The organism is Halomonas sp. DP5N14-9 (assembly GCF_019802175.1).
GTDB lineage: Bacteria > Pseudomonadota > Gammaproteobacteria > Pseudomonadales > Halomonadaceae > Halomonas > Halomonas litopenaei.
In genome coordinates this window covers 230687-287390 of the sequence record NZ_JAHVHR010000009.1, presented here as the reverse complement: position 1 = coordinate 287390, position 56704 = coordinate 230687, and the positions used below count along the sequence as shown (strand labels likewise).

General features: G+C 65.4%; 54 protein-coding genes (1 of these 54 only partly in view). 31 read left to right on the top strand and 23 right to left on the bottom strand.

Features of this window, described 5'->3' with window-relative positions:
• The 4 genes from ntrC to glnA all read right to left on the bottom strand — a co-directional run.
• Positions 1 to 940, bottom strand: the 5' portion of a protein-coding gene (gene ntrC, locus KUW00_RS07985; protein ID WP_045992383.1) for a nitrogen regulation protein NR(I). The gene continues 476 nt to the left of window position 1, outside the view; 940 of the gene's 1416 nt are visible here — the first part of the coding sequence; it begins with the start codon at positions 938 to 940; its stop codon lies off the left edge, out of view.
• Complete coding sequence (gene glnL, locus KUW00_RS07980; protein WP_045992384.1) at positions 933 to 1982, bottom strand: nitrogen regulation protein NR(II); 1050 nt, start codon at positions 1980 to 1982, stop codon at positions 933 to 935. The genes ntrC and glnL overlap by 8 nt, the downstream gene beginning before the upstream one ends.
• Before the next feature lie 299 nt (positions 1983 to 2281).
• Positions 2282 to 2857 (bottom strand): DUF4124 domain-containing protein, encoded by a 576-nt coding sequence (locus KUW00_RS07975; RefSeq protein ID WP_162816427.1) that lies wholly within the window; start codon positions 2855 to 2857, stop codon positions 2282 to 2284.
• Positions 2858 to 3086: 229 nt separating this feature from the next.
• Positions 3087 to 4493, bottom strand: coding sequence for a glutamate--ammonia ligase (gene glnA / locus KUW00_RS07970; protein ID WP_108448684.1), 1407 nt, complete (start codon positions 4491 to 4493; stop codon positions 3087 to 3089).
• A gap of 514 nt (positions 4494 to 5007) precedes the next feature.
• Between glnA and KUW00_RS07965 the strand changes: the two genes are divergently transcribed.
• The 8 genes from KUW00_RS07965 to KUW00_RS07930 all read left to right on the top strand — a co-directional run bounded on the left by KUW00_RS07965 (position 5008) and on the right by KUW00_RS07930 (position 13859).
• The gene (locus KUW00_RS07965; RefSeq protein WP_108448683.1) at positions 5008 to 5538 is read left to right on the top strand and encodes a glycosyltransferase family 2 protein; all 531 of its coding nucleotides are present in this window, start codon (positions 5008 to 5010) and stop codon (positions 5536 to 5538) included.
• A gap of 166 nt (positions 5539 to 5704) precedes the next feature.
• Positions 5705 to 7531, top strand: coding sequence for a translational GTPase TypA (gene typA, locus KUW00_RS07960; RefSeq protein ID WP_197037093.1), 1827 nt, complete (start codon positions 5705 to 5707; stop codon positions 7529 to 7531).
• Positions 7532 to 7892: 361 nt separating this feature from the next.
• Positions 7893 to 8198 (top strand): hypothetical protein, encoded by a 306-nt coding sequence (locus tag KUW00_RS07955; protein WP_222568744.1) that lies wholly within the window; start codon positions 7893 to 7895, stop codon positions 8196 to 8198.
• A 170-nt stretch (positions 8199 to 8368) separates the two neighbouring features.
• A complete protein-coding gene (locus KUW00_RS07950) occupies positions 8369 to 9814 on the top strand; it encodes a sodium-dependent transporter (RefSeq protein ID WP_222568743.1) in 1446 nt (481 codons plus the stop codon).
• A gap of 112 nt (positions 9815 to 9926) precedes the next feature.
• On the top strand, positions 9927 to 10697 hold the full coding sequence (locus KUW00_RS07945) for an ABC transporter ATP-binding protein (protein ID WP_045992391.1): 771 nt from the start codon (positions 9927 to 9929) through the stop codon (positions 10695 to 10697).
• A 108-nt stretch (positions 10698 to 10805) separates the two neighbouring features.
• Positions 10806 to 11510, top strand: a complete 705-nt coding sequence (locus KUW00_RS07940) for an ABC transporter ATP-binding protein (RefSeq protein ID WP_045992392.1) — start codon at positions 10806 to 10808, stop codon at positions 11508 to 11510.
• A gap of 28 nt (positions 11511 to 11538) precedes the next feature.
• Positions 11539 to 12543, top strand: a complete 1005-nt coding sequence (locus KUW00_RS07935) for a branched-chain amino acid ABC transporter permease (protein ID WP_045992393.1) — start codon at positions 11539 to 11541, stop codon at positions 12541 to 12543.
• Entirely contained in the window at positions 12543 to 13859 is a 1317-nt protein-coding gene (locus KUW00_RS07930) for a branched-chain amino acid ABC transporter permease (protein ID WP_045992394.1), read from the top strand. The genes KUW00_RS07935 and KUW00_RS07930 overlap by 1 nt, the downstream gene beginning before the upstream one ends.
• Before the next feature lie 312 nt (positions 13860 to 14171).
• Here the strand turns inward: KUW00_RS07930 and KUW00_RS07925 are convergent, their stop codons facing one another.
• A complete protein-coding gene (locus tag KUW00_RS07925; RefSeq protein WP_045992395.1) occupies positions 14172 to 15377 on the bottom strand; it encodes an ABC transporter substrate-binding protein in 1206 nt (401 codons plus the stop codon).
• A gap of 251 nt (positions 15378 to 15628) precedes the next feature.
• Here KUW00_RS07925 and KUW00_RS07920 point away from each other — a divergent pair, with 251 nt between their 5' ends.
• Positions 15629 to 16402, top strand: coding sequence for a dienelactone hydrolase family protein (locus tag KUW00_RS07920; RefSeq protein WP_222568742.1), 774 nt, complete (start codon positions 15629 to 15631; stop codon positions 16400 to 16402).
• A gap of 238 nt (positions 16403 to 16640) precedes the next feature.
• Positions 16641 to 17894 (top strand): dicarboxylate/amino acid:cation symporter, encoded by a 1254-nt coding sequence (locus KUW00_RS07915; protein WP_045992397.1) that lies wholly within the window; start codon positions 16641 to 16643, stop codon positions 17892 to 17894.
• 87 nt (positions 17895 to 17981) lie between these two features.
• On the opposite strand, the gene KUW00_RS07910 is transcribed toward KUW00_RS07915, so the two are convergent.
• Positions 17982 to 18215 (bottom strand): hypothetical protein, encoded by a 234-nt coding sequence (locus tag KUW00_RS07910; protein ID WP_045992398.1) that lies wholly within the window; start codon positions 18213 to 18215, stop codon positions 17982 to 17984.
• 274 nt (positions 18216 to 18489) lie between these two features.
• Here KUW00_RS07910 and KUW00_RS07905 point away from each other — a divergent pair, with 274 nt between their 5' ends.
• Positions 18490 to 19659 carry a C45 family autoproteolytic acyltransferase/hydolase gene (locus KUW00_RS07905; RefSeq protein WP_222568741.1) on the top strand — a complete coding sequence of 390 codons (1170 nt, stop codon included), beginning with the start codon at positions 18490 to 18492 and terminating at the stop codon, positions 19657 to 19659.
• Here the strand turns inward: KUW00_RS07905 and KUW00_RS07900 are convergent.
• The 7 genes from KUW00_RS07900 to KUW00_RS07870 all read right to left on the bottom strand — a co-directional run bounded on the left by KUW00_RS07900 (position 19630) and on the right by KUW00_RS07870 (position 25758).
• Positions 19630 to 19908, bottom strand: a complete 279-nt coding sequence (locus tag KUW00_RS07900) for a hypothetical protein (RefSeq protein ID WP_045992400.1) — start codon at positions 19906 to 19908, stop codon at positions 19630 to 19632. The two genes, KUW00_RS07905 and KUW00_RS07900, sit on opposite strands and share 30 nt — an antisense overlap.
• A 154-nt stretch (positions 19909 to 20062) precedes the next feature.
• Positions 20063 to 20785, bottom strand: a complete 723-nt coding sequence (locus tag KUW00_RS07895; RefSeq protein ID WP_108132156.1) for a GntR family transcriptional regulator — start codon at positions 20783 to 20785, stop codon at positions 20063 to 20065.
• 88 nt (positions 20786 to 20873) lie between these two features.
• Positions 20874 to 21617: an aspartate/glutamate racemase family protein gene (locus tag KUW00_RS07890; RefSeq protein ID WP_108448677.1), complete on the bottom strand. Its 744-nt coding sequence runs from the start codon at positions 21615 to 21617 to the stop codon at positions 20874 to 20876.
• A 110-nt stretch (positions 21618 to 21727) separates the two neighbouring features.
• Complete coding sequence (locus KUW00_RS07885) at positions 21728 to 23008, bottom strand: TRAP transporter large permease (RefSeq protein ID WP_108132155.1); 1281 nt, start codon at positions 23006 to 23008, stop codon at positions 21728 to 21730.
• Positions 23005 to 23580, bottom strand: a complete 576-nt coding sequence (locus KUW00_RS07880) for a TRAP transporter small permease (RefSeq protein WP_052704322.1) — start codon at positions 23578 to 23580, stop codon at positions 23005 to 23007. Before KUW00_RS07880 ends, KUW00_RS07885 begins: the two co-directional genes overlap by 4 nt.
• Positions 23577 to 24572: a TRAP transporter substrate-binding protein gene (locus KUW00_RS07875; RefSeq protein ID WP_222568740.1), complete on the bottom strand. Its 996-nt coding sequence runs from the start codon at positions 24570 to 24572 to the stop codon at positions 23577 to 23579. Before KUW00_RS07875 ends, KUW00_RS07880 begins: the two co-directional genes overlap by 4 nt.
• Positions 24573 to 25050: 478 nt before the next feature.
• A complete protein-coding gene (locus KUW00_RS07870; protein ID WP_162816426.1) occupies positions 25051 to 25758 on the bottom strand; it encodes a GntR family transcriptional regulator in 708 nt (235 codons plus the stop codon).
• A gap of 436 nt (positions 25759 to 26194) precedes the next feature.
• Here KUW00_RS07870 and KUW00_RS07865 point away from each other — a divergent pair, with 436 nt between their 5' ends.
• The 6 genes from KUW00_RS07865 to KUW00_RS07840 all read left to right on the top strand — a co-directional run bounded on the left by KUW00_RS07865 (position 26195) and on the right by KUW00_RS07840 (position 32229).
• Positions 26195 to 26929, top strand: a complete 735-nt coding sequence (locus tag KUW00_RS07865) for an aspartate/glutamate racemase family protein (protein WP_222568739.1) — start codon at positions 26195 to 26197, stop codon at positions 26927 to 26929.
• A gap of 83 nt (positions 26930 to 27012) precedes the next feature.
• Positions 27013 to 28086 (top strand): TRAP transporter substrate-binding protein, encoded by a 1074-nt coding sequence (locus tag KUW00_RS07860; protein WP_222516385.1) that lies wholly within the window; start codon positions 27013 to 27015, stop codon positions 28084 to 28086.
• Positions 28087 to 28160: 74 nt separating this feature from the next.
• The gene (locus tag KUW00_RS07855; RefSeq protein ID WP_222516384.1) at positions 28161 to 28889 is read left to right on the top strand and encodes a TRAP transporter small permease subunit; all 729 of its coding nucleotides are present in this window, start codon (positions 28161 to 28163) and stop codon (positions 28887 to 28889) included.
• Entirely contained in the window at positions 28886 to 30187 is a 1302-nt protein-coding gene (locus KUW00_RS07850; RefSeq protein WP_108132151.1) for a TRAP transporter large permease, read from the top strand. The genes KUW00_RS07855 and KUW00_RS07850 overlap by 4 nt, the downstream gene beginning before the upstream one ends.
• A gap of 44 nt (positions 30188 to 30231) precedes the next feature.
• Entirely contained in the window at positions 30232 to 31713 is a 1482-nt protein-coding gene (gene hydA / locus KUW00_RS07845; RefSeq protein WP_222568738.1) for a dihydropyrimidinase, read from the top strand.
• Positions 31714 to 32046: 333 nt separating this feature from the next.
• Positions 32047 to 32229 carry a hypothetical protein gene (locus KUW00_RS07840; RefSeq protein ID WP_222568737.1) on the top strand — a complete coding sequence of 61 codons (183 nt, stop codon included), beginning with the start codon at positions 32047 to 32049 and terminating at the stop codon, positions 32227 to 32229.
• A 438-nt stretch (positions 32230 to 32667) separates the two neighbouring features.
• On the opposite strand, the gene KUW00_RS07835 is transcribed toward KUW00_RS07840, so the two are convergent.
• The 3 genes from KUW00_RS07835 to KUW00_RS07825 all read right to left on the bottom strand — a co-directional run bounded on the left by KUW00_RS07835 (position 32668) and on the right by KUW00_RS07825 (position 34504).
• The gene (locus KUW00_RS07835) at positions 32668 to 33252 is read right to left on the bottom strand and encodes a DUF4202 domain-containing protein (protein WP_222568736.1); all 585 of its coding nucleotides are present in this window, start codon (positions 33250 to 33252) and stop codon (positions 32668 to 32670) included.
• 56 nt (positions 33253 to 33308) lie between these two features.
• Positions 33309 to 33596, bottom strand: coding sequence for a hypothetical protein (locus KUW00_RS07830; protein ID WP_222568735.1), 288 nt, complete (start codon positions 33594 to 33596; stop codon positions 33309 to 33311).
• A gap of 359 nt (positions 33597 to 33955) precedes the next feature.
• Positions 33956 to 34504, bottom strand: a complete 549-nt coding sequence (locus tag KUW00_RS07825; protein ID WP_052704403.1) for an outer membrane beta-barrel protein — start codon at positions 34502 to 34504, stop codon at positions 33956 to 33958.
• A 247-nt stretch (positions 34505 to 34751) separates the two neighbouring features.
• Between KUW00_RS07825 and KUW00_RS07820 the strand changes: the two genes are divergently transcribed.
• From KUW00_RS07820 to KUW00_RS07805, 4 genes are read left to right on the top strand one after another with little or no spacing between them, the layout of a single operon-like run.
• Positions 34752 to 34892 carry a hypothetical protein gene (locus KUW00_RS07820; protein ID WP_181248609.1) on the top strand — a complete coding sequence of 47 codons (141 nt, stop codon included), beginning with the start codon at positions 34752 to 34754 and terminating at the stop codon, positions 34890 to 34892.
• Positions 34892 to 35611: a metal ABC transporter ATP-binding protein gene (locus KUW00_RS07815; RefSeq protein ID WP_213229372.1), complete on the top strand. Its 720-nt coding sequence runs from the start codon at positions 34892 to 34894 to the stop codon at positions 35609 to 35611. Before KUW00_RS07820 ends, KUW00_RS07815 begins: the two co-directional genes overlap by 1 nt.
• Positions 35612 to 36514, top strand: a complete 903-nt coding sequence (locus KUW00_RS07810) for a metal ABC transporter permease (RefSeq protein ID WP_108132148.1) — start codon at positions 35612 to 35614, stop codon at positions 36512 to 36514.
• A gap of 40 nt (positions 36515 to 36554) precedes the next feature.
• Complete coding sequence (locus KUW00_RS07805) at positions 36555 to 37691, top strand: metal ABC transporter solute-binding protein, Zn/Mn family (protein WP_222568734.1); 1137 nt, start codon at positions 36555 to 36557, stop codon at positions 37689 to 37691.
• 138 nt (positions 37692 to 37829) lie between these two features.
• Here the strand turns inward: KUW00_RS07805 and KUW00_RS07800 are convergent, their stop codons facing one another.
• A complete protein-coding gene (locus KUW00_RS07800; protein WP_108132146.1) occupies positions 37830 to 38795 on the bottom strand; it encodes an ABC transporter substrate-binding protein in 966 nt (321 codons plus the stop codon).
• Between the two features lie 166 nt (positions 38796 to 38961).
• Here KUW00_RS07800 and KUW00_RS07795 point away from each other — a divergent pair, with 166 nt between their 5' ends.
• The 10 genes from KUW00_RS07795 (at position 38962) to thiE (ending at position 46148) form a co-directional block, all read left to right on the top strand.
• Positions 38962 to 39306, top strand: coding sequence for a hypothetical protein (locus KUW00_RS07795; protein ID WP_045993496.1), 345 nt, complete (start codon positions 38962 to 38964; stop codon positions 39304 to 39306).
• Positions 39307 to 39513: 207 nt separating this feature from the next.
• Complete coding sequence (locus KUW00_RS07790; protein WP_240184218.1) at positions 39514 to 39960, top strand: C40 family peptidase; 447 nt, start codon at positions 39514 to 39516, stop codon at positions 39958 to 39960.
• A gap of 91 nt (positions 39961 to 40051) precedes the next feature.
• A complete protein-coding gene (locus KUW00_RS07785; protein WP_108132145.1) occupies positions 40052 to 40690 on the top strand; it encodes a peroxiredoxin in 639 nt (212 codons plus the stop codon).
• Between the two features lie 226 nt (positions 40691 to 40916).
• Complete coding sequence (locus KUW00_RS07780; RefSeq protein ID WP_045993498.1) at positions 40917 to 41963, top strand: ABC transporter substrate-binding protein; 1047 nt, start codon at positions 40917 to 40919, stop codon at positions 41961 to 41963.
• Entirely contained in the window at positions 41960 to 42721 is a 762-nt protein-coding gene (locus KUW00_RS07775) for an ABC transporter permease (RefSeq protein ID WP_108132144.1), read from the top strand. The genes KUW00_RS07780 and KUW00_RS07775 overlap by 4 nt, the downstream gene beginning before the upstream one ends.
• A complete protein-coding gene (locus tag KUW00_RS07770) occupies positions 42709 to 43497 on the top strand; it encodes an ABC transporter ATP-binding protein (protein WP_083970481.1) in 789 nt (262 codons plus the stop codon). The genes KUW00_RS07775 and KUW00_RS07770 overlap by 13 nt, the downstream gene beginning before the upstream one ends.
• Positions 43494 to 43829 carry a hypothetical protein gene (locus KUW00_RS07765; RefSeq protein ID WP_045993500.1) on the top strand — a complete coding sequence of 112 codons (336 nt, stop codon included), beginning with the start codon at positions 43494 to 43496 and terminating at the stop codon, positions 43827 to 43829. The genes KUW00_RS07770 and KUW00_RS07765 overlap by 4 nt, the downstream gene beginning before the upstream one ends.
• Before the next feature lie 362 nt (positions 43830 to 44191).
• Positions 44192 to 44479, top strand: a complete 288-nt coding sequence (locus KUW00_RS07760; RefSeq protein ID WP_045993501.1) for a hypothetical protein — start codon at positions 44192 to 44194, stop codon at positions 44477 to 44479.
• Positions 44480 to 44627: 148 nt separating this feature from the next.
• Positions 44628 to 45446: a hydroxyethylthiazole kinase gene (gene thiM / locus KUW00_RS07755; protein ID WP_222568733.1), complete on the top strand. Its 819-nt coding sequence runs from the start codon at positions 44628 to 44630 to the stop codon at positions 45444 to 45446.
• Between the two features lie 39 nt (positions 45447 to 45485).
• On the top strand, positions 45486 to 46148 hold the full coding sequence (gene thiE, locus KUW00_RS07750) for a thiamine phosphate synthase (protein WP_275886754.1): 663 nt from the start codon (positions 45486 to 45488) through the stop codon (positions 46146 to 46148).
• Positions 46149 to 46194: 46 nt separating this feature from the next.
• On the opposite strand, the gene KUW00_RS07745 is transcribed toward thiE, so the two are convergent.
• The 6 genes from KUW00_RS07745 to KUW00_RS07720 form a co-directional block, all read right to left on the bottom strand.
• Entirely contained in the window at positions 46195 to 46749 is a 555-nt protein-coding gene (locus tag KUW00_RS07745; RefSeq protein ID WP_222568732.1) for a cytochrome b/b6 domain-containing protein, read from the bottom strand.
• Between the two features lie 310 nt (positions 46750 to 47059).
• Complete coding sequence (locus KUW00_RS07740) at positions 47060 to 47935, bottom strand: DMT family transporter (protein WP_045993504.1); 876 nt, start codon at positions 47933 to 47935, stop codon at positions 47060 to 47062.
• Between the two features lie 240 nt (positions 47936 to 48175).
• Complete coding sequence (locus tag KUW00_RS07735) at positions 48176 to 49708, bottom strand: D-alanyl-D-alanine carboxypeptidase (protein ID WP_108448661.1); 1533 nt, start codon at positions 49706 to 49708, stop codon at positions 48176 to 48178.
• Between the two features lie 208 nt (positions 49709 to 49916).
• The gene (locus tag KUW00_RS22365; RefSeq protein ID WP_261392035.1) at positions 49917 to 52787 is read right to left on the bottom strand and encodes an HD domain-containing phosphohydrolase; all 2871 of its coding nucleotides are present in this window, start codon (positions 52785 to 52787) and stop codon (positions 49917 to 49919) included.
• Positions 52788 to 52927: 140 nt separating this feature from the next.
• Positions 52928 to 55777 (bottom strand): HD domain-containing phosphohydrolase, encoded by a 2850-nt coding sequence (locus tag KUW00_RS07725; protein ID WP_222568731.1) that lies wholly within the window; start codon positions 55775 to 55777, stop codon positions 52928 to 52930.
• Positions 55778 to 55937: 160 nt separating this feature from the next.
• Complete coding sequence (locus KUW00_RS07720; RefSeq protein ID WP_222568730.1) at positions 55938 to 56699, bottom strand: sulfite exporter TauE/SafE family protein; 762 nt, start codon at positions 56697 to 56699, stop codon at positions 55938 to 55940.
• Positions 56700 to 56704 lie beyond the last annotated feature (5 nt).

Genomic DNA, 56704 nt, shown 5'->3' with positions numbered 1-56704 from the left:
GCTGGGACAGCCGCGGCAGGTGCACGCGGATGACGTTGAGGCGGTGAAACAGGTCCTCACGAAAGCGGCCATCGGCGACCAGCGTCTCGAGGTCCTGGTGGGTCGCGGCGATGATGCGCACGTCCACCTTGACCGGCGTATGACCACCGACCCGATAGAACTCGCCGTCGGCCAGCACCCGCAACAGCCGGGTCTGGGTCTCCGAGGGCATGTCACCGATCTCGTCGAGGAACAGGGTGCCGCCGTTGGCCTGCTCGAAGCGCCCCTGGCGACTGGCGCTGGCGCCGGTGAAGGCGCCCTTCTCGTGGCCAAACAGCTCCGACTCGATCAGATCCCGGGGGATCGCCGCCATGTTGAGGGCAATAAAGGGATTGGCGGCGCGGGGACTGTGCTGATGAAGCGCACGCGCCACGCGCTCCTTGCCGGTCCCGGACTCGCCGTTGATCAACACCGTGATATGCGAGTGCGCCAGGCGCCCGATGGCCCGGAATACCTCCTGCATCGCCGGCGCCTCACCGATGATCTCGGCGTCGAGTCCTTCGGGCACGCTGACCGGCCGCTGGCGCTCGCGCACGTGGGCCACCGCGCGTCGCACCAAGGCCAGCGCCTCGTCCACGTCGAACGGCTTGGGCAGGTACTCGAAGGCCCCGCCCTGATAGGAAGCCACCGCACTGTCCAGGTCGGAATGGGCGGTCATCACGATGACCGGCAGGTCCGGGTGCACCTGGCGCACCTTGGCCATCAGATCGAGTCCGTCGATACCTGGCATGCGGATATCGGTGACCAGCACGTCGGGCGGCTCGGCCAGCAGTCGATCGAGGATACCGTCGGCCCGCTCGACCGCCTCGACCTCAAGGTCCGGCTGCGCCAGGGCGCGCTCAAGCACCCAGCGTATGGCCCGGTCGTCGTCGACGATCATTACACGAGCGGTATCAGTCATGACTCATCTCCAGGGGAATCAACAGACGGAATTCGGTGCGTCCGGGCTCGGACTCGCACTCGATCAGCCCTTCGTGCTGGTGCAGCACCGACTGGGCGATCGACAGCCCCAGGCCGCTGCCCTCGGCACGACCGGACACCATCGGATAGAACAGGGTCTCGCGCAGCGTCTCGGGGACGCCCGGGCCGTTGTCGATCACGCTGACGTCGCAGACCAGACGATGGCGCTGGGCGCCCAGGGTGAACTGGCGGCGCGCGCGGGTCCTCAGGGTCATCACCGGGTTCGGTGTCTCGGACTCGACCAGCGCCTGGACGGCGTTGCGGGCCACATTGAGCACCGCCTGGATCAACTGGGCTTCATCGCCGGTCAACTCCGGCAGGCTGGGATCATAGTCGCGCTCGATACTCACCCGCGGCTGTTCGACCAGCAGCAGCGCGCGTACCCGCTCCAGCACCCGGTGGATGTTCAGCGGCTCTCGCCGACTCACCCGGTTGGGCCCGAGCATGGAATCGACCAGATCCCGGAGCCGATCCACCTCTTCGATGATGATCCGGGTGTACTCCTTGAGCGCCGGCGTCTGCTCCAGGTCACGCTCGAGCAATTGCGCCGCGCCACGAATCCCCCCCAGGGGGTTCTTGACCTCGTGGGCCAGCCCCCGTGCCAGCACCTTCATGGTTTCCTGGCGCGACTGCAGCGCTTCCTCGCGGGAAATTCGCAACAGCCGATCCCGTGGCTCCATTTCCAGCAGCAGCTCGTCAGGCGACAGCGGCGTCACGGTGTAGTCCACCGTCAGGGGGTCTCCACCGGCGAGGACCAGCCGCGCCTCCCGTTGGGTATAGGGATGCTGTCCATCCCGGGCCCGTATCAGCACCTCGGCGATATCATCCTCGCCGCTGAGCCAGTCGGTCAGCGCCACGCCGGCAACCCGACTGGCGCTGACCGCCAGCAGGGTCTCGGCCGCCGGGTTCATCCAGGTCGGTCGCAGCTCGCCGTCGAGCAGCATGACCGCAGTTGTGAGGTGTTCGATGATGCCAGGCGTCATGGGTCCATCCTGATGGGGCAAAGCGCCCGCTCGATAGAGGCCGCCACGGCGCCAAGCCGGCATGCCATGGTGGCGGTCCAGGTCTCGGCCTCGAGCAGGCGTCAGACAACAACATTCAAAGCAAGAAGCGGGCCAGCCTTGGTACCAGTAGCGCACTCCCGCCGCGCAGGCGCCAGGACGGTGCTTTTGTCGAGGAGGCGGGTCACCGTCGGCGCACCTACGCACCATTTTAGTGCACCAACCTGGTGCAGGGGAGTCTCGCCTGGATCACTGTCCGCACAAGGCCCGCAGATCGCGGGTCAAGGCGGCGCAGGACGAATGGGGTTGGCGGGAAGCAGGCGGCTGGCGCGCTGTACGTGGATGACGATATCGGCACTGCGTTGACGCACCTCTCCCGACGGGGCCAGCACCACCAGGCCCAGGCGATGCTCGCCACGCTCCAGATTGGTGAGCCACAGTGGGCCGATGCCGGTGACGCTGGTGGCGAGCACACCGTCGACCTCCAGGCCGAGGCGATCCCCCGTCGCCGTAGGCGGGCTGATCGCGGCCAGCACCTTCAATCTTCCCCCGGACCCCGTTGGCAACACGCTGCCATCCGCCGGGGAGGCGATGGCCAGGACATCGTGGGGCTGGAAGATATCGGCGTCGCTATCCGGGCCTGGTACTGAAGGCGCCGTCGGCCTGGAGGGCGCCGCCACATCCAGCGCAGGGGCGCTGGACAACGGCGGCGGTGCCAGCGCGCGGGCGCCGGCCGAGGGGGTATCGCTGTAGCGCACGACGCCGTCGGCACCGATACTGCGATAGATGGTGCTCGCCGGCACGGTTTCTGCCACCGGCAACGCCAGCCCGGACGCTGCCAGCAAGGCAATGGCCATCAGTGACGGTCGACTCGGCGACGAGGGAGCGCTCTCGCCCCTCTCCCGGCCTGCCCTGCGCGTCCACCGCTGCATCATCGTGATTGCCCTCGCCGACCTTCCCCTGACGAGGATGACGGCAGCCACGACCCGCGCCAAGGGGATCCCTTGCCCAGGCGCAAGGCCCGCGCAAAAAAATCGGCCCCGCGATCATCGCGGGGCCGACGGAACGCACGAGGCGCTATGCCGATCAGCAGCTGTAGTACATGTCGAACTCGATCGGGTGGGTCGCCATGCGCAGACGCTCGACGTCCTCGTTCTTGAGCTCGATGTAAGCGTCGATCATGTCGTCGGTGAAGACGCCACCTTCGGTCAGGAAGCTGCGGTCCTCGTCGAGGGCTGCCAGCGCCTGGTCGAGGCTCTCGGCCACGGTCGGGATGGCCTTGCCTTCTTCCGGCGGCAGGTCATAGAGGTTCTTGTCCATGGCGTCGCCGGGGTGGATCTTGTTCTTGATGCCGTCGATACCGGCCATCAGCATCGCCGCGAAGCACAGGTAGGGGTTGGCGGTCGGGTCGGGGAAACGCGCCTCGACACGCTTGCCCTTCGGGCTTGCGGTGTACGGGATACGGATGGAAGCAGAACGGTTACGGGCGCTGTAGGCCAGCATGACCGGCGCTTCGAAGCCCGGCACCAGACGCTTGTAGGAGTTGGTAGAAGCGTTGGTGAAGGCGTTCAGGGCGCGGGCGTGCTTGATGATACCGCCGATGTAGTAAAGCGCCATTTCAGACAGACCGGCGTACTCGTCACCGGCAAACTGGTTCTGGCCGTCCTTCCAGAAAGACTGGTGGACGTGCATGCCGCTGCCGTTGTCGCCGACCAGCGGCTTGGGCATGAAGGTGGCGGTCTTGCCGTAGGCGTGAGCCACATTGTGGATCACGTACTTCATTTCCTGAACTTCGTCGGCCTTCTTGACCAGGGTGTTGAAGGCAACACCGATCTCGTTCTGGCCGGCGTTGGACACCTCGTGGTGGTGCACCTCGACCTTCTGGCCGATGGCCTCGAGGGTGTTGCACATGGCACCGCGCATGTCATGGAAGCTGTCCACCGGCGGAACCGGGAAGTAGCCGCCCTTGACCCGCGGACGGTGACCGAGGTTGCCACCTTCGACGGCGCGGTCGGTGGACCAGGCACCCTCTTCGGAGCTGATCTTGTACATGGCGCCTTCGATATCGGCCTTCCAGTGCACCTCGTCGAAGATGAAGAACTCGGGCTCGGGGCCGAAGAAGGCGGTGTCGCCCAGGCCAGAGGACTGCAGGTAGGCCTCGGCGCGCTTGGCGATGGAGCGCGGATCACGCTCGTAGCCCTGCATGGTGGCCGGCTCGATGATGTCGCAACGCAGGATCAGGGTCGCGTCTTCAGTGAAGGGGTCGAGGAAGCCGGTGCCGTCCTCCGGACGCAGGATCATGTCGGACTCGTTGATGCCCTTCCAGCCGTTGATGGAGGAACCATCGAACATCTGGCCATTCTCGAAGAACTCTTCGTCGACCTCGGCGGCCGGAATGGTGACGTGCTGCTCTTTACCGCGGGTATCGGTGAAGCGCAGGTCAACCCACTTCACATCATGTTCGTTGATCAGGGCGAGGGTCTTGTCTGACATGTGGTCCTCCAGAGTGGAACTTGTCTCGTGACTCGAGCGTTGCGCAACGGCGCCAATCCCATGTCACCGGTTTGAAACGGGGGATGATCCAGGGAACAAAAGGGGTACCGGGATCCTTTGTAGCACGCTCCCGGGACACTGCCCATGGCAACGTGCGCGACACGATGACACTGCCAACCACAATGCAGATTGCGTGCCAGCATTGCACCAGCATCGACCAGAAAAATCCCAACCCATTGTTTCAAATCTTTTTTATCCAAACAGGCCCTTTGCGCCAGCTTAGGGCACAAAGGCCCACCACCTTCAGGACCTGCCGACCAATGCACCACAAAAGTGCAATAAAGACTGCGACGCACCACTTTGGACCTTTGTGACAGGATCTATAAACTCTGCCGGGCCGATCGCGAGGTGTCAGTGGGCGCTGGAACCTTTCGCAACGCAAAGATACACTTTATTACGTTCGACTCCGACCGCCTCCCCTGCCGGCCGGCGTCACCCTCCTCGGAGTGTCGTCGTGAAAATCAGCTTGATCATTGATGCCCGACTTACCGGCAAGGAACTGCCTCGCCGGCTCGCGGAAGCACGCCAGCAGGTCGCCCTCTTCCAGGGAAGAGGCGAGATCCTCGTCATCGACGATGGCGATATGGCGCCACCACTACTGGGCGAACCGGGCGAACACGCCGTCGTCGGCTATCGCCAGGTGCGCAGCCGGCCCGCGCCCATGGGGCGGCGCCTCAACCTGGCCGCCTCCCACAGCAATGGACGCATGCTCGGCTTCTGCCTCGGCCCTCTGGACACCCACTGGGTCGAGCGAATGATGGCAGCCGCCTGCGATGATTCGCGCCCGGTGGTGCGTCCTGCTCGCCCCTGTCCGCTATCGCTGCTCAGCCTGCTGCGACGTACTCCGACCCGGGCCCTGGGCGTCGAACGTACCTGGTTCGATCGGCTGGGAGGCTTCGACCCGTCGCTGGACTTGAGCGCGGTAGAGGACCTCGCCACTCGCCTCAAGGCCTGTCGCGCCAAGATGGTCGTGCAGCGCGCCTGAGCGTCAGATCGTCCTTTCTGTCGATTTCGCCTACTTTTTTCGCCTCGCAGGTGCTTGATAGTTCAGCATCTTGAGGATCGATGCCGAGATTGGCGCCAACAAGGCTGGTCGTTGTCATCGCCCAGGCCCTATAATGCTGCCCCACTTTTTCCAGCAGGATCCCGTCGTGATCGAGAATCTTCGCAACATCGCCATCATCGCTCACGTCGACCACGGCAAAACCACCCTGGTCGACAAGCTGTTGAGTCAGTCTGGCACTCTGGACCGCAAGGCCGAGGGTCAGGAGCGCATCATGGACTCCAATGACCAGGAGAAGGAACGCGGTATCACCATCCTGGCGAAGAACACGGCGATCCGCTGGAATTCCCCCGAGGGACAGGACTACCACATCAACATCGTCGACACCCCTGGACACGCCGACTTCGGCGGCGAGGTCGAGCGCGTGATGTCGATGGTGGACTCGGTACTGCTGCTGGTCGACGCCGTCGACGGCCCCATGCCGCAGACCCGCTTCGTCACCCAGAAGGCCTTCGATCAGGGCCTCAAGCCGATCGTGGTGGTCAACAAGATCGATCGCCCCGGCGCACGCCCGGACTGGGTCATCGACCAGATCTTCGATCTGTTCGACAACCTCGGCGCCAGCGACGAGCAGCTCGACTTTCCGATCATCTACTGCTCCGCCCTCAACGGCATCGCCGGTCCCGAGCCTGACCAACTGTCCGACGACATGACGCCGATGTTCCAGTCCATCGTCGACATCGTCGAGCCGCCCAAGGTGGAACTCGACGGACCGCTGCAGATGCAGATCTCGGCACTCGACTACTCCAGCTACGTCGGTGTCATTGGCCTAGGCCGCATCACCCGCGGCGCCATCTCGCCCAACCAGCAGGTGGTGGTCATCAACAAGGAAGGCCAGACCCGCAAGGGCAAGGTCGGCCAGGTCATGACCCACCTGGGTCTCGAGCGGGTACAGACCGAGCAGGCCACCGCCGGGGACATCGTCTGCATCACCGGCATCGACGACCTGGCGATCTCCGACACCATCTGTGATCCGGCCGCCGTCGAGGCGCTGCCGGCACTGACCGTCGACGAGCCCACCGTGTCCATGACCTTCCAGGTCAACGACTCACCGTTTGCCGGCAAGGACGGCAAGTTCGTCACCAGCCGCAACATTCGCGATCGTCTCGACCAGGAGCTGATCCACAACGTGGCGCTGCGTGTCGAGCAGGGCGAGTCCCCGGAGAAGTTCATCGTCTCCGGCCGCGGCGAGCTGCACCTGTCGGTGCTGATCGAGAGCATGCGTCGTGAAGGCTTCGAGCTGGCCGTGGGTCGTCCCGAGGTCATCATCCGTGAGATCGACGGCGAGAAGCAGGAGCCCTACGAAGAAGTCATCATCGACTGCGAAGAGCAGCACCAGGGCGCCATCATGGAAGAGCTCGGCTACCGCAAGGGCGAGCTCAAGAACATGAACCCGGACGGCAAGGGCCGGGTCCGCCTGGACTTCATCATCCCGGCGCGCGGCCTGATCGGCTTCCGTGGTCAGTTCCTGACCCTGACCTCTGGTACCGGCATCCTGACCAGCCGCTTCGACCACTACGGCCCGCTCAAGCCCGACGCCTCCATCGAGCGTCGCAACGGCGTGCTGGTGTCGATGGTTCCGGGCAAGGCCCTGGCCTACGCCCTGTACGCCCTGCAGGAGCGCGGCAAGCTGATCATCGACCACGGCACCGAGGTCTACGAAGGCATGCTGGTCGGCATCAACAACCGCGCCAACGACATGGTGGTCAACCCCACCAAGGGCAAGAAGCTCGACAACATGCGCGCCTCCGGCAACGACGAGAACATCGTGCTGACCCCGCCGGTACGCTTCACCCTGGAACAGGCCATCGAGTTCCTCGATGACGACGAGCTGGTCGAGATCACCCCGAACCATATCCGTCTGCGCAAGAAGTTCCTGACCGAGAACGAGCGCAAGCGCGCCACCAAGAAGTAAGCGCTGCGTTTTCTCGCTTCATCGATGCCCGCCTTCCGGCGGGCATCGTTGTTTGCGGCAATGCTCATATAGACAATATCGATGCCCGACTCTCAATGGCGGGCGTCGTCGTTTTGCGGTATCGACAATATCGATGCCCGGCTCTTCATGGCGGGCATCGCCGTTTGTGGCCGTCGGGCATCGTCGTCTGCTTTGCGAGGCCCGGTCGCGGCCATAGCGCGACTTCAGTGGAACTTTCCGGGCCGAGCGCTGCCACAATTGATGCAGACTGATAACCGTTAGGGGTGAAGACGGCGACCGCCCTAGTTGCGGTCTATGCTAATGGGGCACCGTCATCCTTCGCGAACAAGGAGATACGCGAATGCACAAGCACGTCGAATGGGATGATCCCAGCGCTGACAGCGTTCAGCGCTACTTCGCCGACAAGCCCGACGAATACCCCACCGCCCACGTCGGCAGTATCATCGCCGGCCGCTACCATGGCTATTCGGTCAGGGTCAGGGTGGAAGCCAGGGTCGACGACGACACCGCCAGCATCGGCGACGTGGTCGCCCTGATCTCCGTGCGCACAGGCGAGCGCACCAAGAATATCGGCGACCTGTCGATCGGCGATACCGTGCGTCTTGGCGACGATCACCGCGCCCTGGCTCCCCATACCAGCAGCTGACGACGAGTTCCAGAACCCGCCAGTGACGGAAACCCGTCCCGCCAACGCCTGCTAAACGCATCGCCCCTAGTCAGGCGCCATGGTTGTATCGCAAAGTTGACATGTCAGACCGGGCCTCGGCCCGGTCAGCCATTACCGCGTCGCGACGCCGACATGTCGACGGAAGCCCCATGAGCAGCGATAACATCTGGACCCACAAAGGCACCTTCCTGCTGGCCGCCGTCGGCTCGGCGGTGGGCCTGGGTAACCTCTGGCGCTTTCCCTACCTGGCCGGCGAGCACGGTGGTGGCGCCTTTCTGCTGGTCTACGTGCTGTGCGTCTTTGCCGTCGGCATCCCGATCCTGATCGCCGAGATCATGCTTGGGCGCAACAGCCGGCGCTGCCCGATCATGGGCATGCGCTTTCTCACCCGTTGTCATCGCACCTCCCGCGCCTGGGAGACCATCGGCTGGCTCGGTGGCCTGTCCGCGCTGCTGATCCTGAGCTTCTACTCGGTGATCAGCGGCTGGGCGCTGCACTATCTTGGCGAGATGCTGACCGGGTCACTGCGCGACGCCGACGCCGCCATGCTGGCCGACAACTTTGCCAACCTGATCGCCTCGCCGCTGAAGCTGACGCTCTACCACACGCTGTTTCTCGCCATCTGCGCCTACATCGTCGCCCGGGGTGTCCATCGTGGGCTGGAGAGCGCCCTGCGCATCCTGATGCCGACCCTGCTGGTCATTCTGCTGGTGGTGCTGTTCTACGCCGCGACCAGCGGCGACATGGCGGCAGCCAGTCGCTTCATGCTGGCCTTCTCGCTGTCCGAGTTGAGCCTGGAAGGCTGGCTCGAGGCGATGGGGCAGTCGTTCTTCACGCTGAGTCTGGGGATGGGCGCGATCATGGCCTATGGCGCCTACATGCCCAGCGAGACCTCGCTGACCCTGACCGCCTTCGCCATCGCCCTGATCGACACACTGGTGGCGGTAATCGCGGGGCTGGCGATCTTCGCCCTGGTGTTCGGTGCGGGACTTGCCGCCGACGAAGGGCCGGGACTGATGTTCGTGTCACTGCCGCTGGCATTCTCGGTGATGCCTTCCGGCTCGCTGGTCGGCGCCATCTTCTTCGTACTGGTACTGGGGGCCGCGATCAGCTCGGCGATCTCGCTGATCGAGCCGGTCGCGGCCTATCTGGTCGAGCGCTTCGACCTCAGTCGCGTACTGGCGGTAGCCCTGGTGTCGGTGCTGGCCTGGGGGCTGGGGCTCGCCACGGTGGCGAGTTTCAACGTCTGGGCCGAGGCCAGCCCCGTGCATGACGTGTTCGGTCGCAGCGCCTTCGCCGTGCTGGAACTGGTGACCCACATCACGCTGCCCCTGTGCGGCCTGCTGGTGGCGCTGTTCGCCGGCTGGTCGCTGACCCAGTCCGAATCGATGAAGGAAATGCACACCCGCTCCAGCTGGCTCAGGCTGTGGCGGTTTCTGGTGCGCTTCATCGCGCCGACCGGGGTCGCCTTCGTCTTTCTGCGTGCCCTGCCCTATGTCCAGGGCTACTGGCTGCCGACCATCGGTGCCTGCGTACTGGTAGGCGCCTTCGCCGCCTACCGGCTGATGGCCGAGCAGCAAGCCGCCAGCGGCTGAGGGACGTCGGGAAGCCCGACAATCAAGACCGCAACGACACCAACGCAACAACGCAACAACGCAACAACGCAACAACGCAACAACGACAATAGACAACACGGCGGGACCCAAGATGTCAGCCATCATCGATGTACGACACGTCAACAAGGCCTTCGGCGGCCTTCACGTCATCAACGACTGTTCGATTCAGGTCGAGGAAGGCTCCGTCACCGGTCTGATCGGCCCCAACGGTGCGGGCAAGTCGACCCTGTTCAACATCATCGCAGGCGCCCTGCCGCTGGATTCCGGGCAGATCCTGCTGGACGGCGAGGACATCACCAATCGTCCGGCCAACGAGCTGTTTCACAAGGGCCTGTTGCGCACCTTCCAGATCGCCCACGAGTTCTCCCAGCTCACCGCCCTGGAAAACCTGATGATGGTGCCCCCGGACCAGCCCGGGGAGTCCCTGGCCAAGGCCTGGTTCGCGCCGAAGGCGGTGCGAGCACAGGAGGCCGAGGTCAAGCGCCGGGCCCAGGAGGTGATCGAGTTCATCGGCCTCAATCATGTGCGCAACGAGCTGGCAGGCAACCTCTCCGGTGGCCAGAAGAAGCTTCTGGAGCTCGGCCGCACCATGATGACCGACGCTCGGGTGGTGCTGCTCGACGAGATCGCCGCCGGGGTCAACCGCACCCTGCTGGGAGACCTGATCGGCAATATCGAACGGATGAACCGAGAGTTCGGCTACACCTTCCTGGTCATCGAGCACGACATGGACATGATCGCCAGGCTGTGCGATCCGGTGATCGTGCTGGCCCAGGGCTCGGTGATGGTCGAGGGCTCCATCGAGGAGATCCAGAACAACCCCGAGGTCATCGAAGCCTATTTCGGCGCCGGCGCGGCCTGACAGCGGCCCGGCAACAGACACCGCGCCACCCGGGGCACCCTCCCGTTGCAGGCGCGGCGATAACAACAACCAGGGCGCGACAGGCGCTCTTATGCAGAGAACAGGACTATGCCTCTACTCGATGCACGCGAGGTGCACGGCGGCTATGGCGGCATGAACATCCTCAACGGGGTGGACATGGCCATCGAGGCCGACCAGATCGGCGTCATCGTCGGCCCCAACGGCGCCGGCAAGTCGACCATGCTCAAGGCCATTTTCGGCCAGTTGAACGTGACCCAGGGCGATATCCTGCTGCGCGGTGAACCGATCCAGAACCTGCCCACCAACCGCCTGGTAGAACTGGGCATGGGCTTCGTGCCCCAGGAGCACAACGTCTTTCCCAGCCTGACGGTCAAGGAAAACCTCGAGATGGGGGCCTTCCTCAAGCCGGGAAACGTGAAACGCATGCTGTCCAAGGTCTACGAATTCTTCCCGCCCCTTCACGAAAAGCGTCATCAGCCCGCCGGCGAGCTGTCCGGTGGCCAGCGCCAGATGGTGGCCATGGGCCGAGCGCTGATGGCCGAGCCCGAACTACTGCTGCTCGACGAGCCGACTGCAGGGCTGTCGCCCAAGTACATGTACGAGATCTTCGACCGGGTCAAGGAAGTCAACGCCGCCGGCGTCGGCATCCTGATGGTGGAGCAGAACGCCAAGCAGGCCCTGGCCATCGCCGACAAGGGCTTCGTGCTGGCCGCCGGCCAGAACCGCTTCACCGACACGGGGCAGGCGCTGCTTGCCGATCCTGACGTGGCCAAGAGCTTCCTCGGCGGCTGACGCCGAGTCCTAGCGCGGAGATATCGCCTTGAACGAATTCGTGTTCTTCATCAACAACGTGCTGATCGCCGGCAGCGTCACCGGGTCGATCTACGCCATCGGCGCGGTGGGCGTGACGCTGGTCTTCAGCATCATGCGCTTTGCCCACTTCGCCCACGCCGACATGATGACCTTCGGCGCCTTCATGGTACTGCTGCTGGCGACGCTGTTCCCCCACGCCGGCGACGTCATCGGTGTGCCCACCGCCATCGTCATGCTGCCGCTGGCCATGGTGCTGACGGCGGCGCTGGCGGTGGGCATCGACAAGGCCTTCTACAAGCCGCTGCGTGCCCACGGCGTCAAGCCGATCGTGATGGTCATCGGCTCCCTCGGCGTGACCCTGATGCTGCAGGGCCTGATCCGGCTGTTCTCGGGCACAGGCGGCCAGAGCCTGTACGTCGATGACCGCAAGGAGATCTTTCGCCTGGCGCTGCCCTTCGAGGGCGCCCGGGTGCCGGTGGTGATCACCGAGCCGCAGATCTATCTGTTCGTGCTGACCCTGGTGGCGGTGATCGGGCTGCAGCTGTTTCTGTCGCGTACCCGGCTCGGCAAGGCCATGCGCGCCATGTCCGACAACCCGGACCTGGCCCGGGCATCGGGCATCAACACCAACACCATCGTCGCCGTGACCTGGGTGATCGTCGGTGGCCTGGCCGCCATCGCTGGCACCCTGCTGTCGATGGACGTGACGTTCAAGCCGGACTTGAGCTTCCACCTGCTGCTGCCGATCTTCGCTGCCGCCATCGTCGGCGGTGTCGGCCACCCCTTCGGCGCCATCGCCGGCGGCTTCGTGGTGGGCTTCGCCGAGACCCTGGCGGTGTTCAACTGGCGGGTGCTGCTGCGGCCCTTCAGCGACAGCCTGCCCGAGTGGCTCGAGCTGCCCAGTAACCTGGCCTTCGTCGGCACCGAGTACAAGATCGTGGTGCCCTTCTTCATCCTCGTCGCCATCCTGGTGTGGCGCCCCACCGGCATCTTCAAGGGCAAGGTGATCTGATGACGACCAACAACTTTCATCGCCGCGACGACGCCAACACCGCGCCCCAGAGCCGCTTTCCGGTGCGCGAACTCAGCCTCTTGGTGGTCCTCGCCGTCGCCGTCGGCGCGGTCTACATGGCCATGGGTTCGGCCTATTCGACACGCATGCTGGTGGAAGCCAGCTGCTACGCCATCCTGGCCCTGGGCCTGACCATCCAGTGGGGCTACGCCGGCCAGTTCAACGCAGGCGTCATGGGCTTCGTCGCCCTCGGCGGCTTCTGCGCCATGACCTTCAGCGTGCCGGTCAATCCGGCCTTCTGGGATAGCCCGCTGCCCGGTGAGCTGGCCAAGGTGCTGGGGTATCTGGCCGTCGGTATCGCGCTGGTATTCGCGCTGTCGCGCATGACTCGCCTGGGCGTGCCGTCCTGGCTGCGGACCCTGATCACCGTGGTGATCGGCCTCGTCGTCTACATGGTGGTGATCAGCGAGCTGCGCGAGGTCACCGACGCCATCGAAAGCCAGATGGGCTTCATCGGTGGGTTCGGCCTGCCGGTGTGGGTCGGCTGGGTGGTCGGCGGAGCGCTGGCCGGCGGTATCGGCTACTTTATCGGCCACGTCTGCCTGGGGCTTCGCAGCGACTATCTGGCCATCGCCACCCTGGGCATCGCCGAGATCATCAAGGCCTTTCTCAAGAACTCCGACTGGCTGACCCGTGGCACCGCCACCGTGTCGCCACTGCCATGGCCGGTACCCGATCCCGGCGAGGTCGGCTTTACCCTGGCGCGGGCGCTCTATCTGTCGGTGACGGCGGTGATGATCCTGGGCATCTTCTTTTTGCTCAACCGAGCCTACAACGCCCCCTGGGGCCGCATGATCCGGGCGATTCGCGACAACGAGGTGTCATCTGCCGCCATGGGCAAGGACATCAATCGCCGCCGGCTCGAGATCTTCGTGCTGGGCTGCGTGCTGATGGGCCTCGGCGGCGCGGCACTCGGAAGCTTCAACAGCATCTTCGACCCCAACGGCTACCTGCCGCTCAACCACACCTTCCTGGTGCTGGTGATGGTCATCCTGGGTGGGCCGGGCAACAACCTCGGTACCCTGTTCGGCGCGGTGGCGGTGTACATCATCTGGATCATGTCAGAGCCGCTGGCGCTCTACGTGATGGAGTTGATCGCCCACTTCGGCCAGGCCAGCTTCGGCTGGGAGCTACCCAGCAACCTGGAAAGCCGAGCCCTGCAGGCCAGGGTATTCGTCATCGGGCTGTTGATCACGGTGGTGCTGCGCGTCGCCCCCAAGGGGCTGCTGCCGGAGAAGGTCAAGCACCATGACTGAGGCGTGTCCGTCGACACCGCTTCTGCGGACAGTGCCTGACGCCGGTCATCGTCACTGATGGTCTCATCCTGGCGGCCCAGGGTCGCCAGGGCCCGCCTCTCACGCCTCTTGCCCCATCACTGGCCATCTCGCACGACATCGCCAGCTCGACGCCAATGACAGGCCCCTACCAACGATAAAGCCCCCAGCCAGATGGCCGGGGGCTTTCCTTGAGCGCCTCTGTTGCGAGCATTGGCGCGGTCATTGGGCGGAGGCGACCGCCCGGATGCGTTGTCGTCCGTCGACGACTCGCCTTACTTTACGTCATGGCGGCTATTCAACAAAGCCCTTGCCGGTAAAAGTGCCGTTTTCCACGGCCATTTCCTGTACCACACCAGGCACATCGCCGTTGTCGTCGAAGTCCTGGGTACCGGAAGCGCCTTCATAGTTGATCTCGGTCCCCGCCGCGATCAGCTCCACCGCCTTCTCCCACTCACCGGGCAGGATGACCTCACCGGGGGGAGAGGACACGCTGCGCAGCGCCTCAGACACACCCTCGCGCTCGGCACTGCCGTTCTGCTGGATGGCAAGCCCCAGCAGGAAGGCCGCATCGTAGGCCTGGGCGGCGAATACGGCGGTGGGGTCGATGTCGGCGTTGTTGGCAAGTTCAGTGAAGATCTCGGTGCCGGGAAGGTCCGGGCTGCCCGGACGGGTGGCGATCATGCCGTCGAGCACGTCGGCGCCGATGGCCTCGACCAGGCTATCGCCGACCATGCCGTCGGCCCCCACGTACTGGGTGAACATGCCGCTCTCGTAGGCCTGGCGCACCACCGTCTGGCCGGAGGTGTCGGCGTAGGCGAGTACCACCAGGGTCTGGGCGCCGGTGGCCGACAGGGTGCCGAGTTCGCTGCGGTAGTCGGCGCGGTTGTCCTCGTGGGCGAGGTTTTCCAGCACGCTGCCGCCGCCGTCCTCGAAGGCCGAGCTGAAGGCGTCGGACAGGCCGCGTCCGTAGTCGTTGTTGACGTAGGTGACGGCGACTTCCTCGATGCCCTTGTCGATCAGCAACTTGGCCAGCATCTCGCCCTGGAAGGCATCGGAGGGCACGGTGCGGAACACCAGGTCATTGTCGTCGAGGTCGGTGACCGCCGGCGCCGTGGAGGCCGGAGACACCATGGTCACGCCACCCGGAATCGCCGCGTTGTTGGCCGCGGCGATGGTGGCACCGGTACACAGCGCGCCAACGATGGCGGTGACCTGCTCGGTGTTGACCATGCGGTCAGCCGCGTTGGACGCCGCCGAAGCGTCGCCGCAGGTGGTGTCGCCGGTCGGCATCACCACGTCCTGGCCATCGAGGATGCCACCCTGGTTGTTGATATGGTCAACCGCCAGCTGGGCGCCGTCGTAGATCGGCGGCGTCAGGCTCTCGATCCCCCCGGTGAAGCCGCCGAGAAATCCGATCTTGACCTCTGCGTGGGCCATGGAGCCGACCGCCAGGGTGGTTGCAGCCACGGCGGTCGCCAGTACGCGCTTTTTCATGATTGTTGGTCTCGCTCTGGTTGTCCTGAGATGAAGCCGAGACGAGCGCGGTCAGCTGCGGCTCGCCCACTCGATCTTCATACCCCCAATCTGGAAGGCCGCCGGGGAAAACTCAAGTCCCCGCCGCCAACGCTAGGCCGGCTGGATGCAACAAGACGGGGTTCAGGACTGGCGTCTGTGGCCAGGCTTCTATACTCAGCACAGGCCCTGCCATCTGGCGGGACCAACGCCCCTCACTCGCCAAGGAGCACACCATGTCTCGTTGCGCCCTGCTCGCCCCTGCCCTGATCGGTCTCGGCTCTGTTCTCGCCAGCGCCGGCGCCATGGCCGGACAAAACGTTGACTACCAGGTGGACGGTGAAGCCTTCCAGGGCTATTTCGCCCCCGCCGCGTCCTCTTCCAAGGGCAGCGTGCTGATCATCCACGACTGGGATGGCCTCACCGACTATGAAAGAAAGCGTGCCGACATGCTCGCCGAGGCGGGCTACGACGCCTTCGCCGTGGACCTCTACGGCGCCGGCAACCGCCCCGAGGAGATCGACGCGCGCAAGGCCGAGATGGCGGTGCTCTACGATGACCGTGAACGCATGCGCCGGCTGACCCTGGCGGGGCTGACCCAGGCCCGTGAACAGGGCGCCGGCGAAGACACCGTGGTGATGGGCTACTGCTTCGGTGGCGCCGTGGTGCTGGAGATGGCCCGCGCCAACGCCGACGAAGGTGTGCGTGGTTTCGCTACCTTCCACGGCGGCCTCGACACACCGGAAGGCCAGGGCTACTCCGCCGATACGCCACCGATCCTGGTCGCCCACGGTGGTGCCGACGCCTCCATCGGCATGGACCAGGTGGCGGCGCTGTCCGAGGAACTGGAGGCGGCTGGCGCCCCCTACGAGATCCAGGTCTACTCCGGTGCTCCCCACGCCTTCACGGTATTCGGCAGCGATCGCTACCAGGCTCGGGCCGACCAGGCCTCCTGGGCGGCCTTCCACCAGCTGCTGCGGCGCGCCCTGGAACAGCAGGATCAGGGCTGAACCGCTAGCGTCGTCAACAGCCCGGCCACCTGGAAGCCGCGCCCAGGTGGCCTCTGAGCACCAGAAGGTGTGCAACGGATGAAAACACCGAGGCAGATTATTCGGTAGAATCCGCCTCCATCGTGCCGATCGCCCATTCGATAGCAGTCAACGAGAACATTTTGCTGACTATCGATGGGTGTCGCGTCTTCCCACCTTGCACGGCAGGCCATCCACCCTGTCCTTCTGGAGCCTCCCCATGTCCACCCCCGATCGTTCCCCCGGCCTGTGGCGTCGTATCCCGCTATGGCAGAAGATCCTGGTCGGCCTCGCCCTGGGTGTCCTCGTCGGCACCCTGATGGGCGAAAGCGCCAGCGTGTTCAAACCCATCGGTGACATCTTCATCAGCGCCATCAAGATGCTGATCGTGCCGCTGGTGTTCTCTACCCTGGTGGTCGGTATCACCGCCATGCGTGACCCCCAGAAGATGGGCCGCATCGGCGCGCGGACCATCGCGCTGTATCTGGTCACCACCGCCTTCGCCATCGCCATCGGCCTGGCCGCCTCCTGGCTGTTTCAGCCTGGCGTTGGCCTCGACATGACCTTCGAGGCCAACCCAGACGCGGCCAAGGAAGCCCCCAGCCTGGTGCAGATCGTGGTCGGCCTGGTGCCCCAGAACCCGGTGGACGCCCTGGCCAGCGGCAATATCCTGCAGATCATCGTGTTCGCCATTGGCCTCGGTGTCTCGCTGACCCTGATCGGCGAGAAGGGCGAGCCGGTGGTCAAGGTGTTCGAGAGCTTCGCCGAGGCCATGGTCAAGCTGACCAGCCTGGTGATGGCGCTGGCGCCCTTCGGCGTGTTCGGTCTGATCGCCCACGTCGCCGGCAGCTACGGCGCCGAGGTGCTGCTGCCCCTGGTCAAGGTGATCGGCGTGGCCTACCTGGCCAGCGTCGTCCACGTGCTGGTGGTCTACTCCGGTCTGCTGTCGCTGCTCGGTCGTCTCAATCCGGTGCGCTACCTGCAGGGCATCCTCGATGCCCTGGTGGTGGCCTATTCGTCGGCGTCCTCGTCCGGCACCCTGCCGGTCTCGCTGCGCTGCGCGACGAAGAACCTCGGCGTGTCCGAGGGTGTCGCCGGCTTCGTGCTGCCGGTGGGCGCCACCATCAACATGGACGGCACCGCCATCTATCAGGGGGTGGTGGCGGTATTCATCGCCCAGTTGATCGGCGTCGACCTGAGCCTGGCCGACTACGGCATGATCATCGTCACTGGTACCCTGGCGTCCATCGGCACCGCCGGTGTCCCGGGCGCCGGCCTGGTGATGCTGTCCATCGTCATGGCCCAGATCGGCCTGCCGCTGGAAGCCCTGGCGGTGGTCGCCGGCGTCGATCGCATCCTCGACATGGCCCGTACCAGCGTCAACGTGGCCGGAGACCTGATGGTCACCACCCTGGTCGGCAAGAGCGAAGGCGAACTCGACGAGAACGTCTACAACGCCGCCAACAAGACCTGACCAGCCCCCCGAGCCCCTGCCAGACGACGATGCCCCGGCCAGTTGGCCGGGGCATCGTCGTTCAGGGTTCCGCCAGCATCATCGCTTTCAGCTGTGGCCCTGTTGCTCCTGGCTTGCCGTCTCGCGGGCGTCGAAGTCGGCATCCTGCGTGGCACCAGCGTGTTCAGCCGCGCAGTAGGTGGTGTGATGATTGGCGCAGGGCCCTTCTGCAGGGGCCAGCGGCTCAGCCAGCTTGGCGATCTTGCCGTCGACAACACCTGCCTGAGCGGACAACGGCAGGGCCAAGAGGGCCAATACGAGCAGCGCGTTTCTGGTCTTCATGTTGTGTCTCCTGAGATGGCCGGTAAGGCTCTCTGGCAGCATACAACTTCGCAGACTAATAAAGTGAAACGCTCTGTGGGAGTCTCGCCAGGAATTGTCGAGAAGGGTAGCGAATCGTGTAAAAACTGAACGATATCAATATATTAAAATTCATCCAAGACACCTCGATGGCCACCTCTACGACGCCATGCCAAGCGCAGAACTGCTACGCTGAGGGGATATCCACCCATGTCAGCGACCCGGCGCCAGCCGCTTCGATCGCAGGGAGCACTTCATGACCCCCTCCACGTCCTCTCCCACCCCCTCCTGCTCGTCGTTGACACCCACCAGGCTCTCCGGCAGCCGCCTCGACATCGGCCGTGCCCACGCCAGCCAGCACCGTGAGGCGATCCTTGCCAGCATCGACGTCTACGACCGACTGTTTCATGACCTGGCGGGCCTGCGCTGGCACGAGGCGCGACGCGACGCCGAACGCTTCCTGCCGATGATCGAGCGGCGCTACCCGGCCATCCTCGAGGAGCTCGACGGCATCGCCCAGGGCATCGGCGGTGATCTGGCCGACGTGCTGACCCTCAACTGTCGCAGCGAGGTGTCGCTGACCCGCGCCGGCGGTGGCTGCTCGGCCTTTTCGCTCTATCACGCCGGCCGCCAGTGGCTCGCCCAGAACTGGGACTGGCGCGCCGACCAACTCGACCATCTGGTGATCCTCGAGATCCAGGCTCCCGGCGCACCGCCGTTGATCAGCGTGGGCGAGGCCGGCATGGTCGGCAAGATAGGGCTCAACGCCAATGGTGTGGGAGTCGGACTCAATGCCATCCGCTCGGCGACCTGTGGCGAGGGACTGCCGATCCATATCGCCCTGCGCGCCATGCTCGAGTGCGAGACCCTCGACGCCGCCCGGCAAATCGCCCACGACGGTGTCTGTGCGCCCGCCCACTTCCTGCTGGCCGACGGCAGCGGCCAGGCAGAAGGGCTCGAGGTTCACCCCGGGCAACCGGGAACCATCACCCCGGCTCGCGGGGTCGTCACCCATACCAATCACCTGGTCAGTGACACCGCCACCCACTGGGTCGAGGACTTCCCCAAGCCGGACTCCTGGTCCCGCCTGAGTCGCCTCGACGCGCTGGTCGAGCAACTGCTCGACGGTCTGGGTATGGATGACTCGGGTGCGGATGAATTGGCTGCGGACGAACGGGGTACAGCGAGCACAGCCCCCAACGAGAGCGCCACCCTCGACGCCGAGCGGCTATTCGACCTGCTCGGTGATCATACCCCCGGCGAGGACAGCCTGTGTCGCCACTTCGACCCGAGCGTCGCTGAAGCCGAGCGGATGGAAACGCTGTTCAGCGTGGTCATGGACCTGACCGACAAGGTGCTGTGGCTACGCCACGGCAAGCCCTGCCAGACCACCCATTCAATGCGCCTTGTGCCCACCGCCGTGTGACCCTGACGCCTCGCTTCCGTCCCTGCCGAGTTCGCCTTTCAGGTACTGCTCGGTGGTCAGCAGAAACAGCCGCCGAAACAGCTCGTGGATCGCCTCCTCTCGGCGCAGCGAGGCAAGCTCGGGATCCTTCTCTTCACTGCCCACCTCCTTCGGGTACTCCCACGCCATGCGCATGGAGCCCGAGCTGACGTCGAAGATCTCGAGGGTCGGGTTGGCTCCGTGAAGCGCGGTCTTGATGCGATAGGACATGACGACCTCCTGCAGACGCTGATAGCCCAAAACAATGAGAATCATTAACGTTTGCAATATGGTCGTGTTTGGATGGCCTGTCAAGGCTCGTCCTGATCATCGCTGTTCAGCGACCAGAAGAAGCAGGCGACCGTCGCCATGTCTGTCGCAAGACTCAGCGTGTCAGCAAGGCGCTGATGGCGACACCGGTGTGCATGACGTGTTCGTGCATGTGGCGGCGGGCAAGGTCGGCGTCCCTGGCGATCAAGGCATCGAGGATGGCGCGATGCTCATCGGTGGACTCCTGCCAGCGGCCGAGGCGATTCAGCGCCAGATAACGCGCCCGCTCCAACCGACCCAGCAGGCGCTGGTGGGTTTCCACCAGCACCGGATTGCGCGCCGCCTCGACCAGCAGCGCGTGGATACGGGTATTGGTTGCGAAGTAGCCGTCGCGATCGCCCTTGGCGTGCTGCTTTTCCAGGCGAGTCTGCAGTGAGGCCAGCCGCTTGAGCTCGGTCTCTGTCATGCGCCCGGCCGCCAGTTCCACCGCCATGGCCTCGAGCCCGGCCTCGACCTCGAACAGATGACGCAGTTCGTCACCATCAAGCAGGGTGACCAGGGCGTTGCGATTGCGCCGCAGGGTCACCAGGCCTTCACCCGCCAGCTGATTCAAGGCATCGCGCAGGGGCGTGCGCGAGATGCCCAGACGCCGACACAGAGCCGGCTCCAGCAGACGCTCCCCCGGGGCCAGCTCACCGTGGACGATCAGCCCCTTGAGCAGGTCGTAGGCTTCATCGGCCAGGGACGGCGCCTGGATACGGCGGCGGTGAGGCGCTCGCTGACGCGCGCCTCTATCGGAGGGTGAAGCGACGGTGGCGTCGTCGGTTGTCGACGTCATGGGCAGGATCCAGCGACCGGTGAGGGAAAGGAACAAGGATAGGGCCAGCGTCCAAGTATAGCGACGGGGCTGGCCCGGGGACGAGAGGTCAACGCCGGCCGATCAGCGTTGCCAGCTCCCTGCTCAAGCCCTTGTGCGGCTTGTCGGGGGGCGCGGCGTAGCTGCCGACGGTGGCCTTGGCGCGACCGAGATCGACCAGCGCCTGGGCCTGGGTGATGGCGCAGGTCACGCCGTCCAGCGCCGGCACCGGCAGCTCGGCGGCGACCTGGCGGGCCAACCCCGCCAGCGGGGCCCCGGCCAGGATCAGCACGTCGGCGCCGTCCTCTCTGACCGCCTGTTCGGCCAGCTCGATCAGGCGCCCGCCCTGGTCCTGCTGCACGCTACCGATGGCGGCCAGGGGTTCATCCAGGGCACGGATGCTGGCCAGCCGCGAGCCCAGGCCGTAGCTGTCCACGGTTTCGCGGTACCAGGCCTGGATGCGCTGGGAGATGGCGATGATCGAGAAACGCCCGCCGTACTGACAGGCGCTCATCAGCGCCGCTTCGGTCAGCCCCACCACCGGGATCGGCAGGGCCTCGCGCAGCGCGGGCAGACCGGGATCGCCGAAGGCGGCCACCACCACGGCGTCGTGGCCGGGGTAGCGCTCGGCGGCGAGGCCCAGGGTCGCATAGCCGCCGATCAGCGCCTCGGCGCGGGTCTCGATATAGGCCACACCGAAGGGCGCGGTGGCGACGCTCAGTTCGCTGCCCGGGCGCAGGCTTGCCCGTGCTTCACGCTCGATCAGCGCGCTGACGTCGTCTGAGATATTGGGATTGATGACCAGAAGCTTCATGGCAGTCTCTTTGTAGTGGGCCGGTTCGAGGCGCCGGATGCGACACCTCGGCCTTTTCGTAGCTTGTCGTTCGGTCGATGCCGTACTTCAGTCGTCAGTACCTCGATCATTCAGTACCCCAGTGCCCGCGGCAGCCAGGTGACCAGCGAGGGGAAGGCGATACACGCCACCAGCACCACGTACTGGAAGACGATGAAGGGCCAGGCGCTCTTCATCAGCTCGTTCAGGCTGATATTGGAGATGCCGCACATCACGAACAGCAGCACCCCCACCGGCGGCGTCATCATGCCCACCACCAGGTTCATCACGAACAGAAAGCCGAACAGCAGCGGATCGATGCCGTAGGACAGCGCGATCGGCGCCAACAGAGGCACCAGCATGATGTAGGCGGCGTTGGACTCGACGAACATGCCGACCAGGATCAACAGCCCCATCACCAGCAGCAGGAACATCAGCGGGTCGCTGGTCAGCCCCTGCAGGGCGCTGGTCAGACGCATCGGCACCAGATCGATGGTGAAGGCAAAGGTCATGGTCGAGGCGAAGGCGATCAGCGCCCCCACCATGGCGGCGGTGACCGCGGCGTTGAACATCGCCCGCGGCAGGTGCGACAGGCGTAGCTGGCGGGTGACGAAGAAGCCGATCACCAGCGCGTAGAGCACGGCAATGCCGGCCCCCTCCGTGGGGGTGAAGGCACCGGCGACGATGCCGCCGACCACGACGATCGGCATCAGCAGAATCGGCAGCGCCCGCCAGGTCTGCACCAGCACGTGGCGCAGCCCGATGACTCCGCCGGCCAGCGGATAGCCACGGCGCATCGACAGGAAGCTGGCCAGGCCCATGAAGCCCAGCGCCAGCACCAGTCCCGGCACGATACCCGCCATGAACAGCCCGCCTACCGAGACGCTGGAGCCGGCCATCAAGGCGTAGACGATCATCGCGTTGCTGGGCGGGATGATCGCCCCCAGGTTGGCCGCCGAAGCGACCACCGCGCTGCTGTAGCCGGTGTCGTACTGCTGACGCATGGACGGCACCAGCGAACTGCCCAGGGCGCTGGCACTGGCCACCGCCGCCCCGCTGACCGCCGCCAGCACCATGCCGGCGACGATCGCCACGTGGGCGAGCCCACCGTGGACGCGGCCGATCAACGAGTTGGCGAAATCGACCAGGCGCTGAAGAATCCCTGCCGCCACCATCAACTCGCCGGCCAGCATGAACAACGGAATCGCCATCAGCGGAAAGCTGTCCACCGAGTGCATCATGCGCTGTGGCAGCACCGCCAGGTCCATGCCGCCAACGACCAGCCCCACCAGCGAGGCAAGGCCCAGGGCAAAGGCCAGCGGCATACGCAGAAGCGCCAGTACCGCAAAGCTCAGAATAATCGCCAGGGTCATGGGCGCACCTCCTCACCGCGGTCATGGCCTGAGTCGGGTCCAGCCGGGGCGGAAGGCAGCGGCTCAAGCTCCAGGCACTGGGCGATCAGATGCAGCGCACAGTGGATCGCCGAGATCAGCACCGCGATATAGAACACCGCCGCGGTGATCGGCATGGTTGGCATCAGCTGCGGCCACTTGTCGATCACCGCACCGGTTCCCACCACCCCCAGGATCACCATCAGTACCACCCCCAACGCCGCCATCAGCTGGGCCAGCCGGCGCTGGGCGCCGGCGGGCAAGTGGCTGACAAGGGCATCGATACCGACGTGGATGCCACTCTTGATACCGTGGGGAATGGCCAGAAAGATCGCCCACACAAAGCACAACCGGGACAGCTCATCGGCGGAGTCGATACTGGTGCCGAGCAGGTAGCGTGCCACCACCTGGGCGCACACCAGCACCGTCATCAGGCCCATGGCCAGCAGGATGGCGTAGTAGGAGCCACGGTCCAGCCACGCCAGCAGATGCAGGAAATGGCGCCGAACCGGATGGCCCGCGTGGGCCTCCAGGCGTTGCCAGGCCCGTGTCATGCCCCCAGCTCCTCGAGCACCTTGTCGACCAGCTCAGCGCCGAGCTTTTCGCGCAGATCATCCACTACGCTCTGGCTGGCCTCGCGCAGGGCCGCACGGGTCTCGTCGCTGATCGGAGTGAACTGCATGCCGCGCTCGATCAGGGTATCGCGGGCCTGGGTATCCTCGGCCGCCGCGGTCTCACGCTGCCAGGCCACCGCCTCGTCCATGGCCGCCGTCAGGGTGGCACGCTGGTCGTCGCTCAGGTCCTCGAACTTGTCGCGATTGGCGACCACCACGATGTAGTCGTAGAAGTGTCCGGTATCGGACAGGTACGGCTGCACCTCGTCCAGCCGCTTGGTCTCGATGATGCTGTAGGGGTTCTCCTGACCATCGAGTACCCCCTGCTGCAGCGCGCCGTAGACCTCCTTGATGTCCATCGACACCGGATTGGCACCGATGGCGCGGAAGGTGTCCAGGTGGGTCTGGTTGGGCTGCAGACGGATCTTCAGGTCCTGAAAGTCCTCGATCGACTCAAGCGGTCGCTCGGCGTTGGTGACGTGGCGGAAGCCGAGTTCCATGTAGCCCAGCGCCACGAACCCGGCCTCGGCGAGCTTCTCGTCGAGCAGCTCGCCGACCTCGCCGTCGATCAGCGCGAAGGCGTCCTCGCGGCTGTCGAAGGCGAACGGCAGGCTCAGCGCCTCGAGTTCCGGCACGGTACGCGACAGGTAGGAGATGCCGATCCAGCTACCCATGATGGCGCCGGAACTGACCTGATCGAGATTCTCGCCGGCACCGCCAAGCTGCATGTTGGGGAACAGCTGGGCGGTCAGATCGCCATCGCTCTGCTCCGCCAGGGTCTCGGCGAAGCGCGCCATGGCGCGACTGCTGGAGTGATCATCGGTGAAGTTGCCGCCAAAGCGCAGGTCTTCTGCCTGGGCCAGCAGCGGTGTGCAAAGGCCCAGGGCCAGCGCGCCGGCACCCAGCAGGGAAAGACGGGAGGGAGTCGTCATGTCGCAATCCTTGTTGTTGGTATTGGGTAAGGAATCGGTGATGGAACGTTCAAGCGAGCCCACCTGCTTTGACCTTAGTCGAACACACCCAAGAATTCCAAATCTTGAATACTATTTTTTTTAAAAACCTTATTTTTCAAATATTTGTAATTTTCAAATATAGCAAGAAGCGACTTATGACATGCGGAGGCCATGCGGCAGGAGATCTTCCGGACGCCGAGCCGTGGGTGGCGAACCATGGGTGGCGAACCATGGGTGGCGAGTAGTGCACGGCGGGGAGTGTCCGGTAGCAAGGAGCAGTGGGCCCGAGCCCCTTGGTGCAGGGCTTGAGGGGAGGCTCGAAGGGAAAAGAGCCCTGGGAAAAGGGGCTCGAGGGCAAAGGTTTGGGAGAAAGCGTTCGGGAGAAAGCGTTCGGCAGAAAGGGTTCGGGGGACGGCGCGGCCAGCACCTCCGGCCCCGCGCCAGGCAACGCTCGCGGTCAGTCGTCGCCAGCGTTGTCGGGCAGCCCCTGCAGCACGGCCTGGCCGGTCTTGCGCATATGCAGGCTCAGGGCCTCGGACAGCGCCTGGGCGTCCCGCGCCTCAAGCGCCTCGACGAAGTAGCTGTGCTCGCGAGCGGACTCCTCCCAGCGACTGGCGTCCAGGTTGGCCATGTAGCGCGCCCGGGTGATACGCAACGTCAGCGATTGCTCCAGGTCCTTCAGCACCCGATTGCCGGACAGGTCCGCCAGACGCTGGTGAATGCGTTGATTGAGGGCAAAGTAGCGCTTGCGCTGATTGTCCGCGAAATAGCCCATCATCTCGTCATGGAGTCGGCGGATCTCGGCGATGTCGGCATCAGAGGCGCGCACCGCCAGCAGGTTGCCCGCCAGCGATTCCAGTGCCGCCATGACCTCGAACAGATCACGTACCTCGTCACGATCCACCCTGGTCACCCGGGCCCCACGATGGGGCAGCATCTCGACCAGGCCTTCGCTGGCCAGCACCTTGAGCGCCTGGCGCAGTGGCGTCGGCGACACCCCAAAGGCCTCGCACAGAGGTTTTTCCGCGATCCGGCTGCCGGGGGCCAGCTCTCCTTCCAGTACCATTTCGCGCAGGCGCTCGGCCACCGCCTCATAAAGGCTCGAGCGCTTGAGCGGCGCCGGGCGAGGCGATGACAGCACGTCCTGATCCAGGGACTCGTTCATGGCGGCTCCTTTTGCTCCTCGGTGCTCCTGGGTGCTCATGCTGGCTGCTTGCGGAGGACTGGGGCGTCGCTTCAGCCCACAGCGCCCTGGAGCGGGCACCGAGTACTCAGCACGCCGACCGTCGACCGCCAGCACTCAACAAAGCGCTGAAATCAAAGTTGTTTCCACACTCCATCGAAGATCCCAAGGCGCGGATTCCACGACGGTCGCCAGGTGTTCACTGCCGCCTTCACAGCAAGATGTCACGGCGATTGATGCAGTGTACTTGCAAAAACTCGACGTTATGCAATGCTGAAAAGGTCGTAGAAATTTGGAATTCCGAATTTCTTTCAAGATTCAGTGTAGCGCGCCACAGGCAAGACCGGCCACCGCCGATCCGCCTCCGGGGCACGCCTCACACAACAACAACACGACCTTGCACAGGATCGCCACGCCCATGCAACGCACCCTTCTCGGAATGCTGACCCCCTCGTCGAACACCGTGCTGGAGCCCTACACCAGCGCCATCCTGCGAGACCTCATGCCAGCGGTCAGTGCCCACTTTCAGCGCTTCACGGTCAAGGAAATCTCGCTGAGCGAGGCGGCCCTGGCCCAGTTTGACCCCGCACCACAGCTTGACGCCGCCCGCCTGCTCAGCGATGCCCACATGGACGTGATCGCCTGGAATGGCACCTCCTCGAGCTGGCTCGGGTTCGACGCCGACCGCCGCCTGTGCGCCGCCATCACCGAAGCCACCGGCATACCGGCGACCAGCAGCGTGCTGGCGCTCAACGATGTGCTCGAGCGCACCGGGGTCAAGCGTCTAGGGCTGGTCACCCCATACCTTGACGACATCCAGGCCGCCATCGTCGACAACTACCGGCGTGAAGGAGTCGAGGTGGTGGCCGAGCGTCACCTCAACGACCGCGGCAACTTCTCGTTCTCCGAATACGATGAGCAGACCCTGGCCGAGATGGTCCGCGAGGTCGCCCGAGCAGAGCCGGAGGCGATCACCATCCTGTGCACCAACCTGCGCGGGGCCGGCATCGTCGAGGAGCTGGAGCGAGAGCTCGGTATTCCCATCTACGACTCGGTCAGCGTCACCGTGTGGAAGAGCCTACTGCTGGCAGGCAAGGACCCGAGCGCCATCAACGGCTGGGGCCAGCTGTTTCACGACCCTCGGCTCGGCTGACACTCCCCCGCCCCTCTCCACAGAAACAGCAATAGCAACATCAGCACCTGCAACAACCACCAACAACAAGATGAGGTTCTCCCATGACGACTCCCTCCCTCGTGACGGCGACCCGCCGGCTTACCCTCGGCGCCCTGATCGCCGCCCCCCTGCTGGTGGCCACCAGCCAGGCCCAGGCCGAAACCCTGCTGCGAGTGGCCGGCAATTTCTCCGGCAACAAGCTGCACGTGGACAACGTGGAGCGGCCCTTCTTCGCCGAGCTCGATGCCCGTGACGACCTGGCGGTGAGCTACAACCCGATGGACGCCATCGGCGTGGAAGCCGCGGACGCCCTGCGCAACATACGCTCCGGTGCCTTCGACGTGATGTCGGTGCAGATCGGTATGGCCTCCCGCGACGAGCCGTTCTTCGAGGGCATCGATCTGGCCGGGGTCACCGCCGACCTGGACCAGCAGCGCGAGGCGGTGGACGCCTTCCGCGCCGACTTCGACGCCCGCCTGCAGGAACGCTTCAACGCCAAGCTGATGACGCTGTGGCCATTCGGCCCGCAGATGATGTTCTGCAACGGTGACATCAACGGTGCCGACGACCTGGCTGGCAAGAAGGTGCGGGTGTTCACGCCGTCGATGTCACGGCTGGTGGAAGGACTCGGCGCGGTGCCGGTGACGCTACAGTTCAGCGAGGTCTACCTGGCGCTGCAGCGCGGCGTCGCCGACTGCGGAGTGACCGCACCGTCGGCCGGCAGCAACGGAAAGTGGCCGGAAGTGACCGATCACTTCGTACCGCTGCCGTTGTCCTACTCGGTGCAGGGCCACTTCATGAACCTGGACACCTGGAACGGCTTCGACGCCGAGCAGCAGGCGTCGCTGAGCGAGGCCTTCGCCCGCCTCGAGGACCAGATGTGGGACCTGGCCTACACCGTCAACGACGATGCCATCGCCTGCAATACCGGTCAGCCGAGCTGCGAGAACCACACCGCCTACGACATGACCCTGGTGGACATCGACGAGGACTCCCGCGCGCGCATCGAACAGATCACCTCCGAGGCGGTGCTGCCGGTGTGGGCGGAGACCTGCGACGCCCGCTACCCCGAGTGCACCGCGCTGTGGAACGCAAGCGTCGGCGAGGTCACCGGCCTGAGCGCCAGCGCGCCCTGAGCGGCGGCTGATCGACCCTGTCGCCCACGACCAGGGGCCGCCCATGCGGCGGCCCCGTCCCCAGGAGCATCCCGATGTCCGATTCCCGTCCCTCCGGTGCGCATTCGCCACCCGACGCCAGATCGCCCGGCGCTGCATCCGCTGCCGCATCGATGGCTGTATCACCGGACTCCCGGCTCGACCGGGGACTTGCCCGTCTGTCCCGCGGTGCCGCTCTGGCCGCCGGCTACGGCGCGCTGTTGCTGTCTGCGCTGATCACCTTCGAGGTGCTGGCGCGCAAGTTCTTCGCCTTCTCGCTGCAGGGGGTCGACGAGATCGGTGGCTATGTGCTGGCTATCGGTGTCGCCTTCAGCTTCGCCTTCGCCCTGACCCAGCGCGCCCATACCCGGGTCGACGTCCTGCTGACGCGACTGCCGCCCCGGCTGCGCGCCCTGCTCAACCTGGTGGCGCTGGTGCTGTTGTGCGTGTTTTCGCTGTTTATGCTGTGGCGGGCGGGCGCGACCCTGGGCGAGACCCTGGAATTCTCCAGCCTGGCCAGCACCCCACTGCAGACCCCGCTGTGGATCCCCCAGTCGCTGTGGCTGATCGGGCTTTCGGTGTTCGCCATCGTCACCCTGCGAGCCGCCGTCCGGGCCGGAGTCCAGCTAACGCGCGGCCAGATCGGCGCGCTCAACGCCGGCTGCGACCCGCTCAGCGCCGATGACGAGCTCGACGAAGCGCGTCGCCACTATGTTGGCGCGAAGAGTGGCTCGCCTGGCCATTCGGCGGATGGCCAGATAGCCGGCCGGGAGAAGACACCATGATCTCCGTCACCGAGGTACTGCTGGGCTTTGGCCTGATGATTTCCATGATGGCGCTGGGCATCCATGTGGCGGTGGCCATCTTCACCACCGCCGCCCTCGGCGCCATGCTCTACCTGGGTACCCCGCTGCTGTTCTCCTTCGGCGACCTGTTGTGGGGCACCCTCAACGACTTCATCCTGACCGCCATTCCGCTGTTTATCCTGCTCGGCGAGCTGCTGCTGCGGGCCGGCATCACCGAGCGCATGTACTCGGCGCTGTCGGTGTGGCTCAACCGCCTGCCGGGCGGTCTGCTGCACACCAACATCGGCGCCTCATCGGTGTTCGCCGCCATGTCCGGCTCGTCGGTGGCCACCGCCGCCACCATCGGCACCGTGGCCCTGCCGGCCTTCGCCGAGCGCGGCTACAGCGAGCGCCTGGCGCTGGGCACCCTGGCCGCCGGGGCGACGCTCGGCATCCTGATTCCGCCCAGCATCAACATGATCATCTACGGGGCGATCACCAACACCTCCATCGGCGCCCTGTTTATCGCCGGTATCGTACCCGGGCTTGCCCTGGCGGCCACCTTCATGCTGGTCATCATGGGCATGAGCCTGCTGCGCCCCGGGGTCGCCGGCGAGCGCGAGCCGCGGGTGCCGCTGGCCCAACGTCTGCGCTCGCTGGTCGATCTGCTGCCACCGGCGTTCGTCTTCGCCATCGTCATCGGCAGCATCTACAGCGGCTGGGCGACCCCCACCGAGGCCGCCGCCCTGGGGGTGGTGGCAGCACTACTGCTCGCGGCGCTCAACCGCAAGCTGACCATCGCCATGCTTCACGAGTGCTTTCTGTCCATGGCACGCACCACCGCCATGATCATGCTGATCATCTCTGCGGCGTTCTTTCTCAACTATATCGTCGGCATCCTCGGCATCCCCTTCGCCCTGACCCAGTGGGTCTCGGAACTGGGACTGTCGCCGCTGGGGCTGATCTTGGCACTGGTGGTGTTCTACCTGGTGCTGGGCTGCTTTCTCGAGACCCTGTCGATGATGATCGCCACCGTACCCATCGTGGTGCCCATGGTGGTGCAGTTCGGCTTCGATCCGGTGTGGTTCGGCGTATTTCTGGTGATCATGATGGAGATCTCGTTGATCACCCCGCCCATCGGCATGAACCTCTACGTGGTGCAGGGGGTGCGCGGACGCGGCTCGATCGTCGACGTGATGATCGGCAGCCTGCCCTTCCTCGCGGTGATGCTCGCCTTCGTCGCCCTGATCACCGCATGGCCGGCCATCGTGCTGTGGCTGCCGGGGGTGATGGGATGATCGGCGATATCCGCCACGCCTTGGCACCAAGCACCTGAACAACAATGAATAACTCCGGCGCGAGCCGGTCTCTGGAGAGCAAGATGCAACGCCTCGATACTCTGATCACCAACGCCACCGTGATCACCGCCGCCGACCGCTTTGTCGCCGATATCGGCATTCGCGACGGGCGTATCGTCGCCCTCGGCGAAGGACTCGCCGAGGGTGCAGCCCCAGTCGGCGAGACCATCGACGCCAGCGGCCTGTGGGTGATGCCCGGCGGCATCGACGCCCACTGCCACCTGGCCCAGCCGCTGGGTGACGGCGCGGTGATGGCAGATGACTTCGCCAGCGGTACCCGCTCGGCGGCGGCCGGTGGCACCACCACGGTGATTCCCTTCGCGGCCCAGTTCAAGGGACAGTCGCTGCGCGCAGCGGTGGAGGACTACCACCACGAGAGCGACGGCAAGGCGATGATCGACTACGCCTTTCACATGATCGTCACCGACCCCAACGAGACGGTGCTGCGCGAGGAGCTGCCGGCGCTGATCGAGGAGGGTTACAGCTCGTTCAAGATCTACCTGACCTACGACGACCTGAAGCTCAACGACCGCGAGGTGCTCGAGGTGCTGGCGCTGGCCCGCCGCGAGGGCGCCATGGTGATGGTCCACGCCGAAAACGCCGACTGCATCGCCTACCTGACCGAACTGCTGGAAGCCCAGGGCCACACCGCCCCGCGCTACCACGCCGAGGCCCACTCCTCCATCGCCGAACGCGAGGCCACCCACCGTGCGATCTCGCTGGCCGAGCTGATCGACGTACCGCTGCTGATCGTCCACGTTTCCGGCCCCCAGGCGATCGAGCAGATCCGCTGGGCCCAGAGCTGTGGCCTGCGGGTCTACGGCGAGACCTGCCCCCAGTACCTGATGCTGACCGCCGATGACCTGGACCAGGACGGCTTCGAAGGCGCCAAGTGCGTGTGCAGCCCACCGCCCCGGGACCCGGCGGCCCAGCAGGCGGTGTGGGAGGCGCTGGAAAGCGGTGTTTTCCAGGTGTTCTCGTCGGACCATGCGCCCTTCCGCTACGAGGACGACAAGGGCAAGAAGCTGCATGGCGAGGAGGCGAGTTTTTCCTGCATCCCCAACGGTATTCCGGGGCTCGAGACGCGCCTGGCGATCCTGTTCTCGGAGGGCGTGGTCAAGCAGCGCATCGACGCCACCCGCTTCGTCGCGCTGACCGCCACCAACCCGGCCAAGATCTACGGCCTTTATCCGCGCAAGGGCACCATCGCCGTGGGCAGCGACGCCGACCTGACCCTATGGGACCCCGAGGCCCGGGTCACGGTGCGCAACGACGACCTGCACCACGCGGTGGACTACACCCCCTACGAGGGCCTGGAGCTGACCGGGCGGGTAGTCATGGCGCTGTGCCGAGGCCAGGTGGTCGCCCGCGACGGCAAGCCCTGCGGCCAAGCCGGTGACGGCCAGTTCCTGCGCTGCGACAAGCCCACCCCGGCTAGGCCCAGAGGGCAGGCCAAGGGGTTCTAGGGCTAGGTAATGGACGTGTTGTACGGTGGAACAATGTGTCCAGTCAAAAGGAAGGAGTCCCCTCGCCCGCGGCGAACAGAGGGCAGCGAAAGGAGCACGGCGAACAACGCCAAGTTGGCCAAGTTGCTCGCCCCCTTGTCTTTTCCACACGAGTCCCGGGGCGAGGGCCCAGTACCCCCGCCCGGGCGCTGGGCTGCACAGGTGCATCGCTTGTATGTCACTCAACCGGGATAGTATGAGAGGTGTCGCTTCCCCCGAGGCGATAGTTGTACTGTCGCGCGGAGGGCTACAATGGATAGAAGGCACCACGCCGAGAAAGCCTTGTGTGAAGCCATGGAAAAGATCATCGTCGGGATCATCGTCGGCCTGACCATAGGCGCCACGATCAACAGGCACGCCCCGGTGGGGCTGTTACTATTGGCTATAGGCCTGGCCACAGTAACCCTGGCGGGGATTGCCACTTACCTCGGCCATCTGCGCGCGGCCGAAGACGCCGCCAAAGGAGGCAGCTCATGAGTCACAATGCCGCCATCATTGTCCTGGGGCTCATGCCCGCCGTCGTTTTCGGCGTGAGCCTGCTACTGATTCGCTGGCGATACCGCTAGGGCTTGTCTGAAAAGTGCCTGCGCTCGGTAATACGGCGTTAAAAGTCGAATCAACATGCTCATTTACACCCCGTAAACTGCGCTGTCTCACCGATTTTTGCCTTGTCTAACCTTCGCTCGCCGACTTTTCGGACAGAGCCTAGCCTTCGATCTTCCTTCACGCTCACAGAGCCCGAGCCCTCGGCCACCTCTCGCCTCGTGGATTCTGGCGACAACACATCAGCCATATCAACAGAGTCGCGGCCTCCAGACAGCCAGGCGCCCATTCAATCGGTAAGCCCCTGGTACTGGCGCCCTTCCCAGGCTTTCGCGCCCCCCGGCTGCTTGAGCAGCCCACTTGCAACCCTGCCTACCCCAGCGCTTCCTCGACGATGGCGCGGGCCTCGTCGCTCATGGGCAGGCCCAATGCGAGCTGGTGGGCGGCGGGGGACATCTTCTTCCAGGTCATCTGGACGATGCGGATCAGGTGGTCGTGATCGACCTGACGCGAGAAGTCGGCGAAGTAGTTCTCGAGGAACACCAGGCAAGCGCAGTCTTCCACCGCCTGGGTGCCGGGGTCGCGCCCCAGTCCCTGCTTGCGGATCATCCGCGCCACCTCGTCGGCGTCAGCGTCGCTGTAGCCGCAGGCGCGCATCACCTCCGCCGCCAGTTGACCGGCACGCTTGCCCTGGTCACGTCGCCAGGTCAAATAGCCGATGCGGCCCTCTTCATAGTCACTGCGCGGCACCTCCCAGCGTTTCAGGTGCTGGTTGTGCACGGCAAGCTGCACCAGCTCCGGTGCTTCGGGATCGAGACGCTCGAGCCAGGCGCTCATGCGCCCGGCGTGCCACAGCTCCTGGGGCTGTGATGCCCCGTCCACCTCCACGCGGCGAGGGTCCTCGGCATGCAGGGCGTCGAGCCTTGCCTGGGCCTGGTCGAAGGGCGTTGTCGTCATGGGATTCCTCGATGGCGTCGATGCGTTGCCATCATGGTAACGGTCTGACGGCCATCTCAGTAGTCTTGCGCTGCTCCATGGCCGCGCAGATGACGGCAGGCCAGCGCCAGCGGCAGCAGAAAGATGGCGAAGCACCACATCGCGGCGGCAACCAAGACGACAAGTACGAGGCGCGTCCATGGACGCTCAAGGGAGGTCAGCAGCGGGCGAAGCCCCTCGAGCAATACACCCAGCACCAGATCCATGCTCGGCAACAGCATGGCATTGAGTACCCCGGCCCAGATCGCCAGGTCGACGGGCACGCCATGGGGCACCAAGCTGACCAGCGCCAGCAGGGCCAGCACGAGAAGCGCCATCCATCGACAAATGCGGCGAGGTTCCGTCGACAGGGCGGGCAGCTGTGGGAACCGGTGGGGCAGCGTGAGCATGGGGAGCACCGAGCAGGAAGATATTCATACTCTATACTGCTCCTCCCCTACCCCCTTTGACTGACCTTTGTGTGCGTAATCACTTACAACACAATCAGCATGACCTACATCACGTTTTGCGCAGAACGCCCTCTGAACCGACGAAAAATCGTCAATCGACTAGTACCAACGGCCGATACGTGACGCCAAAACAGCGCAGGGCCGACGCTTTGGCGTCGGCCCTGCGGAGTAGAACGCACCTGATGGAAACCGGTACCTGAGTCGCACCCACCAGGCTAGAAGGTATAGACCACGCTGCCGGTCAGGCTATCGACGTGCCCGATCTCGTCGGCATCGATGCGCTCGACCTCCAGACGCCCGGTCACATCGAACAGCTGCACCCGGGCGCCCAGCCCGAATACCGGGTCGGTGCCGGAATAGTCCTTGTTCAGGCCATTGCCGCTGCGGTCGGCGTCCCAGTCCGCCATGCCGGCCTTGCCGTAGACGCCGAAGGGGCCAAAGCTGAAGCCGGCGATGCCCATGGCCTGCAGGCTCTCCACCTCGAGCCGTGCCGAGGTACCGTCCACCTCACCGTCGAGCTCACCGCCGTTGAGGTAGGACAGCTCCGCCCCCAGATCGAGGAAGGGCAGCCAGCCGAAGTTGTAGCCGGCAAAGACCTTGGCCGCCGACGCCTCGTCGTCAAAGTCGTCATCGCCCTGCATCTGGCCAGCGCCGACACCGACGTACAAGCCGGTACTGCCGCCCGCCACGCAGTGGGTCGACGTCAGCAGGGCCAGCCCAAGGGCCGCCCCGACCAGCGCCATCCGCCGCAATATCCGTGACATCCTGAAAACTCCGTAGAAACGTTGTCCTGTTGTGCGAGACCAAGCACACCTGACACTTTATTTCAGTCTATCGTGGGAAGACATTCTTTGCAGTACCGATTGTAGGAAAGTTCCACGCCTGCCTCGAACGCTCTGGCGGCTACCTCAAGTGGATGGCCCGAGGGAGGGAAGTCGTGGAACCCCAGCTATTGTTATGTTATAACTTTCAACCATTTTGCTCGACCGATTCGCCCCGGAGCTACCCTGCATGACCCATCGTCACCGCCCCGAAGGGCCTTGCCACTTCTCGCTGATGTCCCTGTCCATGCGGCGCCGACTGATGCTGGTGCTGATTCCCCTGCTGCCACTGTGGCTGGCGGTGTCCTGGTCCGCCGGATGGTGGCACTGATGTCACGCCTCGTCTTGCATGATCTGCAGTTGGCACGCGGCGGGCGCACCGTGCTCGAACATCTCGAGGGGCGCTTTCAGGATGGCGCCATCACCGCGCTCATCGGCGCCAACGGCGCCGGCAAGAGCACCCTGATCCAGGCCATCATGGGCGACTTAACGCCGGTCGCGGGCCGCGTCGAATGCGCCGTTCCGGCGCCGCGCCGCGCCTGGCTGCCGCAGCAGTTGGCGCTGGACCTGAGTTTCCCGATGAGCGTCGAGGAACTGATCATGACCGGCACCTGGCCGAGCCACGGTGCCTTCAAGGGCTACTGCGCCGCTCACTATCGCCGTGGGCGCGAGATCATGGAACGCCTGGGCATCTCGCGGCTGGCCCACCGCCCGCTGGGCGAGCTGTCCGGAGGCCAGCGCCAGCGAGCCCTGATCGGTCGGACGCTGATGCAGGAAGCCGAACTGCTGCTGCTCGATGAACCCTTTGCCAACGTCGACGTCGATACCGTCGAGATGCTGATGGACGTGCTGCGCGAGATGGCCGAACAGGGGGCGACCCTGATCATCGTGCTGCACGACATGGAGCAACTGGCACGCCTGGCCGATGACGTCCTGATCCTGTCCCAGGGCCACGGCCGCTGGGCCACGCCGGATGCGCTGGTGGAGCGTCACACCGGTCAATTGACCCGCCCACCTCGACTGCCGCTGACCTTTCCTGGATCTGTCTGAATGCTCGACTCGCTGCTTTCCACCCTGTACCTGTGGCTGATCGCCCCTTTCGACTATGCCTTCATGAGCCGTGCACTGCTGGCCAGCCTGGCGCTGTCGCTGGCGGCGCCGCCGCTGGGGGTCTTCCTGATGCTGCGCGGCATGAGCCTGATCGGCGACGCCATGTCCCACGCCATCCTGCCCGGCGTTGCGCTGGGTTTTCTGATGGCCGGTTTCTCGCTGCCCATCATGAGCCTTGGCGGCATGCTGTCAGGGCTATTGATCGCGCTGTTGGCCGGCAGCGTGTCCCAGCTCACCGGCCACCGGGAAGACTCGGCCATGGCGAGCTTCTTCCTGATCTCGCTGGCGGCCGGAGTCATGCTGGTCGCCCTGGGCGGCAGCAGTGTCGATCTGACCCATGTGCTGTTCGGCTCCATCCTGGCGGTGGACACCACCGCCCTGGTGCTGATCACCGGCATCAGTAGCCTGATCGTCATCACCCTGGCGGTGATCTTCCGCGCCCTGGTGGTGGAATGCCTCGACCCGCTGTTTCTGCGCAGCCAAGGCACCAGAAGCGGTCTGGTCCACGGTGTCTTCCTGGGGCTCGTCGTGCTCAACCTTACCGCCGGGTTTCAGACCCTGGGCACGCTGATGGCGGTCGGTCTGATGATGCTGCCGGCCACCACCGCTCGCTTCTGGAGCACGCGCCTCGAGGGCCTGATAGTGCTGTCGGTGGTGATCGCGCTGGGCGCCAGCCTCGGTGGCCTGCTGATTTCCTACCACCTGAGCCTGCCCTCTGGACCGGCCATCATCCTGCTGGCCGGTGTGGCCTATCTGCTGTCGGCGCTGTTTGGCCGCCAGCACAGTCTTTCTGCTCGCCTTCGTCGTCGCGCCACACCGCTGCGCGCCGACGACCACGCCTGACGCGCCCCGCCGTCCCCTGACCAACCGGAGATCAACGTCCATGCCACTGTCACTGCCTCATGCCTTCGTCAAACGCCACGCCTGGATTGCCCTGACGGGACTCGCCCTTGGCCCCCAGGCCGTGGCAGACGAGCCCACCCAGGTGGTCGCCAGCTTCAGTGTATTGGCCGACATGGTACGCACCGTCGGCGGCGACAGGGTCGAGGTCACCTCACTGGTCGGCCCCGACAGCGACCCCCACGTCTACTCCCCTCGCCCGACCGACGCCAGGGCCCTGGCCGAGGCAGACCTGGTGGTGCTCAACGGCCTGCAGTTCGAGGGCTGGATGACGCGCCTGCTCGACGCCAGCGGCTATCAGGGCAAGACCGTTGTCGCCACGGACGGAGTGCCGCTGCTGGCCTATGGCGGCCAATCGCTGCATCGCCAGAAAGAGGAAGGGGCCGAACACGACCATAAAGAGCACGATCATGAAGAGCACGATGGCCACGATCATGACAGCCATGAAGAGCACGGCGGCCATGAAGAGCACGGCGGCCACGGTGATCACGACAGCCATGAAGACCATGAAGATCACGACGGCCACGATGATCACGACAGCCACGACCATGGCGAGTACGACCCCCATGCCTGGCTCGACCTGTCGGCAGGACTGATCTATGTCGCCAATATCCGCGACGGGCTGATCGCCGTCGACCCTGACAACAGCGAGCACTACGCGTCCAGGGCCGACAGCTACATGGAGGATATCCAGGCGGCCCACGACCAGGTGCTCGCGCTGCTCGACGACCTGCCGGAACACGCCCAGGTCATCGTCGGCCACGACGCCTTCGGCCACTTCTCTCGGGCCTACGGCATCGACTTCCTGTCGCCGGTCGGTCTGTCCACCGAAGCGGAACCGTCAGCGGCTGATATCGCGCGCATGGTGGACGTCATCCGTGAACGCCAGATTCCGGCGCTGTTTGTCGAGAACATGTCCAGCCCGGCGCTGATGGAACAACTGTCCGAGGAAACCGGCGTGCCCATCGCCGGCTCACTCTACAACGGCGCCCTGTCCGAAGAAGGGATGACGTCTCACTACCTGGGAATGATCCTGCACAATGCCGAGGTGCTGCATCAGGGGTTGGTCGATGCCGAGGGTCATGACGATAGCCACGATGGCCACGACCACGACCACTGATCCTGCCTCGCTCGACAGCTCGAGTGGACGCCACACGCCGTCCTGTCGACCTGCAGAAAACAAAGGACCGCCCTGGGGCGGTCCTTTCGTCTTTCGCTCCAAACGGCGGTCTTCAGTCGACGCTTGAGGCAACCGACATCAGGCTTCGGGGATCTCCAGTGCATCGCGCACCACGGGCCAGGCCTCCTCGCCGTCGCGCGTGGTGACCCCCTCGAGGAAGCCCTTGGTCTCCTCGGGGTGTTCACGCAGCCAATCGACGGCAACCGCCTCCGGCTCGCGCTCTTCGTAGCTGAAGCCACGGATCATGGCGCTCTGGTCATCGGCGGTAAACACCAGCTGATCGAGCAGACGGGTGGCATTGGGGTGGCTCTCGGCGAACTCGCTGCGCACCAGGGTGCGCACGTCGCTGCGGCCGCCTTCCGGGCCCCACATGTCCTCGGGGTCATCCAGATAACGCACGTCGAACTCGATGTTCATCCAGTGCGGGGTCCAGGCGGCGAACACGATCCACTCTTCACGATCGATCGCCGCGTCCACGGCGCTCAGCATGCCTGGCGTCGAGGTCTCGGACAGGTTCCAGTCGCCCAGACCGTAGGTGTCCTCATCCACCGCGCTGTTGAGCGAGTCGCTCATGCCGGAGCCCACCTCGATGGAATAGATGGTGCGGTCCAGCTTGTCGGCAAACTCTTCCTTGTCCAGATCCTCCGCCGTTTTCACGCCGGCTTCGTAGACGTAGGTGGGTACGGCAAAGCCGAGGCGCGCACCGTCGACGTTGTTGCCAAGGTCCTCGAGCTTGGACTCGCCATCCTCGAAGCTGGCGTCGTACATGCCCTGCTGGGCCGGCAGCCAGGCCGCCAGAAAGGCGTCGAGCTCTCCCTGGCGCAGGGCCTGATAGGTGATGGTGGAGCCCAGCTCTTCCTGGACCGGCTCGTAGCCCAGGGTCTCGAGCAGGGTGGATGCCAGGGCCGTCTTGACCGTTACACCGGGCCAGGCGGGCACGGAAAAACGAACCTGGGCATCTTCCTGGTCCTGAGCATGGGCGCCGAAGGAAGCCGCGAGCGCAATCGAGGCCGCCAGGGCCAAGGGCATGGAATGGTGTCGCATGGTTCACCTGTCGATAGCTGTAGAAGCCATCAACCATACCGGCTCGGCACACCGCCTCAAGAACGCGCCTTCAACGACTGGGTCACGGCACCGCACTTACCTGTTTGCCAGAAGTCCTTTGCTGGACCAGTCTTAAGAGGCCCGTTTCGCCGGAGGAAACACCAAGATGGCTGACATCGACTACACCCTGGAGCGCCAGATTACCCTCAAGGCACTCGCCAAGGCCTTGTCCCGCGGGTTTTCGCCCATCGTCGAGGTGGAGTCGATGGATGGCATCTACACGGTGCGCTTTCATCACGCCAACGGCACCACAGAGCTTGCCGACGACAAGGGGCGAACCCGCACCTTTCTCGGCACCGGCGAGATCCGCGAGTTACTCGGCGGCGTCGGCCTGACCCATGGCGTCCTGACCTGGACCGACCAGTGCGGTGACGAGATGATCGGCGTGGAGGGCAAGGCCATGACCCCCGACGAGATGCTGGCCAACGGCACACGCATCTCCTTTCGTTAGGGGCATCGGCCAGTCGGTCGCGTCCGCCCCTGGTCGCCTTATCATTGTCGTTGTCGCTACGCCTGCGGCGCCAGCGACACATTACGCCTCGGCCCCCTTGGCCTGCCTGGTAGGGCAGAGTACCGTAGAGGGCGCCTCGTCTGTGCAGGGAAAGCCGCAATGACCACTTCGATGCCGTGGTACACCAGGTCCTCTTGGACAGCCCTGATGGCACTGCTGCTGGTACTTCTGGGGGGCTGTGCCTCGGCCCCGCTGAGCACCGATGACGGCGGCCAGGGACTGTCCATGGAACGTGCCCTGATCCTGTCCGAAGCGCGCAGCGCCGTCGGCACCCCCTACCGGTTCGGCGGCAACGATCCGCGCGGGCTGGACTGTTCCGGCCTGGCCCAGATGACGTATTCCCGGGCGGGTATCCCCTTGCCGCGCTCATCCCGGGAGCAATACCGGCGCCTGCCGCCCATCGACGAGGCACGGCCGGGTGATCTTCTGTTCTTCGCTACCGGCAAGGGTCCCGGGGTCAGCCATGTCGGCATCTACGCCGGCGACGATGTGATGATCCACGCGCCCGGACGCGGGCGAACGGTCACCACCACCTCGCTGTCCATAGACTATTGGCAGGATCGCTTCGTCGGGGCGGCCGCGCCAGCGCCCTGACGCTCGCTGTCACGAGGCCGCGCCCCGGTCTCACCGATCGACCCGACGGGTCCGCCTGGGCCCGTCGCCATCAACCGCCAAGGAGACGACCATGACGCTACGACTGGGTGATACCGCACCGGACTTCACACAGGAAAGCACCGCCGGCACCATTCACTTTCATGAGTGGGCCGGTGACAGCTGGGTCATCCTGTTCTCTCACCCCAAGGACTTCACCCCGGTGTGCACCACCGAACTCGGGGAAGTGTCGCGCCTCAAGGGTGAGTTCGACAAACGCAACGCCAAGGCCATCGGCCTGTCGGTGGATCCCATCGAGGATCACCACGCCTGGGCCGGCGATATCGAGGACACCCAGGGCCACGGGCTCAACTTCCCGCTGCTCGCCGACGCCGATCGCAAGGTCAGTGACCTGTACGACATGATCCACCCCAACGCCAACGACACCCTGACGGTGCGAAGCGTATTCATCATCGATCCGGCCAAGAAGGTGCGCCTGACGCTGACCTACCCGGCCAGCACCGGACGCAACTTCGACGAGATCCTGAGGGTGCTGGACAGCCTGCAGCTGACCGACGGCTACAAGGTGGCGACCCCGGTGAACTGGAACCATGGCGACCGTTGCATCATCGTGCCTGCCGTCTCCAACGACGAGGCCAAGACCCTGTTCCCTGAGGGCTGGGACGAACAGCGTCCGTATCTGCGTTTTGTCAAACAGCCCGGCAAGAAGTAAGGACGGAAAGTAGCCGAGGGAGGGACGAGCAGCGCCCCCTCTCTATCTACCGCTACGTCAGACAGCCTGTCCCCTCAGCGATGGCCGCCCCCGGGCGGCCATCGTCGTGTCGGCGTCTTCCGACGCCTAATAAGCATATAACGGATTGATCGCACGCCTGCGTGTCGCCCTCGTCCCCCGATCGTTATCATGCTGATCATTAACTTCATTGCTCCGGGAGGGCTCCATGCCCCAGCTCCTTTACCGCTGGCTGACCGCCGCCGCCCTGCTTCTGCCTGGTACCGCCATCGCCGCCGACGAAGGTCCGCTGGAGGTTGGTTATATGCCGATCCTGCCGGTGGCTCAGCTATTCGTGATGGAGGGCGAAGGCTGGACCGAAGAGGCCGGCCTGGAACTTGAGCTGACACGCTTTTCCAGCGGGCCGGCGATGGTCCAGGCGCTGGCCTCGGGTGATCTCGACGTCATGTACTTCGGTATCGGCCCGGCCATGGTGGCTCGCGCCAACGGGGTACCGATCAAGGTACTGGCGGCCGCCATCCAGGAGCAGATCGGCCTGGTCGCCCGCGGCGAACTGGCCAGCCTGATGGCCGACGCCGACCCGGCCCAGGCCATCGCCGACTTTACCGAGCGCGAAGGCCGTCGGCCCAAGATCGCCACCTTCCCCAAGGGCTCGGTACCCGACACGGTATTGCGCTACTGGCTGGACGAACGCCTGGGCATCGGCAGTGACGCCGTCGAGATCGTCGCCATGGGCGCCGATCGTGTCCAGCAGGCGCTGCTGGCCGGTGCAGTGGACGCCGCCTCGACCCTGGAGCCGATACTCTCCACCGTGACCGAACGCCTCGACGACGCCCAGATCGTGGCCCACGCCTCGGACATGTTGCCGGGTCAACCCGGCGCGGTGCTGGCAGCACGCGAAAGCCTGCTCGAACAGCGCCCCGATGCCGTCAGCACCTTGCTCGAACTTCACCTGCGAGCGACCCACGCCCTGGTCGATACGCCACAGCAGGTCGCCCCCTCGGTGCGCGAGTTCGTCGGCAAGCGTCTGGTGCCGCTGGAAACCGTAGAGGCTGCACTGTCCTCGCCCTTCGCCAACTACGGCGCCGATCCCCACGCGATCGTCGAGGGCACCCGCACCATGCATGACTTCCAGCTGGCCAACGGCACCCTCAAGCAGGGCCTCGACATCGACACTCTGTTCGACACCCGCTGGTACGACGACCTGACCGCAAGCGCTGACGCAGACGCCGAAGAAGGCGACACGAGCCCATGAAGTCGGTATCTCGTAGCCGGCGCACCGGCCTCGGTGCGCTGGGGCTCGTCGCCTTTGTGGCACTCTGGGAGATCTCACTGCGCCTGGGGCTGCTGCCCGGCAATCTGGTTCCGCTGCCCTCTGCGATCCCGACGGTCTTCTGGGGCGAGGTGGTCGACGGCATCTGGTGGGAAGTCGTCAGCTCGAGCCTGTCTCACTACAGCGTAGGGGTGGCCATCGGCTCGCTGGCAGGCATCGCCATGGGCGTAGCGGCGGCCCTGCTGCCGGTGTTCGACGCCCTGCACGCCTGGCTGGCGCGCCTGCTGCGCCCGATCCCGCCACTGGCCTGGATCCCTTTCGCCATCATCTGGTTCGGGATCACGCCATCGGCGGCGGCCTTCATCATCAGTATCGGGGTGTTCTGGATCAACTACTTCGCCAGCTACAGCGCGGTGCGTGCGGTGGACCCCGGCTATGACGAGGTAGCCAGGGCCTTCGGCCAGGGTTCGCTGCTGGCCCGCCTGACCAAGGTCAGCCTGCCCGCGGCGGCCCCCGGCATCCTCGGTGGCCTGCGCGCCGGCCTCGGCCAGGGCTGGATGACCGTGGTCGCGGCCGAACTGTTCGGCATTCCCGGCATCGGCCAGCGCATGATGGAGGCCTCGGGCCTGCTGGCCACCGATATCGTGGTGGTCTACATGCTGACCATTGCGGCGCTCTACGCCCTGTTCGACCTGGGCTTCCTGCATCTGCAAAAAAGGCTGCTGATATGGACACCCTGACAGCCGAACGCAACGCCGACGCCTGCGTGCTCAAGGCCCATGACCTGGCCCTGGGCTTCGGCGGCCAGCGCGTGCTCGAACATGTCGACCTGCGCCTGGCTCCACGGGAGTTCATCGCCATCGTCGGTGCCTCCGGGGTCGGCAAGTCGACCCTGCTGCGGGCACTCTGCGGCCTGCTGCCGGCGGTGGCAGGCGAGCGCTGGCTGGACGAGAGCCCACGTGATGGAGCGCGGCCCTGGTCGATGGTCTTCCAGGCGCCACGGCTGTTTCCCTGGCGACGCATCCGCGCCAATGTGGCGCTCGGGCTAGAGGGACTGGGGCTGTCCCGGGACGAGCGCCAGCGCCGCGCCCTTGCGCCGCTGGAGCTGGTCGGCCTGGGCGACATGGCCGAGCGTTTCCCCTCCACCCTGTCCGGCGGCCAGCAACAGCGTGTCGGCATCGCCCGGGCGCTGGCGGTAAAGCCCCGGGTGCTGTTCATGGACGAGCCCTTCTCGGCGCTGGATGCGATCACTCGCCGTCGCCTGCAGAACGAGTTGATCGACCTGCGCCAGCGCACCGAGGCCGCCATCGTCTTCGTTACCCACGACATCGAAGAGGCGGTGCTGCTGGCAGACCGGGTGATGGTGCTCGGTGGACATCAGGGCGGGGCCCCGGCGCGGGTCATCGACACCCTCGAGATCACGCTGCCCACCGACAATCGCCGTGAGCATTCCGACTTCGGCGCCCAGGTCCATCATCTGGAAACATTGATCGGCGCCGCCCCGGAGGCGTCATGAGCGATACCGGCCTGCCCCCCCGTGAAGCGGGCGATTCACGCTTGAAGGTGATGCTTCACGCTCCCTGCGCCGAGAGTCTTGCCCGCGCCAGGCGCAATGCCCGCAACCTCAAGGCCGCCAGCCCCGAGGCCGAGGTGCTGATCATCACCAACGCCGGCGGTGTGGCCGCCGCCGTCGCCACCCCGGACGACACCGACGCATGGTTAAGACTGTGTCGCAACAGTCTCGACGCCCAAGGCATCGTCGACACCCGGGGACTGGCCATCGTCGAGGCAGCGGTACTCACCCTGGCCGAGGGCCAGCGCCAGGGCTGGGCCTATATCCGCGCCTGACGCACGCGTTTGATCCACGTCCAGACAGACCGCCTTGGCAGGAGGCCATTGCGGTCGCCCTTGCAGATCACCCTTGCTGGTCACCCTTTCAGGTCGCCCTTGCAGGTCGCCCTTGAAGGCGACGACGGAGCCAGGCGCGACGCGCCCTCTGCCCCCACGATTCCCACGCTCTGCCAATGGCGTTCGACCAATGTCGCAGCTCGCCGACTGAACATTTTGCAGATTCGCGCATCAGACCTTGTCACAAATCTTTCAATAAAGCTTAAGCGCGCGTTAAGGCAAAGCCGCTACGCTGCAGCCCTAGCGATGGTGTCAGTAGATGTCTTCTGGCCCGCCCCCTGCACCGACAAGGAATTCCGAACATGCCCTTCCTACAGCAGGTCTCCCGTACTCGCCCCCGCTTCGCCACCAAGGGGCTTCTTCGTATCTCTCTGGCCCTGGTCGGCGGCCTCGCCCTGATGGCCTTCTGGTCGTCCATCAGCCTGCCCCTCGGCAGCCTCAGCCTGATTCTCGGTGGCCTCGCCCTGTGGCCCCGAACCGCAAGCTCGGAGCGTCGAGACGACGCCACAGACAGCGGCAACGGCGTACCGGTTCGCGAGCTCGCCCTCGCCGCCCTGGGGGTATTGATCGCACTGCAACTGCTGGGCTGACGCCCGGCGAGCTGTCGCGGTTCACCGTCTCCCGGCTCAAGGGGGATATCTCAGGCCATCGCCGCTTTACAGCGGCGCGCAGTGACCGGATCATGACTCCCTGCAAGGCGACCCTCACCGCCTTCGTCCAACGCCAGGGAGGCCTGTCATGACGACGACACTCACCGGCGCCGACATCGGCGCACGGCTGACCCGGCTGCGCCAGGCGGCGCCGCTGGTCCATAGCCTGACCAACTACGTGGCCATGAACAGCGCCGCCAATGTGCTGCTGGCCGTGGGCGCTTCACCGGCCATGGTCCATGCGCGTGAGGAAGCGGCCGAGTTCGCGGCATTGGCCGACGCTGTGCTGATCAATATCGGTACGCTCTCGCCTCACTGGGTCGAGGCCATGGTCGAGGCTGCCACCAGTGCCGGCGAGCACCAGACCCCCTGGGTGCTCGACCCCGTCGCCGTTGGCGCCACCGCCTATCGGCGAGAGTCGGCCGCCAGGCTGCTGGACTTGAGGCCCAGCGTCATTCGCGGCAACGCCTCGGAGATCATCGCCCTGGCCGAGGACAGTCTTGGCGGGCGTGGCGTCGACTCCACAGCCGCCAGCGACGACGCCGTGCAGGCGGCCGTCGCCCTGGCCCGGCGCCAGGAGGGGCTGGTAGCGGTAACCGGTGAGGTCGATCTGGTCACCGACGGCCGGCGGCTGGTGCGCGTGCCCGGTGGACACCCGCTGATGCCCCGCGTGACGGCGCTGGGCTGCGCCCTGTCCGGTGTGGTCGCGGCCTTTCTCGCCGCCGATCAGGATCCGCTGGTCGCCACCTGCGCGGCCCTGGCCTGTTATGGCGAAGCCGGCAGTCGCGCCGGCCGCACCGCCCAGGGTCCTGGCAGCTTCGCCGTCGCCTTTATCGACGCCTTGCATCAGCTCAATCCCGAGACGCTGTTACGGCGGGAACCTCTCGCCATCGAGTCTCTCGACTGACCCGACCGCCCTACCCGATTCATGTACCAGGAGCCCCTCGTGACCCACTCTCCTCGACGCCTTGATGCGCGCCTGTTCGACCCCCGCAGCCTTCGCCTCTATCTGGTCACCGACCCCGGGCTGTGCGCATCCATGGGGATTGAAGCGACGGTGGAGGCGGCGGTACGCGGCGGAGTCAGCCTGGTGCAGCTACGTGACAAGACCGCCAGCGATGACGAACTGGTGCAACTGGCGCGCCGTCTGAAACCGGCGCTGGCCGAACACGGCGTCCCGCTGGTCATCAATGACCGCGTCCAGGTCGCGCTAAAGGCACAGGTCGACGGCGTGCATCTGGGGCAGGACGACGGCGATGTGGGCGAAGCCCGCCGCCTGCTGGGCGAGACAGCGATCATCGGCCTGTCGGTGCAGCACCCCGACCAGCTGTCGCGCCTGGATGTCCAGGCACTGGATTATCTCGGACTCGGGCCGGTATTCGCCACGCCGACCAAGAGCGACCACGCCACGCCGCTGGGCTTCGATGGTCTTGCTTCGCTGGCGGCGGCGAGCCCGCTGCCCAGCGTGGCCATTGGCGGGCTCAAGCGCGAGCACGCCTCGGCGGTGCGTCAAAGCGGCGCCGACGGCATGGCCGTGGTCTCCGCCATCTGCGGCCAGGAGGACCCGGCGTGCGCCGCGAGGGACCTGCTGACGGCCTGGGAAGGCTGAACCGGCCTGGGAGCCCGGCCAGGCAGCCCACCGCCGAACGCGACCCTTAGACGCGAGGCCTGACCCTTCGACGCCCATGGACCATTGCGGCGATCAGGTTGTCGCCCAGTCGTCGCCCCTCCAGGATGGCGCCGCCCACGTGCAACGGCACCAGACACAGTACCGCCGTGGCGAGGCCCTCGTGCAGCTCCTCCATCCAGTGCACATCGTGGAAACGCTCGGTGTGCACCATCAAGATGCCGGTGGTACCGAGCCCCACCAGCAAGGCCAGCATCAGCAACATCATCACCGCCCCCAGCGGGGTATGGGTGATGCGCTGAGACGAACACTCTTCCTGTGCTGCGGCCTGTCTCTTGAGTACCGCCCCAAGGCGCGAGGGTGTCGGCCAGAAGCTCGACCAGCGCACCGGCCAGGGCCCCACCAGCCCCCAGACGACACGCAGCCCTATCAGCCCCATCAGGGTGTAGCCGATATAACGATGTGGGCCAATTTCGGCGTAATTGAGGGCAAACCCCAGCACCAGCGCCCAGTGAAAGACGCGGACCAACGGGTCCCACACCTTGATCTGCCGGCCTTTTGAATGTGACGGAATCGATGCCATCGTCCTGCTCCCTGAAGGTGATACGCCTTGTCGCGTAACAGGCAGCCTGACGGCAGCAACTTAAGGCAAGCTTAGGCGCTGTCCGAAAAGTCGACGAGCGAAGGTTAGACAAGGCAAAAATCGGTGAGAAAGCGCAGTTTACGGGGTGTAAATGAGCATTTTGACCGGGCTGGCGCACCAGCCGATTTTTAACGCCGTATTACCGAGCGCAGGCACTTTTCAGACAAGCCCTAGGACGGCAAGCGCCTCCCCCCAAGGCGACGTGATGTCGGTCAACCTCCTGGTCCTTCCATCCGATCAAGCGCCCAGCTCAGGCCGAAGGGCGTCGCTTGAGGCTGGTGCGCCCCTCCTGGTAGGCGATCGCCAGGCCGCTTGCAATGATCAGGGTGCCGCCGATCAGCACCCCGAGATCCGGCACCTCGTCCCAGATCATCCAGCCGAGCAGGACCGCCCACAGCATGGCGGTATAGTCGAAGGGGGCGGCGATAGCGGCCGGGGCGTGACGAAAGGCCAGGGTAATAAAGGCGGTGGCGCCGACCCCGAGCACCCCGGACATGAGAAAGGCCGGCCAATGCTCCAGCGCCGGCGCCTGCCATACCAGCGGCAGGGCGACGCCGGTCACCACAAAGGGTACCAGGGTCATGTAGAACACCATCGCCCACAGGTGCTCGCGGGCGCCGTAGCGCCGAGCGGTGATCATCATCAAGGCATAGAACACCGCCGCCCCGAGCATCGACAGGGCACCCAGCGAGATGCCTTCACTGCCTGGACGCACGATCACCAATACACCGGCAAAGCCCACCAGCGACGCCAGCACCACCGGCACGCTCACCCGCTCGCCCAGCAGCGGGACCGACAGCAGGCTGACAAACAGCGGCGCGGCAAAGGCGATGGCGGTGCCCTCGGCGAGCGGCATCATCGTCAACCCCAGCACGAAGCAACCCATGGTGCCGGTATAGATGAGACCACGGATCAGATGCACCCCCGGGCGTCGGGTCGACAGGGTGCGCAGGCCGCCCCCCTGGTGTGCCAGCAGCATGATCAACGGCAACGACACCAGGGTGCGAAAGAAGATGATCTGCAACGGCGAATGCACCTCGCCGAGCCACTTGGAAATGGCGTCACCGAGCGCCAGGCACAGCACGCCAAGACACATGAACCCGATACCCTTGAACGATGACCCCATGCTCTCCTCCCTGTCCGCAGCGCTGATGGCAAGTGGCTCACGACCACCACTTACCTGACCCAAAAACGAACCCCGCCGGCACGGGGCCGACGGGGGTAACAGGGACAACGTTAGGGGGCGAACGCTTCGCTGGCAAGAACAGACGCACCAGAACTGTGCACTGGTGTATGCCATACAGCAAAAGGCCCGCCGGAGGCGGGCCTTGTCGGAGAACGACGTGAAGCCGGCGCGAACTGACGCTTAGAGGCTGGCCTGAACGACCATGCAGTCCATGCCCTGCTGCAGCAGTCGCCGACAGGCCGAACGGGCCTGGCCTTCCTGCAGGTCCACCACGCGGGCACGGTAGATGTTGGCATTGTCGGCTCGCGCCACCGCTACCCGGGCGTGGGCCATCTCGCCTGCCAGACGATCGGCCGCCTGGCTGGCCTGGCTGCGCGCGCTGTCCATGTCGCTGAACGCCCCCACCTGGACCCCCCAGTCGCCGGTCTGCGCGATGGTGCTGTTCGCATTCGCGCTGGTGGTGTTCGTGCTGGCCGCGCTGGACGGCGCGCTCGACACGGCACTCGACACAGGGCTGGGCTCAGGCCTCGCCGCTGCCGCGTCGGGCACCGAGGCCGCCACCGGAATCGATGCCAGGGCGGGTGCCGAGGCACTCGGCTGGTCGATCAGGTTGCGCAGCGGGTCGGGACCGGACGAAGAACGACGCGAATCGGAAATGATCGGGGCGGCGGACTCGAAGCGCACCGGCGCTGTCGCCGACTGGCGGCTGGCCAGCGTCGGCGTGGCCGGACGAACCACGGTCTCGACCCGTGACGGCCGCACCGCGGTCGATGGCACCTGAGCGACACGGCTCGGCGTCGGCGCAGAGATCAACCCACGCTGCCGAGGCGCCATCAGTTCGCCACCGGAGACGTCGGTATTGGCAAGGAAACCACGGCCGTCGACCAGCGAAGCCCGCAGGAAGCCGCGGTCGAGCAGGCTCATCATCTGCTCATCCCTGGAAGCGGCGGTGTAGCCGCCCATGACCACCGCCACCATGCGCCGCCCATTGCGCGTGGCCGAGGTCGCCACATTGAAACCGGAGGCGCGAATGAAGCCGGTCTTGAGACCATCGGTGCCCGGGTACTTGGTCAGCAGACGGTTGTGCCCGGTATGGCGAGTGCCACGCCAGGTGAACTCGGTAAGAGAGAAGTAGGGGTAATACTGGGGGAAGTCCAGCATCAGACGACGCGCCAGGATGACCATGTCCCGCGCCGTGGTGACCTGGCCGGAGTTGGGCAGGCCCGAAGCGTTGCGGAAGGTGGTGTTGTTCATGCCCAGGCTGCGCGCCTTGCGGGTCATCATGTCGGCGAAGTGCGACTCGGAACCGCCCAGGGACTCGGCCACCACCACCGCCACGTCATTGGCGGAGCGCACGACCAACGCCTGGATGGCCTTCTCCACCGGGATGCTGTCACCGGGCTTGAGCCACAGCTTGGTCGCCGGCATCGAGGCCGCATGGGAAGAGACCGGCAGCGGCTGGCCCAGACTCATGGTACGACCGTCCAGAGCCTCGAACAGCATATAAAGGGTCATCATCTTGGTCAGTGAGGCCGGATAGCGGCGCTCATCGGCGTTTTCCGCGTACAGGATCTCATGACTCTCGGCGTCCACCACGATGCCTGCGTAGCGCGGATTGCCTGCCTGGGCGGACTGCACCACCATCAGACAGGTCACCACCAGCGCCACCAGCATCGTCAGCGAACGCCACCCGGAATTCCTTGTGGTCACCATTTATCCAAACCCCTGCGATTTCCAGACTGCACTGACGGCATTATGACCCACTTAACCGGCCTGTACAGGCCAAATTGACGAGCGTTCACCATCATTCTCGGCATTATATAGACCATTTCGGGCGAACCAGCCGTTCATGCAGGCGCCTTTGTCGTCGTCCACTTGGGCAAAAGCCGGGGCGGGCCTACTCCTGCGCGCTTGCGTCAGGTCAAACTCCCGAACGGGCCAGCAGCGCCTCGGTATCAACGCTATCACGCTGGGCCGGCGTCAAGAAGCGTTCGGCGTAGTCGCTGTAGATCCGCTGCTCCAGCATCAGCCGGAATATCTCGGGGTCCAGATGGCCCTCCCGCACCATGTCGGCCAGCGTCGCCAGTGCCCGGGAAAGGGTCATGGCCGACTTGTAGGGGCGGTCAGCGGCGGTCAAGGCCTCGAACACGTCCGCCATCACCATGACCCGCTCCTCGAGGCTGGCGTCCTTCATCGCCAGTCTGCGTGGATAACCGGTACCGTCCATGCGCTCGTGATGATTGCCGGCGATGGCCGGGACCCGACGCAGGTGCGCGGGCCAGGGCAGCGCCTCGAGCATCATGATGGTCTGGACCACGTGCTCCTGGATGCGGAATCGCTCGACCTCGTTGAGGGTGCCGCGGGACACCCTGAGATTGAAAAGCTCGCCCTGATGGCCGGCCAGTTCACTGGGCCGCATGTCGAAACGCCAGACATTGTCGGGGTCGTCCGGCGCCACCGCCGGGCGAGAGCGGTGCCAGGGGATCTCGTGGCGTGGCAGGTCGGCCAGCAGGCGCTCCTCCGCGGGCAGCCTGCGCAGAGGTTCGCGGGACATGCGCTTGAGCTCATCTCGCGATACCCCGAGCCGATCATCGAAGTGCCGCCACCAGCGCCACTCGGCGATGACGGTCAGGCGCTCCAGCAGCTCATCGCTGATGGCCTCGCCCCCCCGATTGGCCTCGGCCACGCATTCAAAGGCTGCGATCAGCTCCTGCTGTCGCGCATGGCGCCGTCGCTCCAGCGTCACCGGATCGCCACCGTGGGCGCGCCCCTGCCAGTAGGCCACGTCGGCATCGCGCCACAGCACCTCGAAGCGGGTGCGAATCTCATGGATACGGTCGTAGCGGGCCTCGAGCTTGGTGGCCTTTTCCATTACCTCGTCGGGGATCGCCAGCTTGCCGCAGTCATGCAGCCAGGCCGCCAGATGGAAGGCGCTGCGGCGGGTCGCGTCGAAGTGAGTCTCGGCGTATACCCCGTGCTCGCTGCGATCGATGCCCTCGACGATCATCTCCGCCAGTACCGGCACTCGCGAGCAGTGGCTTCCGGTATGCGGCGACTTGGCGTCGATGGCATGGGCCACCAGCTGGACGATGCCCTCCAGTAGACGCGCCTCACCGCGCAGCAGTCGCCTCAGGTCGATGGCCACCGCTGCCGCCGCCGACACTTCGGCGACGAAGGCACGCCAGTGAGCGTCGTCATCGTCCAGCGAGCGCCGCGCCAACGCCAGCAGACCCAGCGTCGCTCCCTCCCGGTTACGCAGCGGCTGCAACAGATAGCCGGCCGCCTCAAAGCGCTCGATCAGCGCCTCGAGCTCGGCCTCGGAGCCTTCCTGCAGTCGCAGCTCCCGACTCCGTGGGTCCGCATCGGGGTCCCTCGCCTCCCCCTCCCTGGCGATCCGAGCGAAGCGTCCCTCGTCCTGTTCATCGGCCAGGTAGATGGCCCCGGCGCGACTGCCGGTGCCGCGCAGCAGATCCTCGAGAATGCTGGTCAGCATGCGATCCAGGCGTGGCTCGCTGTTGAGCACCCGGGTGATGCGTCCAAAGCCCTCGATACCACGCGCCAGCCGGCGCAGTGCCACGCTGAGCCCGCGCACCTCGGTCACCCGCGAGCCGACACCGTCGCAGGCGGAAAAATCGTAGCGCCCGAGCGCCTCGACCTGTCCGGACAACTCCCGCAATGGACGCCCCAGTCGTCGTCCCAGCAGCACCCCCAGCGGCAACAAGGCCAGTGTCACGGCCCCCGCCAGCAACGAACTCTCCAGCATCATCTGGCGCACATCGGAGGTCAGCTCGTCTTCCGGGACCGCTGCAATCAGCCGCGTGGCCTCGCCGCCCAGGGTGACAAAGGGCAGCACCAGCCCCCACCACTGGCGACCGTCATGGGACAACCGCCGCGGCGGCTGGTCGACGTTCGTGCTCAACAATTGCGCCAGCACCGGCATAGCCAGATCCTCGAAAGAGGACAATTGGCGGGCGTTGCCGAGCCCAGGATCGAGTGAGGCGTCCAGGGTAGTCGCCAGCGCCTGGCCAGAGGCGGTAACTACCGCCATGCGCGTCTGCGGCGTCAACCGCAGGTCATCCAGGCCGATGCCAAGGTCCCGCGAGGCGACATCCAGGCCGACCACGGCGTCACCGCTGCGGCGCGCCATGCTGATGCCGATTTCGCCAGTGTTGAAAAACACATAGGGAGCGGTCAGGAAAGGAGCGTCACCCTCGGGCGCCTGCTGAAACCAGGGACGGCTGCGCGGATCGAAGAAGTACTGTTCGAGTCGCTCGCGCCCGAGCGGAGCAAGCGATTGATCGAACAGATGCCATTCACTCTGCGGCGGCTGCCCGGGGCGGGCATCCACCACCAGCGCCAGGTAGGCCGCGTCCTGGCCGCCGTTGTTGACGATGCCGGGGCGCTTGCTCTCCAGCATGCGATCCACCGCGCGAAACATCAGGAAGTCGCCGCTGCCATAGCCGATGTAGACGGCGTCGACCAGTCGATGGGCTTCCAGCGCCGCCCTCATCAGCGGCAACGCTGCCAGCCGGCCGTCCCAGTCGTCGGCCTCGCCCGGGGCCCCGTTGGCCAGCATGTCGATGGCCACCCGTGCCGGCCTCACCAGCGCCTGGGTGCGCGCCTCCAGGGTGTCGACCAGCTGGGCCGAGGTCTCTTCCAGGGTCGCCCCCAGCGTGCGCTGGGACTGGTGCCAGGAGAACCCCAGCAGCGCCACCGCCATCACCACCATCACCCCGACGATAACGATACCGATCAGCCACTGCACCGGAATGACGAGACGATGGCGGTACATGGTCGGACCTCTCGTGACGAGGCAAAAGAGACTTTCAAGCGTGACGAAACGCCCTAAGCCGAAAGGGGTAGCGCTCTCTCCACTATATGTGCAGATCTGCAGACGCGTATCCCGAACACAGCGGCAGGCTCCACGTTAGGTCAACGCCGAGCTCGGGCCCGGATGGCATCGATATCGACCTGGTCGATCTGTCGGTCGGCCACAAAGGTATCGGCGTAGCGCCGCCACACGCCGCTATCCAGCAGCAACTCGAAGACCGCCGGGTCCAGGTGGCCGTCCTTGACCATGTCGGCCAGGATCTCCAGCGCGCGGGACAGCGGCAGGCCATTCTTGTAGGGACGATCGGAGGCGGTCAGCGCCTCGAACACATCCGCCAGCGCCATGATTCGCTCTTCCAGGCTGGCCTCGCCGAGTCGCAGCCGCCGCGGATACCCCTGTCCGTCCATGCGCTCATGGTGATTGCCGGCGATCTCCGGCACTCGCTTCAGGTGAGCGGGCCAGGGCAGAGACTCGAGCATGATGATGGTCTGGATCACGTGCTCCTGCATGCGGAAGCGTTCGACGTCGTTGAGCGTGCCTCGGGCGATGCACAGGTTGTAAAGCTCCCCCTGGTGCTCCGCCAGGGACGGCGGCTCCATGGAAAAGCCCCAGTGATTGTCGGGGTCCTCGGGATGCACCGGGGGACAGGGACGCTGCCAGGCAATGCGATGACGGGGCAGATCGGCAAGCAGACGTTCTTCTGCAGGCAAGGCGCGACGGGGTTCTTCGGCCATGTTTTCCAGTTCGGCCCGCGACAGCCCGAGGCGGTCATCGAAGTAACGAAGCCAGCGCCACTCGCCGATGGTCTTCAAGCGCTGGCAGTCGGCCTCGCCCATCGCCTCGCGGCCATGGTTGGCTTCGGCAACGCAGGCGAAGGCCTCCTGTAGCTCCTGGCGCCGACGCTGCAGTACCTGGTCAAGCTTTGTTGCTTCGCCCCCCTGGGCGATGGCGCGCCAGTAATCGAGTTCGGCGTCTCGCCACAGCACCTCGAAGCGGGTGCGGATCTCGTGGATCCGGTTGTAACGGGTCTCGAGCTTGGTAGCCTTCTCCATGATGTGGTCTGGGGTGGTCAGCTTGCCGCAGTCGTGCAGCCAGGCCGCCAGGTGGAAGGTGGCACGCTCTTCCTCGCTGAGGTGAACCGCAGCAAAAGGGCCCTGGCGCGCCCGGTCCACCTCATCGATCAACATCTCCGCCAGTTGCGGCACCCGGGTACAGTGTCCACCGGTGTGGGGTGACTTGGCATCGGTGGCCCTGGCGACCAGCTGAATCATGGCGTCCAGCAGACGCGCCTCGCCCTCGAGCAGGCGGCGCATGTCGATGGCCACCGCCGCCACCGATGACACCTCGGCGACGAAGGTGCGCCACTGGTCATCATCCTGACCACCGTCCCGGTGCGCCAGCAGCAGTATCCCGAGACGCTTGCCGGCGCGGTCGCGCAGCGACTGCACCAGATACCCTTGCGCCTCCAGCGCCCGCCGCACCTCCAGCAGAGGGCCCGAGTCCTGGTCGACCTCGAGCGTCGCCGGCAAAGGGGCATCGCCCCACCCCTGCCCCGCCTCGGCGACCGGCGACAGGCGGACAGAACTGTCCTCGTTGGCCAGATAGATGACCCCGTGGTGGCTGCCGGTGACGTTCAACAGCTCATCGAGGATGCCGTCGAGCATCACGTCGAGTCGGCGCTCGCGTCCCAGCATGCGATTGATGCGCCGAAACTCGCCGACGCGGTGCACCAGAGTGTCCAGCGCACCGGACAGGTGAGCCACCTCGCGCACCCGGGAGTCGACCCCGCGATAGGCATCGAGGTCGAACTCGGAGATGGTCCGTACCTGCTCACCCAGTTCGCGCAGTGGGCGCCCGAGTCGGCGACCCAGCAGGATGCCGAGTGGCACCATCAGCGTCACCAGCCCCAGCGACAGCAACAGACGGTGCCACAGGGATTCACGCAGGCTCGCCATCAGCTCCCGCTCCGGCATGGCCACCAGCAGCCAGGCCAGTCGACTGCCGAGCATGTCGAAGGGCAGCGCCAGCCCCCACCAGTACTGCTCACCACAGAAGTAGCGGACCGGCGTCGCCAGCACCCCCTGATCCTTGAGCTCGATCAACGGCGCCTCGCCCAGATCCTCCAGCGAGGTCCCCGGCAACAGCGCCGCATCCTTGTCCGCGTTGTGGGCGAGCACATCGCCCTCGGGGGTAGTGATGGCCAGCAGTGACCCCTGGGTGGTGGCAAACGCATGGATTTCCTTGCCGAGATCCGCGGAAGTCATGTCGATGCCAAGCACGGCGCGTCCGTCACGGGATCGCTGGGACAGGGTGACGCCCTGCTCACCGTTGGTGAAGAAGGTATAGGGAGCCGATAGCTGCGGGCCGTACTCGTCCAGCGCCTGACGAAACCAGGGTCGATCGCGCGGGTCCAGGCCGTGGCTCTCGATGGCGATGCGACGTAGCTCCCTCGCCTCATCGTCGAGTACCTGCCAGTAGCCAGCCAGGCCTTGCCGCCTGTCGCCGTGCAGGATCAGCGCCAGGTAGGTGCCGCCGGCCAGATTCAATGAGTCGGACACCGCCCCGGGCGACAGTCGCTCGATGGCGCGAACCATCAGAAAGTCGCCGTTGTCGGAGCCGATGTAGGCGCCTCCCAGCACCTCCTGGGCGTCGACCACCGCCGCCAGCATGGGCAGCAGATGATCGCTTCGGGCACTGTCGAAGTTCTCGATGCTCGTTTCTCTGCTCAACACACCGAGCATCGCCCTGGAAGGTTCGATCAACGAGCGAGTCTTGACCTCCACCGTCGCCGACAGCTGCTGGCTGGATCGCTGCAGCGCCTCGACCAGCGAGTCCCGAGCCTGATCCCACGACTGCCACAGCAGCAGACCGGCCATCATCAGCGTCATGCCGACGATGGAGGCGGCGATAAGCCATTGGATCGGGAGTTCACGGCGGGCAAATAGAGGCATTGAAGGGCTCGAGGGTGGCAGTCGACCAGCAGTGACGACTACCTATCACTCTATGCCAATTCAGCCGCTCTGGAGCGGGGGGCAACTACCCCCTATGCACTACTTTGCCCACATCTTTCGTCTTGGCCATCGCCCATGGCGGCCGTGCCTGCCCAGACGTTCAGGTCAGCAGCCGCGTCATGCCCAGCCACACCAGACGCAGCGACAGCGCGGTCAACACCACTCGGAATCCGGTGTCGAAACGCCGCTCCGAAACGTGATGCAACAGGCGCAGTCCAAGCCAGGTGCCCAACACCCCGACGCCGATCATCAGCAGGATCAACCACAGCCAGTCGGCGAACAGGAAACCGGCGACGCCGAAGACGAAGGCCTTGGTCAGGTGCTGGAAGGTCATGCAGGCGGCGAAGGTAGCCACCGTGCCCTGGCGGGAGTTGCCGTGCTGCTTGACGAAGGCCGCCACCATGGGCCCGCTGGCGCCGACAAAGCTGGACAACAGGGTGGTGACGGCGCCGGCGATCAGGGTGCCCAGGCGGCCCAGGGCGCGCTTGGGCAGCCCCGGCCCCCACAGGGTATAGAGCACAAAGGCGGCAATCGACAGTTCCAGCACCCCGCTGGGCAGGCGGATCAGCAGCCAGCCGGCCACCAGGGCGCCGATCAGGGCACCGGGGACAAAGGTCGCCAGCAGCGGCCAGTGGACGTGTCGCCAGCTCATGGCCAGGCGTCCGCCGTTGGAGCCCAGCTGGACCATGCCATGCACCGGAATCAGCGCCGCCGCCGGCATCACCTGGGCCATGGTCATGATCAACAGGGTGCCGCCGCCCACGCCCAGCGACGCGCTGATCATCGAGGTGACACCGGACAGCAGGATCAGGCCGAGGCTGACGACGGGGGACAGCGGCGAGATGGCGGCGAGCCACTCCATGGCGA

What these genes read in the sequence shown, in the direction of transcription:
- glnL (WP_045992384.1), bottom strand. Translation starts at nt 1,982, where the DNA reads ATGACGCCTGGCATCATCGAACACCTCACAACTGCGGTCATGCTGCTC.
- KUW00_RS07975 (WP_162816427.1), bottom strand. Translation starts at nt 2,857, where the DNA reads ATGGCCATTGCCTTGCTGGCAGCGTCCGGGCTGGCGTTGCCGGTGGCA.
- glnA (WP_108448684.1), bottom strand. Translation starts at nt 4,493, where the DNA reads ATGTCAGACAAGACCCTCGCCCTGATCAACGAACATGATGTGAAGTGG.
- KUW00_RS07955 (WP_222568744.1), top strand. Translation starts at nt 7,893, where the DNA reads ATGCACAAGCACGTCGAATGGGATGATCCCAGCGCTGACAGCGTTCAG.
- KUW00_RS07950 (WP_222568743.1), top strand. Translation starts at nt 8,369, where the DNA reads ATGAGCAGCGATAACATCTGGACCCACAAAGGCACCTTCCTGCTGGCC.
- KUW00_RS07945 (WP_045992391.1), top strand. Translation starts at nt 9,927, where the DNA reads ATGTCAGCCATCATCGATGTACGACACGTCAACAAGGCCTTCGGCGGC.
- KUW00_RS07940 (WP_045992392.1), top strand. Translation starts at nt 10,806, where the DNA reads ATGCCTCTACTCGATGCACGCGAGGTGCACGGCGGCTATGGCGGCATG.
- KUW00_RS07930 (WP_045992394.1), top strand. Translation starts at nt 12,543, where the DNA reads ATGACGACCAACAACTTTCATCGCCGCGACGACGCCAACACCGCGCCC.
- KUW00_RS07920 (WP_222568742.1), top strand. Translation starts at nt 15,629, where the DNA reads ATGTCTCGTTGCGCCCTGCTCGCCCCTGCCCTGATCGGTCTCGGCTCT.
- KUW00_RS07915 (WP_045992397.1), top strand. Translation starts at nt 16,641, where the DNA reads ATGTCCACCCCCGATCGTTCCCCCGGCCTGTGGCGTCGTATCCCGCTA.
- KUW00_RS07910 (WP_045992398.1), bottom strand. Translation starts at nt 18,215, where the DNA reads ATGAAGACCAGAAACGCGCTGCTCGTATTGGCCCTCTTGGCCCTGCCG.
- KUW00_RS07905 (WP_222568741.1), top strand. Translation starts at nt 18,490, where the DNA reads ATGACCCCCTCCACGTCCTCTCCCACCCCCTCCTGCTCGTCGTTGACA.
- KUW00_RS07900 (WP_045992400.1), bottom strand. Translation starts at nt 19,908, where the DNA reads ATGTCCTATCGCATCAAGACCGCGCTTCACGGAGCCAACCCGACCCTC.
- KUW00_RS07895 (WP_108132156.1), bottom strand. Translation starts at nt 20,785, where the DNA reads ATGACGTCGACAACCGACGACGCCACCGTCGCTTCACCCTCCGATAGA.
- KUW00_RS07890 (WP_108448677.1), bottom strand. Translation starts at nt 21,617, where the DNA reads ATGAAGCTTCTGGTCATCAATCCCAATATCTCAGACGACGTCAGCGCG.
- KUW00_RS07885 (WP_108132155.1), bottom strand. Translation starts at nt 23,008, where the DNA reads ATGACCCTGGCGATTATTCTGAGCTTTGCGGTACTGGCGCTTCTGCGT.
- KUW00_RS07880 (WP_052704322.1), bottom strand. Translation starts at nt 23,580, where the DNA reads ATGACACGGGCCTGGCAACGCCTGGAGGCCCACGCGGGCCATCCGGTT.
- KUW00_RS07875 (WP_222568740.1), bottom strand. Translation starts at nt 24,572, where the DNA reads ATGACGACTCCCTCCCGTCTTTCCCTGCTGGGTGCCGGCGCGCTGGCC.
- KUW00_RS07870 (WP_162816426.1), bottom strand. Translation starts at nt 25,758, where the DNA reads ATGAACGAGTCCCTGGATCAGGACGTGCTGTCATCGCCTCGCCCGGCG.
- KUW00_RS07865 (WP_222568739.1), top strand. Translation starts at nt 26,195, where the DNA reads ATGCAACGCACCCTTCTCGGAATGCTGACCCCCTCGTCGAACACCGTG.
- KUW00_RS07860 (WP_222516385.1), top strand. Translation starts at nt 27,013, where the DNA reads ATGACGACTCCCTCCCTCGTGACGGCGACCCGCCGGCTTACCCTCGGC.
- KUW00_RS07855 (WP_222516384.1), top strand. Translation starts at nt 28,161, where the DNA reads ATGTCCGATTCCCGTCCCTCCGGTGCGCATTCGCCACCCGACGCCAGA.
- KUW00_RS07850 (WP_108132151.1), top strand. Translation starts at nt 28,886, where the DNA reads ATGATCTCCGTCACCGAGGTACTGCTGGGCTTTGGCCTGATGATTTCC.
- hydA (WP_222568738.1), top strand. Translation starts at nt 30,232, where the DNA reads ATGAATAACTCCGGCGCGAGCCGGTCTCTGGAGAGCAAGATGCAACGC.
- KUW00_RS07840 (WP_222568737.1), top strand. Translation starts at nt 32,047, where the DNA reads ATGGAAAAGATCATCGTCGGGATCATCGTCGGCCTGACCATAGGCGCC.
- KUW00_RS07835 (WP_222568736.1), bottom strand. Translation starts at nt 33,252, where the DNA reads ATGACGACAACGCCCTTCGACCAGGCCCAGGCAAGGCTCGACGCCCTG.
- KUW00_RS07825 (WP_052704403.1), bottom strand. Translation starts at nt 34,504, where the DNA reads ATGTCACGGATATTGCGGCGGATGGCGCTGGTCGGGGCGGCCCTTGGG.
- KUW00_RS07820 (WP_181248609.1), top strand. Translation starts at nt 34,752, where the DNA reads ATGACCCATCGTCACCGCCCCGAAGGGCCTTGCCACTTCTCGCTGATG.
- KUW00_RS07815 (WP_213229372.1), top strand. Translation starts at nt 34,892, where the DNA reads ATGTCACGCCTCGTCTTGCATGATCTGCAGTTGGCACGCGGCGGGCGC.
- KUW00_RS07810 (WP_108132148.1), top strand. Translation starts at nt 35,612, where the DNA reads ATGCTCGACTCGCTGCTTTCCACCCTGTACCTGTGGCTGATCGCCCCT.
- KUW00_RS07805 (WP_222568734.1), top strand. Translation starts at nt 36,555, where the DNA reads ATGCCACTGTCACTGCCTCATGCCTTCGTCAAACGCCACGCCTGGATT.
- KUW00_RS07800 (WP_108132146.1), bottom strand. Translation starts at nt 38,795, where the DNA reads ATGCGACACCATTCCATGCCCTTGGCCCTGGCGGCCTCGATTGCGCTC.
- KUW00_RS07795 (WP_045993496.1), top strand. Translation starts at nt 38,962, where the DNA reads ATGGCTGACATCGACTACACCCTGGAGCGCCAGATTACCCTCAAGGCA.
- KUW00_RS07790 (WP_240184218.1), top strand. Translation starts at nt 39,514, where the DNA reads ATGGCACTGCTGCTGGTACTTCTGGGGGGCTGTGCCTCGGCCCCGCTG.
- KUW00_RS07785 (WP_108132145.1), top strand. Translation starts at nt 40,052, where the DNA reads ATGACGCTACGACTGGGTGATACCGCACCGGACTTCACACAGGAAAGC.
- KUW00_RS07780 (WP_045993498.1), top strand. Translation starts at nt 40,917, where the DNA reads ATGCCCCAGCTCCTTTACCGCTGGCTGACCGCCGCCGCCCTGCTTCTG.
- KUW00_RS07775 (WP_108132144.1), top strand. Translation starts at nt 41,960, where the DNA reads ATGAAGTCGGTATCTCGTAGCCGGCGCACCGGCCTCGGTGCGCTGGGG.
- KUW00_RS07770 (WP_083970481.1), top strand. Translation starts at nt 42,709, where the DNA reads ATGGACACCCTGACAGCCGAACGCAACGCCGACGCCTGCGTGCTCAAG.
- KUW00_RS07765 (WP_045993500.1), top strand. Translation starts at nt 43,494, where the DNA reads ATGAGCGATACCGGCCTGCCCCCCCGTGAAGCGGGCGATTCACGCTTG.
- KUW00_RS07760 (WP_045993501.1), top strand. Translation starts at nt 44,192, where the DNA reads ATGCCCTTCCTACAGCAGGTCTCCCGTACTCGCCCCCGCTTCGCCACC.
- thiM (WP_222568733.1), top strand. Translation starts at nt 44,628, where the DNA reads ATGACGACGACACTCACCGGCGCCGACATCGGCGCACGGCTGACCCGG.
- KUW00_RS07745 (WP_222568732.1), bottom strand. Translation starts at nt 46,749, where the DNA reads ATGGCATCGATTCCGTCACATTCAAAAGGCCGGCAGATCAAGGTGTGG.
- KUW00_RS07740 (WP_045993504.1), bottom strand. Translation starts at nt 47,935, where the DNA reads ATGGGGTCATCGTTCAAGGGTATCGGGTTCATGTGTCTTGGCGTGCTG.
- KUW00_RS07735 (WP_108448661.1), bottom strand. Translation starts at nt 49,708, where the DNA reads ATGGTGACCACAAGGAATTCCGGGTGGCGTTCGCTGACGATGCTGGTG.
- KUW00_RS22365 (WP_261392035.1), bottom strand. Translation starts at nt 52,787, where the DNA reads ATGTACCGCCATCGTCTCGTCATTCCGGTGCAGTGGCTGATCGGTATC.
- KUW00_RS07725 (WP_222568731.1), bottom strand. Translation starts at nt 55,777, where the DNA reads ATGCCTCTATTTGCCCGCCGTGAACTCCCGATCCAATGGCTTATCGCC.
- KUW00_RS07720 (WP_222568730.1), bottom strand. Translation starts at nt 56,699, where the DNA reads ATGGAGTGGCTCGCCGCCATCTCGCCGCTGTCCCCCGTCGTCAGCCTC.